Origin of the sequence: Shewanella cutis (assembly GCF_022410515.1) — a bacterium.
In the GTDB taxonomy this organism is placed as follows: Bacteria; Pseudomonadota; Gammaproteobacteria; order Enterobacterales; family Shewanellaceae; genus Shewanella; species Shewanella cutis.
This window is the reverse complement of sequence record NZ_JACSDI010000006.1, coordinates 1-57,238: the sequence shown is the minus strand read 5'-3', so window position 1 is coordinate 57,238 and position 57,238 is coordinate 1. Positions and strand designations below refer to the sequence as shown.

The window sequence follows — 57,238 nt, the reverse complement described above, 5'->3', positions numbered from 1 at the left end:
TTTCGCTTTGGTAGCGATTGAAGGTTGGGTGGCTCAGGATGGCATCTTGACGCACTAAAGACGCTGGAATCGATTGACTACCTTGCGCCACGATTTGCGCGTCTAATGCGGCAACGTCTAAACCATGGCCAGCACCTAAAATCACATCGAACAGCGCTTCGATATCGGTGCGAATAGTGGTTTCATCTAAGCTCACGCCGACAATGCCGTCAGCATCGAAACGCAGGTTCATTTCAGCGGCCAGCGCGCGCGCATTGACTGCTGCAACGTCTAAGCCTTTGATGCTGATGGTATCGAACCAAGTGTTGTTCACTAAGCTCACGCCTTTAGCTTGTAAGCCCGCGGCTAAGATATCAGCAAAGCGGTTAATGCGTGATGCGATAGTTTTCAGGCCCTGTGGGCCGTGGAATACGGCGTAGAAAGACGCCATGTTCGCTAACAGAATTTGCGCGGTACAAATGTTTGAGTTGGCTTTTTCGCGGCGGATATGTTGCTCGCGGGTTTGCATCGCCATACGCAGGGCGCGGTTACCACGAGTGTCCTTTGACACACCGATGATACGGCCTGGCATAGAGCGTTTGTGCTCGTCACGGGCCACGAAGAAGGCCGCGTGTGGACCACCAAAGCCCATCGGCACACCGAAACGCTGGGCGCTACCGAAGACCACGTCGGCGCCCATGGCACCCGGTGACTTGAGTAACACTAATGCCATGATGTCGGCAGCGACAGTCACAATCACGTTTTTCGCGCGTAATTCGGCGAATAAGTCAGTGAAGTCAGTGATTTGACCGAAACGGTTTGAATATTGGAACAAAGCACCAAACAGCTCATGGTTTACCGCTTCATGGGCTGGGCCTACCACCACTTCAAAACCAAAACACTCAGCGCGAGTCTTCACTACGTCTAAGGTTTGTGGGAATACGTCATCGGCAACGAAGAAGATGTTGGCTTTTTTGGCTTTAGATACACGCTTCGCCAGCGCCATCGCTTCAGCGGCGGCGGTCGCTTCGTCCAGCAGTGAAGCTGAGGCTAAATCTAAACCGGTTAAATCCATCGACACTTGTTGGAAGTTTAGAATGGCTTCTAAACGGCCTTGGGCGATTTCTGGTTGATACGGAGTATAAGCCGTGTACCAACCTGGATTTTCTAAGACGTTACGTAAAATCACATTAGGCACTTGGGTACCGTAGTAACCCATACCAATGTAGCTTTTGAAGACTTGGTTTTGTTTGGCTAAGCCACGAATGTAAGCAATGCCTTCGGCTTCGCCGCAGGAATCACCAATGCTCAACTCTTGGCTTAAACGGATCGACTCAGGCACGATTTGCGCGGTCAGATCGTCCAAAGACTCAGCACCAACGTAGTTCAACATTTCTTGTTGTTGGATGCTATCTGGGCCGATATGGCGACGTAAGAATAAATCGTGCTGTTCTAACTGAGTGAGGGTTTGCTTGGTCATGATAAACCTTGTTCCAGATTTGCCGTCGCTCAGGACTGTAGGGTACTGATAAACGGGCTATTGTTATGTCAAACTTGCGCTAAAACAAACGAAGCCCCTGAGGGCTTCGTTAGCGTCGACGATTATTCTTCGTCGATAACAGCTTGGTAACCTTCTGCATCGAGCAGTGCGTCAACTTCTGATTCATCAGAAGGCATAACGCGGAAGAACCAGCCTTCGCCGTAAGCGTCGCTGTTTACCAGCTCTGGAGAATCTTCCAGTGCTTCGTTGACGGCAATCACTTCACCAGAGATTGGCGCGTAAATGTCAGAAGCCGCTTTCACTGATTCCGCCACTGCACAGTCGTCGCCCGCCGTGACAGTGTCACCCACTTCTGGCAGCTCAACGAAAACCATGTCACCTAACAGCTCTTGAGCGTGCTCAGTGATACCCACAGTGTAGCTACCGTCTTCTTCCTTGCGGATCCATTCGTGTGAAGAGGCGTATTTCAGTTCTGTCGGAATATTGCTCATTGTTCTTGTTCCTTGTTCCGTTTTTTTAAAATGCTTGTTTACCGTTGCGCACAAAGTTTGGCGCTACTACTCTAACAGCCACGCGCTTTTTACGCATCTCGACTTCCGCCGTATCCCCAATCGAGCTAGGAACACGTGCCATCGCAATAGAATAGCCCAATGTAGGTGAGAAAGTACCGCTAGTGATCACGCCTTGCTGCTCAACACCCGCTGCATCGGTGAAAAATACTGGCATATCATGGCGTAACACGCCTTTTTCTTCCATCACTAGACCGACTAATTTGTCGGTTCCCGCATCGCGCAATGCTTCAAGCGCCTTACGACCGATAAAGTCACGGTCGGTGGGTTCCCATGCGATGGTCCAGCCCATGTTGGCGGCCAGCGGGTTGATGGTTTCGTCCATATCTAAGCCGTAGAGGTTCATACCGGCTTCAAGACGTAATGTATCGCGAGCGCCTAAACCACATGGCTTAACGCCTTGATCTAACAGTGCTTGCCACAGGGCTTCGGCTTCCGCTTCTGGCACGATTATCTCGTAGCCCGCTTCACCTGTGTAACCTGTGGTGGCAATAAACAGTGAGCCAGCTTGCTTACCGAAGAAAGGCTTCATACCTTCGATGGCGGCATTTTGATCGCTACTGAATACGGCAGCGGCTTTGGCCTTAGCGTTAGGACCTTGCACGGCGATCATCGCCAGCTCAGGACGCTCAGTCACAGTGACATCAAAACCTTGGGATTGTTTGGCGATCCAGGCTAAGTCTTTTTCGCGGGTCGCGCTGTTAACAACAACACGGTAGAAAGTGTCGGTAAGGTAGTAAGTGATCAGGTCGTCGATGACGCCAGCATTGTCATCTAACATGCCGCCGTATAAGGCTTTACCAGGAACTTTCAGTTTAGCCACATCGTTGGCGAGCAACTTACGCAGGAATGCACAAGCGTCGGTTCCGGTCACATCAACCACAGTCATGTGGGACACGTCGAACATACCCGCGTCTTGACGCACGGCGTGGTGTTCTTCGATTTGTGAACCATAGTTGAGGGGCATATCCCAACCGTGGAAGTCGACCATCTTAGCGTTTGATTCTAAGTGCTTGTTAAAAAGAACAGTTTTATTAGCCATTGTTATCCCTTTTTTGCGGCCTTCTTCAGGTCTCTGCCTAGTGTAGGGTGATACAAATCCGGCTAAATATCTGGCTAATCGGCATTTCACTTCCACGATGCATCAATTTGAAAGGGATTCTTTCGGTCTCAATGCGTCTGTCACTGCAACGCCTGATTTCACTCTGAATTAATCAGATATTTATCGTGATTGGTATAAGTACTAGGGTCTAAAATGCGGCGAAATTATACCTTGCGTCACAAATTTGTATACAGGAGATTTTTCTAATCCGAAGCCAATGTCATTAGATTTTCTCATCTTCAACATGTAATTTTTTTACATGCGAAAGGCCAATTAGCGCACCATACTGCCAATATGCTGATATTTTCGGCAATTCTGATCACATTAGCGCAACCTAGGCTAGCGACATAACTTTGGCAGCGACGACTTATTACCCATGGCCTGTTGCATGAACACTGTTTTCAGCCCAGCGACATTATCGACCAGATTTAATCCCAGATCGCGAATGGCCTTTTTAACTGGGTTTGAACCCTCGAACAGGCGCTTAAAGCCTTCCATCGCCGCAATCATCTCCATCGCATCGGCCTTGCGCCAACGCTCAAGGGCTCGCAGCTGGGCATAATCACCGATATCCTTACCCGCATCGTGTAACTCGCCGATGACTTCGATAATGCTGGCGGCATCGAGGAAGCCAAGGTTTACCCCTTGGCCAGCTAATGGATGAATGGTATGGGCCGCATCCCCCGCAAGCACCAAACGGTGGCGGGCAAAATGGCGGGCGTAGCGCATCCGCAGCGGGAAGGCTTGGCGTTCACTCTCCAGCTTGCAAATGCCAAGGCGACCGTCGAAGGCGGCGGTAAGATTGCGCTCAAATTGCACTTTATCCATTGCCAGTAATTCAGTGGCGCGCTCGGGCGGCACTGACCAGACGATAGAGCAGAGGTTGTCTTCATATAAAGGTAAGAAGGCCAGCGGGCCGTCCTGCAAAAACACTTGGCGGGCAGTAGCAAGGTGCGGAATCTCGCTGCGAATGGTCGCCACAATCGCATGGTGGCCATAATCCCAGAAGGTTAACGGGATCTTGCATTGCTCACGCACCCAAGAATTAGCGCCATCGGCGGCAATCACGAGTGCGGCGCTGACACTTTCTATTTCAGCACCATTGGCGAGGGTCAACCAAGCTTCACGCTCGCCAAAGGCGATACGCTCTATGCGTTGGTTTTCGATATGGGTGATATTGTCAAATTCACTGGCACGCTTGGCGAGGGCGTAGCTGATGGCGTCGTTTTCGATAATGGCGCCAAGGCTAGGTTCACTGATGCTACTGGCATCGAAGGCAATTTTGCCAAAGCCGTCTTTATCCCATACCGCCATTTTTTGATAGGGCGTTGCGCGGCTGGCATCGACATAGTGCCAAGCGCCAAGATGCTCGAGCAAACGTTGGCTCGCCTTGTTGATCGCGCTGACCCTAAGCCTTGGCTCACCGCTCACGGCCTCCGTGTGGCCCGCATCGATAACGACAACATTAAGATCGGCCTGTGCCAATCCTATCGCGGTGGCGAGTCCCACCATGCCGCCACCCACAATGGCAATGTCATAGGCTTGTGAACTTAACATGGGTACATCCTTTTCGCGTTGCGATACCAGTAATGATTATTTCCAGCCCATCGCTTTTTGAGCGACGGGGGTTTTCAGTGGCGGGAACCAAGACAACAGCCGCAATCCCAGATTACGCCCAAGGGCCAAGGGCCAGTATTGGTTAGAGAAGCCACGGACTAAAAATTCAATATTGCGAATAGTGCTGTTTCTATCCGCCTCACGGGCCTGCAAATAGCCATGGGTGACGGCGACACCGCCGATATCTTCGCCCTGCTCTCGCGCAGTGTTGAGCACGTCAAGCAGGCTGACCACATCCCGAAGGCCTAAGTTAAATCCCTGCCCCGCAATCGGGTGTAGCGTCTGCGCCGCATTACCAATAAACACGCATCTATGGTGGATAGGCCTTGGCATATAAGACAGATTTAACGGATAAGCATGGCGCTCGCTAACATCGATAAACTGCCCAGCGCGATAACCAAAGGCATGCTGCAACTCAGCTAAAAACTCGGCCTTGGGCGCTGTGAGCATCGCTTGCGCGCGGCTATCATCCAGCGCCCAGACGAGGGATAAACGCGGTTGGCCTTGGCTATCTGCCATCGGCAGTAGTGCTAATGGACCAGTCTCGGTAAATCGTTCATAGGCCCAATGTTGATGCGGCTTATCGGTTTGTAGATTGGCGATAATCGCAGTTTGTTCAAACACCACTTGGGTAATGGGCAGATTAAAACTGCTGCGCACCTTAGACTGCAAGCCATCGGCGGCGACCACCAGCTTGGCGCAAATCCGCTCGCCGGAATCCAGCACCAGCGTGTGGCTGTCGATATCGGGAATTAACGCTGACAGTTTGGCAGGGCAATAGCGCTTAACCTGAGTTTTGTTAAGCTCGCTAAACAGCACTTGGCCGACCCTTTCAAGCTCGACGACTTGCCCAAGCGCATCTAAATGGAACTTACTGGCGTTGAGTTCTGTCATGCCAAAATGGCCGCGATCGGATACATGGATATCCTTAATCGCCGTGCCTAAACGCGCCAGTTTTGGCCATAAACCTAAGCGGGATAACTCGAAGATGGAACCATGGGCAATGGCGATGGAACGGGCGTCAAAACCGGGGTGATTGTTATCGGGAAGATGCGCCTCGATTAAGGCAATTGATAACGGTTTTTCAGTACCAGACAAACGCGCCAAAGCTAACGCGAGGGTCGCACCCACCATGGCGCCACCGACAATGGCAATATCGACGTTTTGAACTGAATTATCCATGTGCTCTGCTACCGTCATGGGGTTCTCATTCAAGCTATGGCATGGCTAAAAGCGTTTCGCCATCAGGATGTTAGATTTGAAAAACACTAAGAGGCGGAGTCGCTCCGCCTTTCTGTTTTAGGAATTAATGGATCACCGCAGGATCGTCACTCTCTTCATGGCTCGGCTCAGGGCCAAACTCGGAGTAACACAAAATCGCAGCGATACGCACAAATTCCAACAGCTCAATATAGGCAGTTTCCGACTCTTCATCGTCGGTGACATCGAATTCCACTTGGGCAATATCGGCCAGATCTTTAATCACTTCACGCACTTCGGCGGAGGCGTTATTGAGCTTAGGCTGGATAATCGCAATGCCGGTTAAAAAGCTTTGCGTCCAAAGCGATAGCGCCTCAACTCGGTGACTTAACGGCTCTTCCTCTTCGGGAAGCAACGGCATAAAACCAAAATCAAAGTCACTCAAACGGGCAACCGAGTCTTGGAATAACTCGCACACCAATTGATGTAAAGCAGTGGGTAAAGGCTGACCATCGTTCATCAGGTCAAATAACGGTTTAATCCACAAATCACCGGTTTGATCTACACCGCCGCAGATTAAACCCACAAGAGCCCCGTGAACTTCCACGGGATGCTGACCAATTTCAGCCGCATCGAGGGCTGTTTTTAAGCTTTCGATACGTAACGAAGGAGGGGTCGCCATATCAGATTCCAATCAGAATTTTCCAGCAGCAATGCTAGCAGAGTTAAAGACTTGAACCAACTCTGATCCGGTATTCTTGGAGGGTAAGATAAAAATTCCGGCAACTGCTCACACAAGCAGCAAACAAAACAGCGAATGTGTAATCCATCTGCAGCTTACCTTGCACTTTTAATATCAGCCCTATATAGTCCGCCCTATCGATGCCAACGAAAGGATCATCTTCGAATGAGTAATAGTGCAGTTGAAATCACCCTGCTTGGGCGCACCTACTCTATCGCCTGTCCGAAAGGTCAGGAAGATGCCCTACGCATTGTGGCTCAAGGGGTTGAGCAACAACTCACCACCCTAAAAAATCGCACTAATAGCTTAAGCCGCGAAGAAATTGCCATTATGGCGGCGCTGAATATTGGCCACGAGTTGTACCAAGAAAAGCAAAAGAATAAGCATTATATGAAACAAATGGATGACCGCATCAGCCTGTTGCAGTCAACCTTGGAAAACGCCTTAGTTGAGCGTTCAACCAAATAGTTTTAGACTGTGCACTCGGTGCTAAGCGCCATGATTCTTGTAAGAGTTGCACAGTGAATGGCTAAACTGGCCTATACTTTTAAGCCAAACGATTAGCGATTCGATACCGTTTTTGCTCCCTGGGATGCAGGCCAACTGGTAATGTCCCTGTGCCGATAATTTTGATCTCAGGGTGAATGCTTTACTGACATTGAGCATGCTCGGCTCGTACCGAGAAGCCTTAGGAGGTAATCATTTACCCGCCTTGAACCTACGGTTCAAGGGCTACACCGGTAGCGGCATTCTGGGGAGCATCTTATTTATGTCTATCACTTCATCTGTCTCAAACACTTCGGCCCAAACAGTCAATGGGCCACACGGCACTCAGTCTGAAATTAACGCCAAGTCGCTAAGCCCAAATCTAAACACAAATCTTAGCCGCGCCGAAGTACGCAAACAGATACGTTTGGCGCGCCGCTCACTTTCGACAGAGGTGCAGGCAGAGGCAAGCTTTGCCGCATGTCGGCGAATGCTCGAAAAACTTAGCGCCCTGAAGGCCCAGCATGTCGCGCTTTACCTTAGCCACGATGGTGAACTCGCCACCGCACCGCTTATTGAAGCGCTTTGGCAACAAGGTATTCAAACCTATCTGCCACGGCTACACCCCTTTAATGTTGGCCAATTATTGTTTTTGCATTACCACGCCGACTCGCCGATGCAGCCCAATCAATTCGGCATTTTAGAACCTAAGCTAGATGTGCGTAACGTTATGCCCGTTGAGCGCCTCGATGTGGTGATCACCCCGCTCGTTGCCTTTGATATCAAAGGCAATCGCATGGGCATGGGCGGCGGCTATTACGACAGAACGCTCGCTAATTGGCACAGCAAAGGCAAACCACTGCCTATGGGTTATGCCCATGATTGTCAGCAAGTATCGAGCCTGCCATGCGAGCATTGGGATGTGCCCTTGCCCAGTATCATCACCCCAAGTCGAATATGGGAGTTTTGAATAAAGAAGGTGCTAGAAAATAGAAGCTAGAGCGCTTCGCTGCTAGAAAAAGCAGAGCATCGCTCCATAACGGCTTCTTCTCGAATCTAGATTCTAGAGCCATGCAGTGGCATTCTAGAGGCCGCAGGCCGTTCTAGATTCTTTTTTACCTTAAATGCCGCCCACCATCGACATTATGGCTGCGCCCCGTGACGTAGCGGCTATTAAGCAGATAATCCACCAAGGCAATAATCTCCTGATTCCCAGCTTCTTTTGGCAAAATGGCCTTGGCTAAGGTCTTCTGCCGATAGGCTTCATCATCACTTGGATTAAAAAGGAGCATCGCCGGGGCAATCGCGTTCACTTTTACCTCGGGCGCTAATTTAGCCGCAAAGGATAAGGTTAAATTCTCCAGCGCCGCTTTACTGGCCGCATAAGCGATATGCTTGGCACTGCCCTTTTCGGCCACATAGTCGGTGAAATGGATAATATCGCTAGCACCAATCTCCCCTTCGGCTCCCGCTTGTAGCTGCGGGGCTAACGCTAAATTCATTTGATAGGGCACACTCACATGCACCTGCATCATCCGCTGCATCACCTCATGGGCGGCAAGGCTTGGGCTGTTATCTGGCAGCCAATCCGAAGCATTATGGATAATGGCGCGGATTTTGGAGTATTGGCTCAATTGCTCAATCAGGGTTTGTACTTGAGCATTGTCGTAAAAGTCGCATTGCACTAAGGTCGCGCCTAAGGCTTGCAATTCATCAATGCTAGAATAATGGCTGCGGTAAGTGCCAATCACCATGTGCCCTTGGCCGAGCAAGTGTTTCGCGAGGGCGTAGCCAATACGTTTACCCACGCCAGTGATAATAATGGGAGCTGTCATATCCATCCTGTTATTTGCCAAGCACTGATTAAAAGCAAACGCATTTGGCAGATTGTTAATCGCACAATCACGTAATCACACAATCACCTAATCACACAATCACGTCACTCATCGCAATAGCTTAATGCCTCTAGCCAAGAGTGTATAACAATTAAAACCGTAAACATGTCGATCTAAATGCCTGGCAACTGCGTATACTCAGGGACACACAGTAAGAGGTAGACCTAATGGAACTGCGGATTTTTTTCGATGGCAATTGCCCATTATGTAGCGCCGAAATGCGTCAACTCAAAGCGCGCGATCCCGACGATAGAATTGAACTGGTGGATCTTAACGCTGACAATTTCAGCTCAAGATTCAGCTATATCGATAAAGACTACGCCAATACCATTCTCCATGGCGAAACCGCCTCTGGCCAAGTGCTGCTCGGGCTCGATGTCACCTGCAAAGCATGGGCACTCACAGGCACTCGCCCTTGGGTACAAGTGCTACGCTTACCGCTTATCAAACCTATCGCGGATTGGTGCTACCTGAGATTCGCCAAGCACAGATACCGTATTTCCTATCTACTGACGGGTAAAGCCCGCTGTGACAATCAATGCCAACTGCCTAGGTAGTTAGCCTCAAGTAAGGACTCATTTTTAGCGCATAAAAAAACGGAGCCATTGTGCTCCGTTCTCTCATAATCCAGAAGGATTATTTAACGAAATCAACGCCGAGTTTGATATCGCCTTTCAGCGTATCTAACATAGAATCACGGGCGTTAGCTTCGAATGCGCTCACTTCACCGTAAGGCAGTACTTTCTCGATACCGTTTTTGCCTAACAATACTGGTTGAGCGAAGAATTCAGCATGCTCGCTACCGCCGTCAACGTAAGCACATTCAACGATGTTAGCTTCACCTTGCAGACCACGAACCAGAGACATACCGAAACGGCAAGCCGCTTGACCCATAGACAGAGTCGCGCTGCCGCCACCGGCTTTAGCTTCAACCACTTCAGTACCCGCGTTTTGGATACGTTTAGTTAAAGAAACGACTTCTTCATCAGAGAAAGTCACGCCTTCAACTTGAGACAGTAATGGCAGAATGGTCACACCGCTGTGGCCGCCGATGACGTTGATTTTAACGTCAGCAACGTTTAAGCCTTTTAATTCAGCGATAAAGGTTTCAGAACGGATAACGTCCAGAGTGGTCACACCGAACAAACGGTTCTTATCGTAAACACCCGCTTTTTTCATCACTTCAGCTGCGATAGCAACAGTGGTGTTTACTGGGTTAGTGATAATACCCACGAGCGCTTTAGGACAAGTCACTGCCACTTTCTCGATGAGGTTGCGAACGATACCTGCGTTGATATTGAACAGATCTGAACGATCCATACCAGGCTTACGTGCAACACCAGCAGAAATTAGCACAACGTCAGCACCCACTAGGGCAGGCGTTGGATCTTCACCAGCAAAACCTTTGATTTCAACCGCTGTTGGGATATGGCTCAAGTCAACCGCAACACCCGGAGTTACCGGTGCTATATCGTATAGAGACAGTTTAGAACCCGCAGGTAATTGAGTTTTTAACAGTAGGGCAAGAGCCTGGCCGATACCACCAGCAGCACCAAGTACAGCAACTTTCATAGTTATCTCCGTTATTTCTCGGATTATGTGTGACATGGATCTAATTTCCGTTGGCGTCACATTACTGGAATGTCACGCTAATTTCAATTATCCCTTAGTCGTGGAGACAAAGTTTTACTAAAACAGGGTGTTGTAATGTTGAATATTTACTCTAATTAAACAAATGTAATCATAAATCTGTGTTCTCAAAATGCAAAAACTGCATTTTTATTCAGTCATTATGGTTATTTGTTGACAGTTTGGCCAAAACTATTCAGAATGAGCCTGTTTTTTTGAATAAAGAATAAGACTATGCAAACAACCAAGAATCAGGATGACCTTGTTAGAATTTTTAAGGCGATTTTAAAAGAGGAGCGTTTTGGCTCTCAAAGTGAAATCGTCACCGCCTTACAAGCAGAAGGCTTTACTAATATAAACCAATCAAAAGTGTCTCGGATGCTCAGCAAGTTCGGTGCAGTACGCACTCGCAACGCTAAGCAGGAGATGGTTTATTGCTTGCCAGCCGAATTAGGCGTGCCTACTGCGGGCAGTCCGTTAAAGAATTTAGTGCTCGATGTTGACCATAACCAAGCGATGATTGTTGTCCGCACTAGCCCAGGCGCAGCACAATTAATTGCCCGTTTGTTAGACTCCATCGGTAAACCTGAAGGGATTTTGGGGACCATTGCGGGTGACGATACGATCTTTATCTGTCCATCCAGCATCCAAGATATCGCCGATACCTTGGAAACCATCAAATCTTTATTCAATTACGCAGAATAAAAAAACAGGTCAGCTTGCTGACCTGTTCTGTTTTTACTGTACGCTTTTCAGTCCAGCACCTTTCGATGAACAGTGGCTTTGTCCCGTTTACGTTACGGTTTTTAGCTGAATATCCTCAACCTTAGTAAGCCACACTGATCCTTTGATTAGGATGCGCGCCCTTTTCAGCTTCATCGAGCATCGCTTTAGCGTAATCACTCACCGAAATCCGGCTACGGCCATTGGCATCGGTAAAGAAGCTATCGCCACCTAAACGGTAAGAGCTTTCGCTAGCGCCTGGGTAGATTTCTGCTGCTGGGCTGACAAAAGTCCAGTTAACCGTTGTATTGGCAGCGCGAAATGCCTTTAATGCTTCACCTTGAGCTAAGGCTTCGTCCTTATAGGCTGGCGGGAAATCTGGGCTTGAAACCAAGGTTACTCCCGGTGCCACTTCTAAGCTACCAGCCCCACCGACCCACAATAAACGTGGCACTTTTGCCTGTGGTAACACGGCTAATAGATTATTGACCGTTTTGGCCACTAAGCCGTGATTCTGCTCGACGCGGCCACCGACAGAAGCGATTAACACATCCACGCCAGCAAAGATGTCGGCCGTTAATGGCTTCGCCAGATCGACACTACGTACCTCTGCTGCGGTTTCGCCAAGCTTGCTTGGGTCTCGCACTAAGGCAACCACTTCATGACCACGGCTTAAGGCTTCATTCAAAATGGTTCCACCAATCCAACCGGATGCACCTAATACTGCGATTTTCATTTGCTAAGTCTCACTGCTGATTTAAATTGAGACCAGTTTACTTGCCATATTTAGCGTGATAAATATCGATAAACGAGCAGGATTGTTTCAAATTGAGATACTAATGGATGTAATTATATATGGATAGAATCGCCGCCATGCGTAGCTTTATCGAAGTGGCCAACTGTGGCAGCTTTACTAAGGCCGCAGAACACCTCGATCTCAGTCGCCTGCAGGTTTCTCGCCATATTCAAGAAATTGAGCAATGGCTGAGTTTACGCCTGCTACACCGCACTACCCGCAGCGTTAGCCTCACTCTGCAAGGGGAAGAAGCTCTGCAATATTGTCAGCGGGTGCTAAGCGAAGTTACCGCAATGGAAAGCCGCGCCCATAGTCATAACACCGAATTAGTTGGCAGTATTCGCATCGCCACCCCCATCGGGCTTGGGCAACACAGCTTGTTCGATGTGGTTGATCGGTTTGTTAAGTTACATCCCAAAGTCAATATTCAACTGTTAATGTCGGACAGTTTTGCGCAATTGGTAGATGAACGCGTTGACGTGGCACTTCGTTATACCGAGCAGCCCGATGACAATCTGATTGCCCGTAAACTGATGCGCATTGATGCCGTATTGTGCGCTGCACCCAGTTACTTAGCACAGACTCAGCCTCTAAGAGAACCCATTGATCTACTGAGTCATAATTGCCTTATCCATAGCTCACAGCAACGTTGGCAGCTGTTTAAGGATCAACAGAGTGAACAGATTAAACCGATGGGAAATCTGATGGCCAATGAAATGGGTGTGCTGGTCAGCGCCGCATTGCGCGGCCATGGCATAGCCTACTTGCCCTGTGACTTAGCTAATCAATATCTGGCCAGCGGCCAACTGCAAGAAGTCCTCTCCGAGTACACGGCACCAGGGCAAACCCTGTGGGCGGTATACCTCTCCCGCAGTTACCAGCAAGCGCTAGTGCGCGCCTTTATCGATTTTACCGCCCAGCAATGGCAGCTCGATATCAATAAGTGGACATCTGCGAGTTAAGCCCACAAACAAAAACGCACCGAGCGTTGAAGGCTCAGTGCGTGATCTAAGGTTTTACGCAGGCTTAATTATCGAATTGCATCAAAAAATCTAAGCTTGGGGCGAAGAAAGAAGAACCCGTCAAGGCACTGGTAAAGTGCATTAAGTGGTCGTGGTTACCCGCACCATCGCCAAACACCATGCTATGGAGCATCTTCTCAAAGTGATCCGGTGTGCGGCAGGTTGAAATAAACATCAAACCTTGCTCCTTGAGCGAGCCGTAAGGCATGCTCTGGCGCAAAATCTCGATGGATTTACCGTTGTCATCCTTGAGATTTACCCGCTTAATATGGCTGGTAAGAGGCTTATCCTCCGACTCGTATTCGATATTGTCTTGCTTGGTACGACCGATAATATCTTCTTGCTTTTTAAGCGGTAATCTATGCCATTTACTGAGATTGTGGGCAAATTTTTGCACATGAATATAGCTGCCGCCCTTAAATTCAGGGTCTTCATCCCCCACTAAGGCGACTTCTTGACGATGGCGTCCCTTAGGATTTTCGGTGCCGTCCACAAAGCCTGTTAAGTCACGGCTATCCATAAATCTAAAGCCGCGTTCTTCTTCCACTAGCTCGACTAAGTCTTCAAACATTTGGCTGATTTCATTAGCCACTAAATGCAAAATATCGTAACGATCGCAACGAAGATGCACGAATAGATCATATTCGATCGCTGGCGCCTCACGGTTACCCGCCTGCATCGCCGGGAAAGGCTTAAGCATTTCGGGACGAGACTCGGGATAAAGACTATCCCAATAGTTAGCACCTATGCCCACAAAACCATTGAATGCGCTGTCGGAATATTGATCCGTCAACTCATAAATATACTGCGCTACGTTGGCAATACAGGGACGCAATTGCGACTCGACATTGTCATTTGCATTAAACATCAAATAGACGCTATGTAAGTTTCCCTCGGCACACACACCCAACTGTTCACGCGGCATATTTTGAATATCCATCTGGTTATCACCCTTTTGTCGATTCATTTTCGGCAATATTATCCGCAACTTTACCTGAAAATGACATTAAGTAACGCACAGTTTGTCCGTCTTTCTAATGTAAAGACGGCTGTTAAAACCGCTATGCTGTTATACCGCTATATAGTGAAATATAAAAATTGACGAGGCAATCACGCCTCGTCAATTTTGCCTATTCTGCATTCGCTTCAACATAACAAAACGAGTTATGCGTTAATATCCAGCGGCATAACCATCTTTACGGCTTTCGGAAGCACCGCGGTAAACGCCTGTTTCTGGATTAAAACCAATGGCTTGATAACCGCCAAAATCCCCCAGAACATCACGCAACACATGGCCTTTTTTCATCAGTTCACGGCGAGTTTCAACGGGGAAGCCTGATTCAAGGCTCACATAGCCACCGTCATTCATTATCTCACCCGTAGGCTCAGTCGAACCTGAGTGTAAAATTCTGGGGGCATCGCCCGCTTCTTGCAAGTTCATTTTAAAATCAATCAGATTGATAATAATCTGCGCATGCATTTGCGGCTGTGTTGCACCGCCCATCACTCCAAAACTCAGCCACGGTTTACCGTCCTTAGTTACAAAAGCGGGAATAATGGTATGGAATGGACGCTTGCCTGGCGCGTAAGTATTAAAACGCCCTTCGGTGAGATCAAACATCTGCCCGCGATCTTGCAGCACAAAGCCGAGATCTGGCGGCGTCATACCTGAGCCCATGCCGCGGTAGTTACTCTGGATCAGCGACACCATGTTGCCGTCTTTATCCGCGGTGGTGAGATACACTGTATCCCCATGTTGCAGCGCAGGATTGCCGGCATCGACACTCTTAGCCGCCTTGTTTAAATCAATTAACTTGGCGCGCTCGTAATTGTATTGCTGCGAGATTAACTCTTTTACAGGCACTTTGTTAAAGGCCATATCGGCATAGAATTTCGCGCGATCGGCAAAGGCGAGCTTTTTCGCCTCTACAAATAAGTGCACATATTCGGGACTATTAAAGCCCATGGCGGCGACATCGAAGGGTTCCATGGTTTTTAAGATCTGTAGTGCAGCAATCCCCTGCCCGTTAGGCGGCAGTTCCCACACATCGTAACCACGGTAGTTGACCGATACGGGCTCAATCCAGTCACTGGTATGACTGGCTAAGTCTTCATAACTTAAATAGCCACCTTGAGCCTTGATGTATTTATCAATACTTTTGGCAATGTCGCCCTTATAGAAGGCGTCGCGGCCGCCTTTGGCAATTTTCTCATAGGTATTTGCCAGTGCAGGATTTTTGAAGATTTCGCCCACCGCAGGCATTTTGCCATTAGGCATATAGGTTTCTTTAAAACCGGGGAATTGAGCGAGCTTTTTACTGCTGCCCTCAAGGTAATAGGAAATCAACTCGGAGACAGGGAAACCTTCGCGGGCATAACGAATCGCTGGCGCTAAATTATCGGCCATTGGCAGTTTGCCAAATTTATTGTGCAGTTCGTACCAACCATCCACGGCCCCAGGTACCGATACGGGTAGCGGCCCTAATGGCGGTAAATAGTCTAATCCGAGGGATTTAAGCTTCTCTAGCGTTAAGGATTTGGGGCTGCGACCGGAGGCATTAAGGCCATACAGTTTTTTATCTTTCGCGCTCCAAACAATCGCAAATAAATCACCACCGATACCCGAACCAGTTGGCTCGACTAAGCCCAGCATGGCATTAGCTGCAATGGCCGCATCGACGGCGCTACCGCCCTGTTTTAATACATCAATCGCGACCTGTGTCGCCAGCGGTTGACTGGTGGCCGCCATTCCTTGGGTAGCATACACTTCTGAGCGTGTCGCAAAGGCTTTACCTGTGATCCTATCCATGGCCAACACTCCCGAGGACGACATGGCTGTCGCCACTGTGACTAAGGTACAAATTGATTTTATTGTTTTTATCATAATTCCTCCAAGGCTGGAGGAATTAAGGTAACAAGGAAGGTTGAAAATATCAGCAAACGAGACATTTTTTGCTCAAGTTAAACGTAAGCAAAAATGTCATAGTCTTTACGCAACTGACGGATTGCGATGACGCCAAAGTGCTTAAACTAAGATTCGAATAACACGAGAGAATGCGGCTCAGTGCTTAAACCCACTCGCTGGCCGACATTGAACTGCATGATTTGACTACGCACTTCGACATAATAAGCGTGGGATGCCGCCTCTACTTTCACCCAATAATGGCAAAATGCGCCGAGGAAGCGTCGCTCGGTAATCGTCCCAACGCCTGCATCATCGGCACTGAGCGCCAATTGTTGTGGCCTTAAAAACACTTGGCCATTAAAGGCGTGGGATTGCGACAATGGCGTGAGGCTACGCAATTGGCCAATAGGCGTTGTCACACTGTGGCCATCAACAACCTCGGCGGGCAAATAGTTGCCACTTCCCAGAAAATCAGCCACATAGCGACTATTGGGCGCTGCATATAAGTCTTCTGCTCGGCCATGTTGCACTATCACACCTTGGTTAAAAATGGCCAAGGTGTCGGCGAACACAAAGGCTTCATCCTTACTGTGGGTAACAAAAACCGCGCTGACATTGCGCTGCTTTAGAATGCTGCGGATCTCCGCCATCATGCTGTGGCGCACTTGGGCATCGATATTCGAAAAAGGCTCGTCGAGTAGCAGTAATTGCGGCTCATAGGCCAAAGCGCGGGCAATCGATACCCGCTGCTGCTGACCACCAGACAATTCATGGGGATAACGCTTGGCTAAGCCTTCGAGTTTAACTAAGGCGAGCATGTCATCTAAACGGGCCTTACACTGCGCCGTCGTTAACTTAGCGACACCAAACAGAATATTCTCGGCCACGGTTAAATGCGGAAATAGCGCATAGTCTTGAAAAATCATCCCTATGCCGCGCTGTTCACTCGGCACAAACTGTCCGACGCCGCTGACGGTTTTGCCATTGATTTGGATCTCCCCTTGGCTAATCGCCTGCAAGCCTGCCACCGCCCTGAGCAAGGTGGTTTTGCCACAACCGCTTGGGCCGAGCAGCGCAAGAATTTCCCCCTGTGCCAGCGTCAAATCTAAGCCTTTGAGTATCTGTTGGCCCTGATAATCACTATGGACTTGATGAAGATTGAGCGTACTGGTCATCGGTTATCTTGCTCCAAGGAACGGTTTAAATAAATCAACGGGACCAAGCCTACGAGCACAATCACAATGGCGGGCAAGGCTCCATGTTCCAGTTTTTCATCTGAGACAAACTGGAATACATAGGTCGCAAGATTCTCAAAACCTATGGGACGCAGCAACAATGCAGCGGGTAATTCTTTCATGCTTTCGATAAATACCAACAACGCCCCAGCAAATAAGCCTTTGGTGAGTAGCGGTAAATGCACTCTTTGGAGCAAACGTCGAGGACTTTGCCCAAGTGTTAGACTCACCATATCTAATGAGGGCGAGATGCGTTTATAACTACTCTCAACACTGCCAATCGCAATGGCCACAAAGCGCACACAAAAAGCAAAAACCAGCGCAGTCGTACTACCAGTGAGCAAGAGCCCTGGCCCTGCCATCCCCAACCAATCGGCGATGTCGTTAATCGCAAAGTCGAGCAGGGTTAACGGCACCAATACACCAATGGCAAGTACCGTACCGGGCAAAGCATAGCCGGTTGATGCCAAGCGCGATGGCAATGCATCACTCGACCTTGGGCTCACGCGGCGGATAAACATTAGCACTAATGCGATGACACAGCACACCAAACTGGTTATCAGTGCCAACGTGAGGCTATTCACACTCAATTGCCAAAAAAGAGGGTCCCAGCTCTGCTCAAAATAATTGATGGCATAGGATAATAAAATGCCGCTTGGCAACACAAACGCAAGTAATAACAACATACCGCAATAACCTAAAGCCAGCAGGGTTTGCATCGATGAGAGCCTATACAAATCAATTGCTTGGATGCGAGATTGTTTTTGAAATAACTGTTGCTTGCGGCGGGCAAAACGCTCAACACCAATCAAGCTAAACACCACTAGCAAGATAATGGCCGAGAGCTTTGCCGCGGCGGTTAAATTGCCATAGCCCAACCAAGTGTCATACACGGCTGTCGTTAAGGTTGGCACGGCAAAATAGTTAACTGTGGCAAAATCCGCTGCGGTTTCCATCGCCACTAAAGCGACACCCACGGCCAAGGCGGGCCTTGCCATCGGCAAAGATAAGCGCCAAAAACTCTGCCAAGGCGAGCAGCCCATGATCCTTGATGCATGCGCCAAGCTTAAGGATTGCTCCATAAACGCGGTGCGCGCTAACAGATAAATATAGGGAAATAACACCAGCGATAGCACACAAGCGGCGCCACCTAAGGTGCGAATATCGGGGAAAAAGTAATCCTGCGGAGAGCTCCAGCCAAAGAGCGCGCGCAAACTCCTTTGTACTGGGCCTGCGTAATCGAGTAAATCGGTATACACGTAGGCAACAATGTAGGCTGGCATGGCTAAGGGCAATAGCAAAGCCCATTGCAAATATCGTCTACCTATAAACTCACAGCGCGCCATTAACCAAGCGCAGGGCAACGCCAGCAACAGTGAGCCAATACTCACCCACAGGATCAACCAGAGACTGTTGGCGATATAAGTGGGTAATACGGTAGAGAGTAGATGACCAAAGACGGCCTCATCGGGCTGAGCCGCTTGAAGAAGTAACGCAAAGAGGGGTAACACCAGTAGCGTTGCTATGGCATAACCAGTAAGCGACCAGCTTCTGGCTAATCCTAAAATCATGTGGCTCCTTTAAAACAAGTGCGCCAATTAATGGCGCACTTATCGATTTAACTGCCTAACTAGAGGTCAAACTGCACTTCATCTAATAATTTCACTGCCGCTTGGTGATATTCCGCCAGTTTAAAAATCGGTAACTGATCGGCCTTAAACTCGCCCCAAGAAGCCACTAAGGTTGAAGGTGCAACATCCGCTTTGACTGGGTATTCCATATTCACCTCAGCGTAAGCTTTTTGCGCCACATCACCAGAGAGGAATTCCATCAGTTTGATAGCATTGTCTTTATTTGGGGCATGGCGAGTCAGTACCATACCAGAAACGTTCACATGGGCACCACGGTCGGCCTGATTCGGGAAATTAATCACCACGGCTTCAGCCCAGCTCTTTTGCTCTGGATCTTGCAACATATTGCCATAGTAATAGCTGTTACCAATCGCAATATCACATAGGCCTTCTTTTACCGCTTGAACCTGTCCACGATCGTTACCTTGCGGCTTGCGGGCTAAGTTGGTTTTTACACCCTGTAGCCAAGTTTTAGTGTCTGCCTCACCGTGGTGAGCGATCATCGAAGCCACCAAGGCAATGTTGTAAGGATGCTTACCGCTGCGAGTACAAATCTTACCTTTGTATTTAGGATCGGCGAGTTCCTCATAGCGAATCGCTTGCGGGCCGAGGCGATCTTTTGCGGTATAGATATTACGTACGCGCATGGTCAGTGCGTACCATTGTCCTTCAGGATCACGGTATTGCGCTGGAATATTGCTGTTTAATTTTTCACTCTTCACCGCAGATGTCAGATCTTTATCGACCAGTTCGACAAGACGAGAAAAATCTGAGGTTAGCACTAAATCCGCTGGCGATAAGCGACCTTCACGGGCAATACGTTCGGCAATCCCGTCTTTGGCAAACACCACATTCACGCCAATGCCTGTTTCTTCGGTAAAGCGCTTCAAGATAGGTTCAACCAAAAACGCTTGGCGATAGGAGTAAACCGTTAATTTTTCATCCGCATGTGCAGACTGCGCAACCGACATTAACCCAATTAAAGCGGCACAAGTTACCCATTTCATTAGCGATTTCCCCTCAAAATGATGACGTCAAGCATAAGTCAGTTGTTAAGACTATTAATGATAATAGTTATCAGTTTAGAAAGAGTAATAGATCATAACGAGGAGGGCAATAGATTGAGTAACTTTTTGTTTTTAATGTATTTAAGATATAAAAATGCGGATTATCTCAAATCAAACTAAACTGAATCTTAATTTTTTAAAATAGATTGGAGGCATTATGTTTAGCATGCTTGTACTGGCAATTGTCGTACTCGGCTTAGTGTCATTAATGACATTCAAAAATAGCCATAGCAAACATAAATCATTGGTCAAAGCGACTGGCACAAGTAAGCGTGAAAGGCATGCAACTAATGCAGCCCATTCCTTCCACTGCGTGAGTATTGAAAATGAAGGAAATTGCTGCGAGCAAGTCGCTGCAATTAAAGGAAAACGCTTTCTATCAAAAGAAGCTCCAGAGCTCCCAATGAAAGCATGCTCACAGTCAAACTGTCAGTGCCACTATCAGCATTATGACGATAGACGCCAAGCTGGCAGTGATCGCCGTGTGGACTATGGTATGACGAAGGAGCTCTATGGTGCGTTTGGCGAGCATAATCGCCGAGAACAACCTAAAGGTCGGCGTTTAACCGACCATTGATGGCAATTATTGTGGGCGAGTTTCAACAAATGCGGGCAAGTCACGCATTTCGCTAAACCAGATTGCAGTTGCCGGTGCGACTTTTCGCCAATCCAGTTCAGGATGTCTGAAATCCACATAATCCAATAAACAAATTAAGGCTAACTGTGGTGCCTGAATTGTCGTTTGAGTAATCACGCTCTGGTGCTCCATTTGCATCAAACCACGCAGCAAAGCTTGTTCAAAGCGCGATGTCCAAAAGGCCGATCTTACGCCCTCTTCTTCACGCATTTGTTCTTGGCGCAACTTTACCGCACTGTCGATTAATCCCTTGATCATCGAATATTGACACTGTAATACCCAGTTATAGGGTTGGCCACCGAACATTTCCTGTGCTCCCAATTCGGTATCCAAATAGCGCATGATCACTTCGCTATCGAAAATAGGCACACCATCATTAGTAATCAGGCAAGGGATTTGGCCTAATGGATTAACATCGAGCAATTGTGCCGTGTTTTCCATCGGATTGACTAAGACTTCTTCAATATCATTAATCCCCAAATAACGGATTAACGTGCGAACACAGCGAGCATAGGGTGACGCAAGGGAGCAGAGCAACTTCATCAAAAAATCCTTCTTAAACAAAGATATTAATACAATCTACACAATGGTTTTTAACTCTCAAACGACTACCAATATTTTTCTACGGTAATTTGCCCCGGAGCACGGCGTAAATTTTTCGTGAGTCCCTTGTCAAGCAATGCCGCTTGAGCGCCGCTAATCATCCCCGGATTACCGCAAATCATCACCTGAGAATCCGCCGCACTTAAGGTTAATCCGACTTTACGCTCGATTTCGCCCGAGACTAAGCCATCGGGGATACGGCATTGTAATGCATCGGCGACTGTCTCGCGGGTGACAGCCAAACACAGGATAAACTGATCTGGATATTGCGCCGCATAGCCCTTTAATTTATCAAGATAGGCCAAGTCTTTAGCTTCGCGCACACCATAGACAAGTACTATCTTCTCAAAACGCTGCCAAGGCTCTGCGGTATCCAGCATGGATAAGAAAGGTCCCACGGCGGTGCCCGTGGCTAAAAACCACAAATGTCGACCTTGCAACTCACCTTTAGGGATCTCATCTAAAGTCATAAAGCCGGTGGCAGTAGGGGTGATTTCAATTTCATCTCCGATAGCAAGATGTTGTAATTGTGGGGATAACTGGCCATCCTCTACGGCGACAGCCAGAATCTCGGCATAGGGCTTATCGGGGGCGTTTACGAGGGAATAAGCTCTGGCAACACGCTTATCCTCTTGCTGCTGACTGAGTTTAATAAATTGACCGGGAATAAAGGGATCTAACTCAGCCGCTATCCGCAGCGAAAATAATTTATCGTTCCAATCAATACGTTCAATAACGTGTCCCTTAGTCCACATAACCCGCCCTCAAGCAAAACGTTAAATAGACCCCTAGCATAGACTGTTATCAGCACAACAAAAACCCCTTATTCAAGGGGCTTAAGCGTCAGTAAGAGGAAGGGAAGTTAAGCGTTAGTCGCTTGGGTCTCATCGGATTTCTTATTGAAGCTGTCTCTAAAGGCCTGCAATCCTTCTTGAACGAGTCCATAGGTTTTATCTACACCGTCGGCAATATCACCCTGCAACACTTTAAGGCCAGACAAAATATCCCTTGCCTCCTTAAAGCCGTTATCGATAGCGCCGCCGATGATGCTCATAAAGCTGTCGAGCTGTTCATCCAAACTCATATTCGAATTTTGCTGCTGATGAACACTAAAAAATTGCGTTGCGAAACTCACAATACGATCGGCAGTGGCCTCGGGGGATGTATCGACACCGTTATCATAGGCGGTTTGAATCGCGTTCTCGCCCATAGAAGGGGCTAATTCTTTGTTTATCGCTTCGATTGCTGCGCGATAAAGCAAAGTCATAGATTGATCGCCCGACTTTAGGCTTACATCTTCCTGCGCCGATAGAATCGCTTGATTCATTAACTGCTTACTAGTTTGCTGCGCCGTCTGTTTAGAGGTGGCATCCACATTCTTCGTCTTATCACTATTTGCCGCGTTTTCAGCATATTTACTGTGGGTCGAAGAAGTGCTCTGTACCTGTGCAGGGTTATTGATTTCCATGATGCTAGTCCACTCAACTTGGGGAGACTTAATTATCGACCAAAATTTGAGCAACTTTAGTAATTTTACAAATTGCAGTAACATCCCAACTTAATGCAATGATAAAAATGGAGAATAGGTTTGCTTATTCTCTAATCGCTACTCATCCTACGCCCACTCTTGTATACGCCCATAAAATAAGGATATAAGGCATGGCAATCCCCCAATGTTTAAATGCGTTTTTGCGACATACTCGAAGAATCGGTTTCAATTCAGGTACGCTAATACGATCTTTATTGATAGGTCTCTTGTTATTCACCAGCATTGTACTTAGCCCGATAAATCAAGCTGTAGCCGATAATCGATTGATTATTCTCGTAAGACACGCTGAAAAAGCAGATGCAACCGCAGGCGATCCCCCCCTTTCAGCTAATGGCAACTTACGTGCTCAGGCCCTGATCAGCGCCTTAAAACGCACATCCATTTCCCAGTTAATTGCGACCCAATATCAAAGAACTCAGCAAACCTTATTGCCGATTTCGACAGATCGGCATTTACCTATCACAGTAGTCGAGGCAGAAAAACCAATCGAAGCCCATATCCAAAAGGTGGTTGAACAAGTACATGCCGTAAAAGGCAATAGCTTAATCGCAGGGCACTCCAATACGCTGCCGCTTATCATCAAAGCCCTTGGCGGCCCAGAAATACCATCCATAAGTGAAGATGATTACAGCCAACTGTTTTTACTCTCCATCAATGATGGACAACCCGCCAGCCTGCTCTCCACCCGTTACGGACTCGAATAGAGGATAACAAGATGCACGAATTGAATTGGTTTATGTGGGGACTAGATCTCTTCTCTGGATTGTTCTTAATCATTGTCGGTTTAGGCGCCCTCGCCATTGTCTACATGTATATTGCCGATAAACTGCAAACGAAACAGGCGGTACGCCACAATTATCCCGTTATTGGACGCTTTAGATACCTATTTGAAAAACAAGGTGAATTTTTTAGGCAATACTTTTTTGCCCAAGATAGAGAAGAACTTCCCTTTAACCGTGCCGAACGCAGCTGGGTATATCGTGCAGCCAAGAATGTCGATAGAACGATAGCCTTTGGCTCGACGCGTCCCTTGGAAGCGACTGGCACCATTATGTTTATGAATTCAGCCTTTCCACCCCAAGATGAGGAGATAACACCGATCCAGCCACTCACCATTGGCCCCCATTGCCGTGTGCCTTATACGACAAGTGCAATATGCCATATTTCCGCGATGAGCTTTGGCGCGCTGTCACGCCCCGCAGTCACAGCATTATCCCACGGGGCGGCACAGGCGGGGTGTTGGTTAAACACCGGTGAAGGTGGCTTAAGTCCTTACCATTTAAAAGGTGGTTGTGATTTAGTATTCCAAATTGGCACTGCCAAATACGGCGTTCGTAATGAGCATGGTCATTTGGATGATGGCAAACTTAACGAGATCGCCGCGCACCCTGAAGTAAAAATGTTTGAAATAAAAATGAGTCAGGGGGCCAAACCCGGTAAAGGAGGTATCTTACCAGGCGTTAAAGTGACCGAGGAGATCGCCCATATTCGCGGCATTGCGCAGGGCCAAGATTCCATCAGTCCCAATGGTCATATCGAGTTTAACAATGTGGGCGATATTCTAGACATGATTGCCAGAGTTCGCGAAGTGACGGGGAAACCCACCGGAATCAAAGCTGTACTCGGTGATGTGCAATGGCTTGAAGATTTTTGCAATGAAATAGAACGCCGTGGAGAAGCATCTGCCCCAGACTTTTTTACTTTGGATAGCGCCGATGGTGGGACGGGCGCAGCCCCACAACCCTTAATGGATTACGTTGGCCTGCCGCTAAAAGAAAGTCTGCCCATATTGGTCAATATCTTGATTAAACATGGACTACGCAAACGGATTAAAGTGATCGCCTCAGGAAAACTCATCGTCCCCTCACGAGTCGCTTGGGCGCTAGCCTTAGGTGCCGATTTTATTGCCTCAGCCCGCGGCAATATGTTTGCCTTAGGTTGTATTCAAGCATTGCAGTGCAATAAGGATACTTGTCCAACAGGGATTACCACCCACAATAAAAAGCTGCAGCACGGCCTAGATCCAAGAGATAAATCGACTCGTGTTGCAAATTATAATCATAATCTACACCACGACTTAGCACTGATCGCCCACTCCTGCGGTTTGACAGAGCCAAGGCAACTCAAGCCATCCCATGTAAGGATTGTGCTTGAAAGTGGCTTGTCGGTTTCACTGGATAAGTACTATTCCCATATCAATCAATAATTAAATAACTTTCTAGGGCGTGTTGACGTTTCAGGGTTATTTTTGCAGCAATTTGGCTGGATTTTATGCAAGGCAAAGTCCGTGCTGAGTAGTTATTCTACATAAACGGACGATAACGCAGCAGAAAAGCCAGCCAAATGCTGCCCGAAGGGGTCGTCTGGCAAGCCCTTGCGCTTACTTTCAGTCATAAGAGCCGCTCGTCATTTGAGTAGAATAACGACACATCATTCCTCGTTTCGCGAGCACGTGCTTGCCAGAACGAACAAAATTTAATCTCGAAACGTCAACACGCCCTAGGCATAGAACACAACTTTCATCTAAAGTTAATTCAGCAAGAACTAATTTGAACATGCATCACAAAAGGGGTAAGATCCGTGATACATACTTCAAATCAAACCACTTCATATCAAGTAAGGAAACACTGTGAAAGCAAGCTTTGTAAGCCAAATGTCTGACAGCAAGACTGCCAGCACAAGCTGTAAGAGCTGTAATCGCTTGACTGAAATCGAAGGCGAATTGGTGTGTTTTCGTGAAGGTAAAGTCATTCGACTGACGCGAATTGACAAATCAACCACCAAACTCAATCTGCTGTGTGAAGGTTGGAAGGCCGGAAAACCAAAGGGAATATAATGCTTATATTCCCTTAATTTTTTTATTGCCTATCATTTTTCCACTCGTTTTCCCGCTTAATAAATACTACGAATATCTGCACTATGTTCATTGCCGACACGGATAATACCAGCCAAGGCGATCTCTTGATTCTGTTTTGCCAACGTTAAACGTCTTGTCGTCACTTTAAGACCTGCGTTTAACTCTGCATGAATACGTTGGAGCGAATCATAATCAACACCGCGTTTTTGAAGGGTTGCCATAATCGCAGCCCAGTCCGTGCTGACTTTCTCTTCTCTGCCTTCAATATTGACTCTTAACGCCATATTTTCCATGCCAAGCACCTCTTATGATTATTCGCTTGGAATTGAGTATAGAGAGCCTTAGCTGAATAAAAACTGAATTACCTTGTCGCTATAACACTTACACAGAAAGGTGTTGTTGCTCATTTTGTATGCGCCACAATTTGGCATAAAGACCACCTTGAGCTAATAACGAAGAGTGATTACCCTGCTCGACAATTTCCCCTTTGCTTAAAACAACGATTTGATCAGCATCAACAATAGTCGACAATCTATGCGCCACGACTAAGCTAGTATGCCCTTTCGCCACCTCACGCAAGGCTGACAAAATCGCCTGCTCGGAGCGGCTGTCGAGGGATGAGGTCGCCTCATCAAACACTAACACTGGCGATCCTTTTAAGATCGCTCGAGCAATCGCAACTCGTTGTTTTTCACCACCTGACAGTTTTAATCCCCGCTCGCCCACTTTGGTATCCCACCCCTGTGAAAGCGATGCAATAAAATCCTCTAAATGTGCGAGTTTGATGGCATGCCTTACTTCTTCATCCGTCGCATCGGGGCGGCCATAGCGGATGTTCTCCACTAAAGAATCATTAAATAACACTGTATCTTGCGGCACTATCGCAATCGCTCTGCGTAGTGCATCTTGCGTTAATTGGCGAATATCTTGTCCATCAATCAAAATACGCCCTTGTTCTACATCGTAAAAACGAAACAATAGCTTAATTAATGTTGATTTGCCTGCGCCGCTATCCCCAACGACTGCGACCTTTTTACCTGCAGCAACCTTAAAGCAGACGTTACGCAATATTGGCCTATCATCGTAGCTAAAACTCACTTGCTCAAAACTCAGCTCACCCCGCTTAGGTTCAAAATCTAATGCATCCGGTTTATCGACAATGCTCGGGTGCTTATCCAGCAGGCTAAACATCCGCTCAATATTGGCAAGTGCGCCACGGATTTCTCGATAGACAAAACCTAAAAAATTCAGAGGCATAAACAGCTGCATCATAAAAGCGTTTATCAGTACAAAGTCCCCGAGTGTCATCTCATTATTGGTAACCCTATAAGCTGCTAATGCCATCATCGCAGTCATCGCTATAGCAATAATTAACGCCTGACCACCATTAAGCGCAAACAGCGATAAACGATTTTTACGCTTCGCGACTTCCCATTGGTCTAGGGCTTGATCGTATCTTTCCGATTCATATTTCTCATTATTAAAATACTTCACGGTTTCATAGTTCAATAGGCTATCAATCGCGCGGGTATTGGAGAGGGAGTCAGCTTTAGCTGCATCACGGACATATTCGGTGCGCCACTCAGTGGCAATGACCGAAAACCAAATATAGGCTAGCACAGAGATAAAAGTGATAGATGCAAACGCAACACCATAATTAAAAAAGAAAATACCAATCACCATGGCGATTTCTAACAGGGTTGGCACTATGTTAAATACCATAAACCGCATCAAAAAACTCACCCCACTGGTGCCGCGTTCAATATCCCGTGATAAACCACCGGTTCGGCGCTCAAGGTGAAAATCCAAATCAAGTCGATGCAAGTGGTCGAACACCGCCAGACCTAAACGACGAATGGCGCGCTCCGTCACCCGGCCAAATAAGGTGTCGCGGATTTCCCCCGTGATAACCGTCAGCAGGCGGACGGTGCCATAGGCCAGCACTAATCCTATGGGAACACTCAACGCCTGCGCTGTTTTATTGGCATCTAAAGTATCGACGACGTCTTTAAGAATAAAAGGTAAACCCACACTAGCGAGCTTAGCGACGATAAGGCAAGACATAGCTAATGCTACCCGCCCTTTATATTCAAGCAAATAGGGCCAAAGTAACTTAATCACATGCCAATTGAGCTTATCGATGGGACCTTCAAAATACAGTGTTGGGCGCATATATCTAAACCTTTGCCTGAGTCTGTCAATTGTAACAGCATGGCGAGCACTAAGGTGAAGTAAAAAGGTAAAGTTTCAATAAAATCAATCAGATTTTTCTGACAGACAAACGGCTCAAAGCTTAGCAAAATCAACACGGGTATACCGACGTGTACAAGTGTTCGGCATTCGTTTTTGCAGAGCTTTTAATTTAAATATTCTAAGCAATCTAAAACGAGTCGAATCAAGTCATTTAAATATCAAAATGTCACACTAACGACTTACACCAAGATATATCGCTAAGAGCTTATAAATGATGACAAATACTGTCGTACCAAGGCTTTTATCCGGATACTGCACGCTAAAATAGGCTATGTCTGAGTGTTGATTATTTTGTCGGTTTTACCCAAAATGCCCTATGGATTTAAGTTCGTTAGCAGCAGGATTTGCAAATCTCTGGCCGCAGTTTTGAGCGGGGAAATAAGCCCCCTACTCGTTCTGCGATAACACTAAAAGTAATTCAAATATTTCAAAATCGAAGGATGCTTTATGTTGGATTCAGCTAAAGTTCAATACCCGCCGTTACCACTGATCCAAACTTGGGTGTGGATGATGATCGAATCAGGGAATCCAGAAATTCAGGACAAAGGCCGAAATAACCTCATCGCTGCTTTTGGTAGCTTAGCCAAAGCGAACGAATATTTAGCCCAAATGAGCAAGAAATAATAAAATAAAGGCGCCAGGATAGCGCCTTTATTTTTGACTTTAAAAGACATTAAACCCGCTGACGTCGCTCAATAACACTTTGATTTAAAACAGCTAACAAACGCTCAGTATCTTCCCAACCAATACAGGCATCGGTCACACTCTGGCCGTAGCATAACGCTTGGCCTTCGATAAGATCCTGACGTCCTTCGACTAAGTGGCTTTCAACCATCACCCCAAAAATCGCCTTATTACCGGATGCAACTTGCTCGGCAACCTCATTGGCTACCACCATTTGCCGCTGATACTGTTTGCTGCTATTGGCGTGGCTAAAGTCGATCATGATGTTATCGACCAGCTTGGCTTTTTTCAGTTGGTCACTGATTTGGGCGACATGACTCGCACTGTAATTCGGCTCGCGGCCGCCGCGAAGGATGATATGGCAATCTGGGTTGCCTTTAGTGGAGACAATCGCCGAATGGCCAAATTTAGTCACAGATAAAAAGTGATGCGGCGCATTAGCGGCGCCAATGGCATCGATTGCCACTTTGATTGTGCCATCGGTGCCATTTTTAAAGCCCACAGGGCAAGATAACCCAGAGGCCAGTTCGCGGTGGACTTGTGATTCTGTTGTGCGGGCACCAATGGCGCCCCAACACATCATATCCGCCACATATTGCGGGGTAATCATGTCGAGGAACTCACCCGCGGTCGGCATGCCTGAATCATTTAAATCGACTAAAAGTTTGCGCGCCGTTCGCAAACCATCATTCAGTTTGAAACTGTTATCCATGTAAGGATCATTGATTAGCCCCTTCCATCCTACGGTAGTTCGCGGCTTTTCAAAATACACTCGCATCACAATCTCAAGTTGATCTTGATAGCGCTCCCTAAGGGCAACCAATCGCTGACCGTATTCCAGCGCCGCTTTAGGATCATGAATAGAGCAAGGACCAATGACCACTAATAGGCGATCATCTTCACGAGCGAGAATATTATGGATGCTTTGACGGGCATTAAACACAGTTGCAGCAGCGTTTTCGGAGGCAGGAAATCGTTCTAGTATCGCAATAGGGGGAAGTAACTCTTTAACTTCATTAATGCGAACGTCATCATTTTGGTAATACATTATTTACTGCTCCAACTCTGGTGTTTAGGCTATCTTCATCGCTGCAATAGGGGATCTCAACTGCAATACTGAGTTCAATTTATCCAGTCTGCGCCGCTAATGCAACCAAGTTGTCTCCATTTCAAAAAATCAGATATAAGATATTGTTTTAAATTACTTTTAAAATTTCAAGTTCAAATATTTCAACTTGATAGTCGCAAGGACGTCGATAAGGTGTTTTAACACTCGCCAAAGGATTAGTGTTGCCGCATTGCCTGCAACTTTGCTTGATAGCGATGTTGATCTGCGGCCTCGCGACTGAGCGCCAGCGCTTTTTCCATATTCTGTTTGGCCCGCTTTTCATCGCCAAGCGCCCAATAAGTACGAGACAAGCCAAAGAAAAACTCATGCCGATAATCGGCCTTATCGACTGCCCTTTGATACCACGCGAGCGCTTCACGGTATTGATGCTCGTCATAGGCCTGCTCGCCCATATTGTAATAGTAATAAGGGTTACGAATACGCGCTAACTCAAGCTTTTTATGTATTTGCGCCCATTCCTCTAAGCGACCTTGATTACCGAGGATAACGGCTAAATTAAAGAGTGTTGTCATATCATCAGGATCAAACTTGAGGGCATAGCGATAAACCAGCTCGGCGCGCTTTTCATCGCCCTTGTGGCGATAAATTACGGCTAAGGTGTTAAGAGCCGGAATAAAGTGCCCAGATTTTAAGCCGGCTTTAACTAAGGCGTAAGCGCGATCTAAATCCCCTTCCACCAAGGATTCTGCGGCCATATTGTTATAAAACATGGCCGTTAAGGTCTGACGATTAATTTGGACTTTATCGACCCCGCGAAGTGCCCGCTCGGGCATAAAATCGACCAAAATAGCATGGGTTGATACATAAACAGTGTGCATACTCTGTGCTGGCAACAAACGTAGATTGACATGGCCATTAATCAGGTAAAAGTCCCCCTGCTTATCCCAGACCGGTTCAATCGCAATATCCTGAAACTCAGTGCCAATATTAAAAATGTCTGCCAATGCCGATGTCATCACCACCAGCGACATACAGTTTCCGGCTCGTTGGGCATAGGTTTCGCTGGCGGTTTGGGTCAAATTATCTTGATAGCGAAAATCGCTTTGACCGCCCTCTTGGTTAGCATTGATATAGCTGGCCAACCATTCATGCACCGCGAGAGGATTTTTAGTCGAAATGGCGTAACGATCATAAGTTCGCTTAACATCAAGCGCCACAGAGGAGGGAAGGCTAAAAATATCTTCAACACTGGGGATATTAGTCACAGGTTTAAATAACGAATCGTCAAACAGGGCATCAAGCTCATTATCACTTGGTTTTGGGACTGTTGAGCTACAACCCCATAATAGTAAAAGTAACAATGAGCAGATCATGCCGCTAGAGATGGTGCGCAGTTGTATCATGATACGTCCCCCAGACCATAAAGCTCCTATTTGAGCTTATTACACTTGGCCAAAAAGACGCCATTAAATGGTGACAAAATATGAATGCATGCTGCATATCCCACGGAAGCGCAGCATCTTAAGTGTTAATTTTGCCCTGGAGGATCAACCTTGATAAACACATCCTGCTGCTGATAACGGTAAGGACGATAATTATCTTGGCCACAGCGAAAGTAACGGTATGGTTGCATCTGCACGATACACCCAAGGGGCAAGGCTTGAAGAATTTGAATCTGTTCCTGTCTTCTCAAGGATTCTTGCCATTCATAGTCTTTAAGTACTTGATCGCGGACAGCAAAAGCATCGAAATGTTCATTGGAGCGAGTCACCACCACCTGCCCTGCCAACGCAGGCAACACTAAGATTGCACAAAGAATACTAAATGTTGTTGCTGGATAAGGCATTAGGCGCATTGAGAACTCCCTGTGGTGTAGTGATTCTATTAACAACCCATAAAAAAAGCAGAGCCTTGGCTCTGCTTTACTATCCTCTTATCCCTTAGAGGCATCAAGTGATATCAATACCAGTTAGCCCGCACTTTTGACTGTCACAAACTCTGGATATGCATCGATACCGCAGTCTGATGCGTCCATACCATTGTATTCTTCTTCCTCTGAAACACGGATACCCATGGTCATCTTCAGTACAAACCACACCGCAAAAGAGGCGCTAAATACCCACGCGAAGATAATCGCTGCACCGGTTAATTGTGCGGTTATGGTGGCATTGGCATTCGACAAAGGCACACACATTAAACCGAGGAAACCCGCCACACCGTGCACCGAAATCGCGCCAACAGGATCGTCGATCTTAATGCGATCTAAGCCGACAATGGAGAACACCACTAAACCGCCAGCCACTAAACCAATCACACCCGCCATCAATAGTGAAGGCGATAAAGGATCGGCCGTGATCGCCACTAGGCCCGCCAAAATACCGTTGAGGATCATGGTTAAATCGGCTTTACCCCATATCATTTTACACACGATAAGGGCAGAGATTGCACCCAAAGCGGCGGCGGTGTTGGTGTTAACAAACACCTTAGCAACTGCGCTTGCGTTGGCCGCATCTGACACCATCAACTGCGAGCCGCCGTTAAAGCCAAACCAACCCATCCACAGAATAAACATCCCTAAGGTTGCCATCGGTAAGTTAGAACCTGGAATAGGATTCACTTGACCATTAGGACCATATTTCCCCTTACGCGCCCCCAGTAATAACACCCCAGCGATAGCCGCGGCCGCGCCAGTCATATGCACAATACCGCTGCCCGCAAAGTCCACAAATCCTAAGCTTGCGATAAAACCTTTACCCCACGTCCAGTAACCTTCAACGGGATAGATAATGCCAGTCATCACCACGGAGAAGACAAGGAATGCCCACAACTTCATCCGCTCCGCCACCGCGCCAGAGACAATCGACATTGCCGTGGCCACAAACACCACTTGGAAGAAAAAGTCAGATTCTAATGCATGGTTGGCATCATCGGCTTGCGAACCAATCAGCGTTCCCAGTGAAGGCAGCCAGCCGCCCTCGGCATTGTCGACATACATAATGTTGTAACCAACCAATAAATACATCACACAGGCAATCGCATATAACACCACGTTTTTAGTTAAAATTTCGGTGGTATTTTTTGAACGCACTAATCCCGCTTCGAGCATGGCAAAACCCGCAGCCATCCACATGACTAAAGCGCCGGAAATCAAAAAATAAAAGGTATCGAGTGCAAAGCGTAATTCAGAGACTGTCACGCCTAATTTTGTTAGTTCTTCCATCTTCCGCCCCCTATAGCGCTTCAGTATCGAGTTCACCCGTACGAATACGGATGGCATGTTCTAAGTCGATAACGAAAATCTTTCCGTCACCAATTTTTCCCGTATGAGCCGCAGTGGTAATCGCCTCAATCAGCATGTCGAGATTTTCGGCTTTAGTGGCAATTTCTAGTTTTACTTTTGGCAAAAAATCCACCTGATACTCGGCGCCACGGTAAAGCTCGGTGTGCCCCTTTTGACGGCCAAAACCTTTAACCTCGGTCACCGTCATCCCCTCAATACCAATTCCGGCGATAGCTTCACGGACATCATCCAATTTAAATGGCTTGATGATAGCGCTGACTAGTTTCATCTTGACCTCCAAAAAAACGCGATTGTTATTAACTTGTAGCAAAGGTAATTCAATCATTAGGCCAGATTTTTAATTATATGATTTATATAACTTTATATAATAATACGGTTTTTGACGCGCCTAAAAATGCACCAGAACTGTGCATCCATTAAAGCAACGCACTTTTTTAGTGAGCAATTTAAGTGCAAGACATATTCGACTTTTGCCCTATTGGTGAGGTTGGCCAATTAGGGTTTACTAACAGTGCAAAAAATAAACAGAGCGATCGCCAAACGACGCCTTTATTCCACCCGCGCAGAAGGAATGTCCGATGTTAAAACCCGAAGAATGTGTACTTGTTATCGTCGATGTGCAGGGAAAACTCGCTCAGATCATGGACAATACGGCTAAGCTCCACCAGCAGCTCAGCACGCTAATCCAAGGCGCGCAGCTGTTTGAAATCCCCATTCTTTGGTTAGAGCAATTGCCTGAGAAACTCGGCTCGACGACCGAAGAATTAAAAACCTTACTCGAACGAAGCAGTTCGCCGATTGCCAAGCAACATTTCAGTGGCTGGTACTGTGATGAATTTGCCAATGCATTAACCCAAACACGGCGCAAGCAAGTCTTGCTCGCGGGGATAGAAACCCATGTTTGCGTGTATCAAACCTGCCGCGATCTGCTAGACCAACGCTATTCGGTGCATCTCGTCGCCGACGCGGTTTCATCCCGCAGTGCAGACAATAAACAGTTAGGGATCCAAATGATGACGGCCAAGGGTGCAAACCTCACCAATGTGGAGTCACTGTTATTCGAACTCCAACATCAAGCCCAAGGCGACCGCTTTAAGGCACTGATAAAATTGATAAAGTAAGATCCCATTCTTAAGACCCGCCTTTATTGATAAAGGCGGCTTTAGAGACTGTAGGAATCGTAGAAACAGAAATAATGCGATGGAGTAAATTGACTAGGCTTTCCTGTTTACCAGCATACCAACCTCAACTAAAACGATACCGATAAGAAACCCTTGAAGTCTAGAAAAGAAAATAACGGCACTGCTGCGCATGGCAATTTTGGCGGGATTAATTATGACAACAAACCTTAATCCTGTATTTGCGGCAATGGGATACCAGCATGCAAATGGCTTATCGCACTGCAGCATAAGCCATCTCGGTTTGCTTATTCAGCCTTAATCACAGGCTCCTGCACCAGCAATTGATCATTTTTGTAGACATAAAGTCTGCCCACGGGACTCTCTTCGGCGCTGAGCACGATCACATCGCAGACATAAAGAAAGGGGCCGCTTTTAAACTGGAAGGAATGATTTCCGCCACTGCCATCGAAGACTAACTTCCCCTTTTTAAGGACTAAATCAGGCTGTTCACTCAGCGATTTCCCCTTCGCCCACGCAGCGTAACGGTATTGGTTATTATCGATGGCATCGACACGAATGGTAAATCGCGCGGTTTCCCACGCAAGTTCTGGACTGATAAATTCCCGCACACTCTCGTGTAAGGTCGATTTTTGCTGCGCGATCAGCGCGTCTCTTAGTTTGGCTTCTTCTGGACTTTGATAATTGATGCCTGAGATTTTGCCATCAAAATCCAACCACACACTGCCATGGTTAAGCATAATGCCACGCCAGCCCATAGTGTCCCAATTGCTCTCGGCTGTAGAGTTAGCAATTTCAGACAGCAATTTGCTATCAAACACTTGCACAAATCGCTCTAACATTTGCTGGGAACTTTGCACATCGGGGAGCGGATAATCCCGCTTGAGGGGATACGCAATCTGTTTAGCAATGGCCTGGCGATCTCCAGCCTTCGCCGCGTCAATCAGCGCCTGCACTTTGGGCACATATTCCGCATCTAATGCGGCCTGCGCCAGTGGCGAAGTGCTCAGACTCCCTAGCAACAAGCCCGCAAAAAGCCCTAAACGGGAGAGTCGATTTACTGAAGAAAATGCTCGATAAAACTGGGCATAAAGCATGGTTAATTCCTTTAAAGTCAAAAACATCCAAATTAAGACTTGGCAAGGATACCATAGCGAGGCGAAACACCTGTAATCACCCCAGCATTATCGAAGCAATTCCTTACGCCAGAGTCGTCCACAGCAGCTTTATGCAAGCAGCAAATTCGACACTATTGCCAGTGCTACTGACATAAAAATCACCCCAATTACAGCATCAATGATAGGTGTTATCCGCTGCATTTTTTGCTGCACCTTTGCTTTAGAAAGCATTAGGGCGAGAAAGCCAAACCAAATCAATGACAAAACAAATAACACCAGTGCTGCAGCAACCTTAGTCGCTGGCGTCACACTGGGGGTGATTAAGGCTGAGAACAAGGTTAAGAAGAACACTAAGGCTTTAGGATTCAATAAATTGGTATAAAGTCCCGTCATATATCCCTGCCGTGGTGATAGGCTTTTTTCCGCCTTGGTTTGCGAGTTATCGCCAGTGTTTGCTTGAGCCGCTGTCGCTACGGATGACTCCGCCTCCTCACCCTTCAATTGCCATTTGGGCTTTCTAAAAAAAGCGATTGCGGCTTTGAGCGCGCCAAATCCCATCCAAGCTAAGTAAGAAGCGCCAAGCAGTTGCACCAAAAGATACAAGGAGTGGGAGCTTTTAATCACTAAGCTGACACCAGTTAAACTCAAAATCGTATGGGCTAAAATCGCCATCGATATTCCCGCCGCAGTAGCGATAGCTGTATTACGCGGCTGCGAAGTAGCAATCTTCACTATAATGGCAAAATCCGGCCCAGGGCTAACTAAGGCAACACAGTGGATCAGGGCTAAGGTGAATAATAGGGATAAATCCATCAATATGGCTCCGCAAGCAAAAAATCAGAAAGTCCATTATGACCAAGGGCTCAGAGCTTGCATTGTAAGAAATTGCACGAGAATAAAATAACAAAAATAAGATCAAAGCATACGCCGCTGGAATTGGACAGGTGAGAGCAAAAAGGCCTGCTTAAACGCCTTGTTTAAATGACTTTGGTCGAAAAAACCTAACTGCTGCGCAACATCCACCACTAAGGTGCCATGGGTTAAAGACTTTTTAGCGAGCTCTAAACGTACCCGCTTAAGATACGCATGGGGAGTCATGCCCGTAGCCTGTTTAAACTGTCGTAAAAACTGAAACTTACTTAAGTTAACCTCATTGGCTAACCCCTCGAGCTGAGTATTCTGCCAAGGCTCGTCGTGGATCTTTTGTTTGATTAGCTTTAACTGCTGCGAGGATAAACCTTGATCCTGGCCCAGTTTAAGTATGCCTGCAGGATGGCGGGTTAATAACAGCTGCATAAAGTTTAATAGGTGTGATTCAGCCTCTAGCTCAGTACATTGACCTTGCGTAAGTAGATTATGTAACTGAATAAAATATTGATATAACGCGGGATCATCTACGATCGGTGCGTTAAAAAAGTGCGTAGCTTGCCCCATCTCTTGGCTGATCGCATTCATAAAATCCACCGGGATGGACATCACTTTCACCCGATAGCCTTCGGCATCGCGGCTTTGTCCATCGTGGGTTTCATCGGGATTGAGGGTCGAGAGGCCGTGTTGCCCTAACTGATAATGACTGCCCTTATTGATAAATTGCTGCGCCCCTTGAGTGACTACGCCTAAGTGGTAATCCAGATGCACGTGTTTATCAAAACTGAAGTGGGTAAATTCCGCCTGACTCAGTTCAATGCCCGAGAGGCTGGGATGGCGCCAGTAATTGATATGTTCAACGGGAGTCGTGCGGCTCATAGGGATTAATTCAATTTTTCTCAGCAAATATCACTTTTGATACTACATTCTAGCTGCCCACAACTTGGCTGGAATAGTAAATTATTGCAGCGATGCCAATACCCAATGCAAAAACGCCCAAATGCGGGCGTTTTGTGGTAACTCAAAAGTCGCTTAGTGCGAATGACTGCCGTGGCCACCTTGAGCTTCAATAGCATGCCCTTCACTGCTATAAAAACCGCTACTGCCGTGTTCGATAAAGCCTTGATTAATCATCTTGGCGATAAAGGGATCTGACTCACTGTCGCCAACATCGGCAAAGTCAATATCTTGATAATTCTGGGTTAACACCGTAAACGCCTCATGGCTGTAGGGCTCAACCGTGAGCAACTGATAACTTAATTCTGCACCTAAATTAAATTGCTGCGGCAGCTCAATGCTAGTAATCCAATCAAGCTGGCTCTCCATGCCATTAACCTTGCCTGCAAAACCTTGTATCGAGAAACAAGGTAGTTGTTTTAGCTCGGTTTTCGCCATATTAGCGGGCAATGCCGGAGACACCACATGGTATAGCTGCTCGCGATCGTGCTGAATATTTAACGCCCGCAAATCCCCTTTACGGTAGGTAACTGAGCGTTTTTCAACGGGAAAATAGCGCACATACTCGCCATTCCTTGTCCATTGCTCAAAAGTGGTGTTATCCCGTTGAATAATAAACTCTTGGCCATCTCTTAGCAGGGTCATCTGCCAGCGGTGCCCTTTAGCATTGGTCACTTGGTATTGGGCTTTTAGATGGGCGGCTTGAATATTTGCGCATTGCATACCAGCTTTGCCTGCAGCTTGAGCAGTAACGGGCGTCGCTAAGGCGATTGCGGGTGAAATCAAAGCCGATAATAAGGTGATCAATAGGAGCTTATTCATTTATTTCTCACTTACACGCTAATTTTATAACTGGCTTTACAGACAGTTAGATAAAAGCCGATAGCAGGCCAACCCGCCATCGGCATTGGGCTTATTTTGCCGCTACAGCAGCTTCTGCTTTAGCGACCAAATTAGCCGCACGGTTCATCACGTGGAAGATATGGTTTTGCTCAACCGTGCCTTGGATCAAAGCCGAACTTGGGCCACGGGCAAAAATCGCCACATCTTCACCCGCATGGGTTTCATCGCTTAATGGCACCAGCGCTTCTTGATGGAACCCAGCGTTTTGCGTATCCACAAAGTTCAAGTCCTTACGGCCGCCATCCACAGGGAAGTTATAACGCTCATCACCACCAGTCGCTAATGAGGCATAACCCATACCGTTGGCGTAACCAACTGTCGTGTAAGGTAAACCGTTAGCATCAGTTGAGTTGGTCACTTCGGCGATACCATTTTCATCGTTGGTTTTCACCAAGCCAAGGATAGGGTTACCACGGGTTGGATAACCTGCAATGGTGAACACATGGCTGTGGTCAGCGGTGACCATGATGAGCGTGTCTTTTTCCGAGGATTTTTCCATGGCGACGCGCACCGCTTCAGAGAGCGCGATAGTATCGTACAAGGCGCGAGCAGCATTACCCGCATGGTGCGCATGATCGATACGACCCGCTTCAACGATCAGCACATAGCCTTTGGCATTTTTCTTCAAAATATCAATCGACTTGGCGGTCATTTCCGCCAGTGATGGCTCCCCTTTTACGCCCGCTTCGCTGCGGTCATAGTCGTATTCCATATGGGATGAATTAAACAAACCCAGTAAATGGTCAGTGCTCTTCACATCCACATTGAGGAAGGTATCTCGGTCCTGAACATAGGCCGCATTAGGGTACTTAGCTAACCATTCAGCGGTTAGATCGCGACCATCGCTGCGCTTACCCGCTTTACCTTCTGGATCTATCAGGGTTTTGGGGATAAAACTGCGGCGCCCCCCCCCCATCATCACGTTTAAGCCACTGCCATAATTAAAGTCGAGCATTTGGGCGGCAATATCTTTACAGCCATTGGTTACCGCTTCGGCAGGTAAATTTGAGTCAGCTTCCCAGTCACGATCAGGCACATGGGCGTAGGTCGCAGCTGGCGTTGCGTGGGTTAAACGTGCAGTTGTGACCACACCAGTAGACATACCCGCCATCGCAGCCAGTTCTAATGATGTCACCAGATTTTGATCTTTGGTCGATGCACAGTTAGCACGTACTACGCCTTCAGCCTGTGAAATCACACCTACATCGGTTTTAACCCCTGTTACCATCGCGGACATAGTGCCCGCAGAATCCGGTGTTTGACCATCGACGTTATAGGTTTTAGATAAGCCTACATAGGGCAACGTCTCAAAGGATAAAGCGTTTTCTTCACCCGTTTTGCCCTTTAATTGGCCTTCTAAAATACGCGCTGCAGTGATGGTCGATACGCCCATGCCGTCGCCAACAAACAGGATCACGTTCTTCGCCGCACCCACCTCGTTATTCACGCTCAGGCCATCAGCTTTAGTCACGCGCGCTTGAGCATCCACATACCATTGATTGACTGCGCTCCAATCTTTACCGTCGCTGCCATTTGAACCATTTGAACCCGGTGTACCTGCCACGCCATTGTCACCATCGTTACCGCATGCGGCTAAACCCAGCATGGCTGACATCGCGAGTACTAGTAATTTCTTATTCATGTTTAACTCCAAAAGTGAGAACCGTAGGTCGCTGACGCCTAGTACTTAGTGCCGCCAAGCTGTTGGGCTTGGTTAATAATGTGGAAGATCACGTTTTGCTCAATCACGCCCTGCACCAGATTCGAACCTGGGCCCATTGCGTGCAAGCTGATGTCTTCACCGGCGTGAGTCTCACTTTCCATTGGGATAAGTGCTTGTTGCATGAAGTCTTTATTTTGAGTATCGACAGAGGTTAAGTCGTCACGAACGCCAACCACAGCGCCAGGGCCGTTTGTGTAGGCCAGCGTGGTGTAAGGCTTGCCGTCGTTAGCGAGGGCTAACGAACCATCCACATCGTGTACTAAGCCTAAAATCGGATTGCCGCGTTTGGGGTAGCCTGCAATGGTAAATACATGGCTGTGGTCAGCGGTAACCATGATTAGCGTGTCGTCGCTGCTGGTGGCATCGATCGCGGCTTTAACCGCGTTGGATAATTCCACCGCATCGGTCAGGGCGCGGCTGGCATTGCCCGCGTGGTGACCATGGTCGATACGACCCGATTCCACAATCAGCAGGAAGCCCTTATCATTTTTCTTTAAAATTTCGAGGGATTTAGTGGCCATTTCAGTAAGTGATGGCTCACCTGCTACGTCATCATTGCGGTCGGCTTCGTATTCCATATGGGATGGATTAAAGAGGCCAAGTAAGTGATCGGTATTAGCAACATCGACGGCATCAAAGCCTTTTTTGTCCCAAACGTAGGCCGCTTTACTCAAGTTTGTCACCCACGCTTTGGTCAAATCTTTGCCATCTTTACGCTTTCCTGCTTTGTTCTCTCCATCTGTCACTTCTTTGGGTAAAAAATAGCTGCGGCCACCGCCTAATGCCACGGTGAGCGCATTGGCTGGATCGCGCATCACCAGTTGGCTAGCAATATCAGTACAACCATTGGCAACCGCTTCGGCTGGCAGGTTTGCATCGCTTTCCCAATCGCGATCAGGGGATTTAGCGTAAGCTGCCGCTGGGGTCGCATGGGTTAAACGGGCCGTGGTGATCACCCCTGTCGATAAGCCCTTCGCATTGGCAAGATCAACGAGGGAAACTAATTCATTGCCTTTAGAAGACAAACAGTTACCGCGTAAACTGGTGTCAGAGATTGAGATCATCCCCGCTTTAGTTTTCACGCCTGTGGTCATGGCGGTCATGGTGCCTGCTGAGTCCGGCGTTTGCTGGTTGGTGTTATAGGTTTTCACTAATGCGGTGCGGGGAAATTGCTCGAAACTTAAGAAGTGCTCTTCGCCGCCTTGGTTACCTGTTTGCTGCTGTCCCTGCAAAATACGTGCAGCGGTTAAGGTTGAAATGCTCATGCCATCGCCAACAAAGAGAATCACATTTTTTGCTGTTTTTTTGGTTTCAACCTGCGCTTTGGCCGCAACGTTAGCGGCACTGTCCTTAAACCACTGACTATCGGTTTGGGTTGCGGGTAAGACTGCAGCATGGGCCACAACCGTCATTAAACTGCAGGAAATAGTTGCAGCAATCCGTTTAATATTCATCACGTTCATCACCGATTTTATTATTGTGTGTATGAGGGTATTCCCTTTAGAGGCGCGCCGATTTTCTGTGATTTATATGACGAATAAGCGTGATTTATATGGAGATTTTGTTACAGCTAAATGTCAGTATGATTGCAGTAAACAACATGAAAAACGCTAAGTTTATCTTTATTGCAAGATAAACTTGGCGCCAAGGTTGATGCTAGAAGTGTTCACTAATATTAATTGTGGTAACTGATACCCAAGGGCAAGGTTAACTAGCGTAATAGCATGGGCTAACTTCATGTGCATCACTCCAGTGCCCAAAAAACCAACCGCATCATGACAATCAGCCCGTTTGGCATAAAGAATTCTCCCCCTGTAAAGCACTCGCTGAGAATAAACAAAACCAATAAATTAGGCTGACTATACTCAATGGTACTGAGTGCTAATGAAAGGGAGTTGATATGCAACAATGGAACCTCGCCATATCGAATAGCTTGATTGGGCTATTATGTTGTTTTTCCGCTTATGCAAGTGATATAGCTCCTTCCCCAACCACCCCATCAGTACAAGATAAACCCACCATTACCATGGCGTTTTTCGAAGATCCCAAAAATAGCTTCTACATAAAATGGGCAGAATTACTTTATACCCACGCATTTACACAACTAGGCTATCAGTTTAACTACGAAATCGTACCCGCGATTCGAGCCAGTAAAATGCTGGAATCGGGTAAAATTGATGGTGAACCAGGCAGGATTTTTAGCTATGGAGATAAGGTGAATAATGTTGTTCGGATTGAAGAACCCTTTATTGAAACCCATTTAATCGCCTTTACAACTCACCCACAAATCAAGATAACGGATTGGCAATCATTAACTAACATGGGGTACAAAGTAGAATATTATCGAGGCATGATTCAGGCAAAGCAAAAATTAACTGAGCTTATTCCGGCAACGCACCTCAGTGAGTCCTCCTCGCCAATAAACTCTTTTCGAAAACTGTTACATGATCGCATTGATATCTATATTGACTCCGAGGTGAGTTTGCACCTCCTTCAAAAAACACCTGAGTTTCAAGATGGCAAAATTCGTCCAGTTGCATACTTAGAGTCGGTGACAAATTATGGCTATTTACATAAACGCCATAGCCAACTTGCAGTCGATGTTGCCAAACAACTTAAAAAAATGAAGCAAGAAGGCTTATTTGAGTATTACAAACAACAAGCACAAACAAGTTTTGAAGATCATGCCAAATAAGCCCCTAAACACACCTAATGAGCCGTTAATTTTCGCCAACGTAATATATCGCGAATACATTCATAACTCGGAAATAACGCAATAACCAACAGCGCATGGCCGAGCCATGTATCTAACTGCTGCAGGGTAAAAATCCCCTCTACTTCGCCCCCTTGGTATTGTAGTAGCGGCGAACTGAATGCCAGAAACACTAAGCACAACGCATACGCCAAATTAACCCCCGCATTTGCCAACAATAATGGCGCAGTCCATAACCTACGACGCAACTGCCACAGCGTATTAAGGAGAGAGAGCAGAATAATGGGGCTAAACCACTGCAATAATTGCTGTGCATTGGCGCTAAAAATCACCGAGCGAGCAGCTAACTGATCTGCGCTCATCCAGAGGTTATTCCAAATTAACAGTAACAAAAACAGATAAGTGGCTAAATCGGAAAACACATCACTTAAACTGATATGCTGCCAATCTGGCCCAACCTTAGGCAAATTCTGCGGTTGCCAATGTTGGCAACGACCACCAGATATCACCTTGCCCTGAGCTGAAATACTCCAAAAAGACAGTAGAATGGCGGTAAATGCAAAACATGCGTCCACGATAAAACCACTGGCAATATGGCGGATAAATCCAAATAAACTCCCCTCGGTTGAACCCAACCACTGAGTCGCACCGCTCACCACCTGCAGCACAAATAACACCCCAAGCACCATCACAAGTGTGTGTTTAAACAGTGGAATATCATCACTGGCGACTATGGGTGTGGGTGGCACAAATTGTCGCGCAACCTTTGCCGGATGGCCCATTTGCTTTAGTACGTCGGCGATTTGTGATTCCGTTAACTCGGCGTGTTCCGCGAGCGCATCCAATTGATCACAGATATTGGCTTTTAGCTCACGTCCAATTTCCTGACGTTTATCTTCGGGCAATTCCCGTTGCACTGCGGCAATATAACGGTCAACTAAATCCATATCAGTTTTCCTCTGCATTCTCGTCGGTAACTTGCCCTAGCAAAAATGCTAAAGCCCCATTCAGTTGCTGCCATTCCTCGGTCAGTTGGCCAAGTAACTCAGCCCCCGATGAAGACAATTGGTAGTAGCGACGCTCACGCCCTTCGGCCTGTCGCCACTCACTGTCTAACAATCCCTGTTCGGCTAAACGACGAACCAAGGGATACAGCGTCCCCTCATCAATATCGATACCGCCATCCTGCAACTGTTTGCGGAGTGAATAGCCATAATGGGGTTGTTTTAATAATCCCAATACCGCCAACACCAACACTCCACGGCGCAACTCGAGTCGCATTTTGACTAGCTGTGAACTTGTCATGATCAATTCCTATGATTAACACTGTGCCGCACATACTATGTGGCACACAGCAAATACTATGCACCACACAGTAATATGGCAAGTTTTTAGTGCAAAATTTCACCAAAAAAACTTAATGACTGGTTTTTTAAATAAGATAAAACGCAAGATACTTAGGCGAACTCCCCAAAAATGCAAACGACATCTATTGCTATGCGACCAAGATACAAATTGCCAAAAAGCTGTAACTTGAGTAACTTAGCAGCCAGCTTTTACAGGAGAATCCGGTTTAACGTCGAATCAACTTATAAGGAAATAATCAATGCTCATGGATAGAGGTGTGTTAGTTCGCTGGAACGATGAAAAGGGATTTGGCTTTATTGAGCCGGAACAAAGCGGCGCTCGCGATGTGTTTATTCACATTTCCGCACTAAAAATGATGGCGCGAAAACCCAAAGTGGGCGATAGCATTCTGTACCGAACAGAAGTACAACACGATGGCAAAATAAAAGCCGTGATGGCCTCCATTGAAGGAGTAGCAGTGTTGACTGCAAGTCCAGTATCAAAGGAACCAACACGCACGCCACCAGCTAACCGAGCCACCAACCCCACCCATTCCCGTAAAGGGCAAGCCTCGTTCAACCGCGTGATTTCAATCTTGTTGCTGATTGCATTGGCGGGTTTTGGCTACGGCCAGTACCAGCAAAGACAAGAAACGACTATTGACGTAAACCAAGATCCAGTCGAAGTATTACAACAGCAAAACTCACTCGAGGTGCAATTCCAGTGTGAAACGGGCAAAACCCATTGCAGCCATATGCGCTCCTGTGCCGAAGCGACCTTTTACATTCAAAATTGTCCCAACACGCAAATGGATGGCGACGACGATGGCATCCCCTGTGAAAGCCAATGGTGTAGCTCATCCATGCTGTAACGAGGTAAAGCAAACATGATAGATAAGCTTGCGCACTGGATAGCTCATCTTCGCGGAAAACAGATGACTGGGTTAATCGTATTAGGCGTAATCATATTGACGGTGAGCCTATTTTTCGTAGGCGCATTTCTCGGCAGTAGCGCCGTAAAATGGGGATTAATTCCGTGATATTCTGTCTGTAAAAAACCACATTCGATAGGATTGCCCATGCCTAATGCCGTTATCCACAGCATTGAAACGCCCGAGCAATTGGATGATATACTAAAACAATATCCAGCGGTATTACTGCTATTCGGTGCGCCAAGTTGTGGCGTGTGTCAGGTACTAAAACCGCAAATCGCCGCTATGCTAGCCAAGGATTTCCCGTGGATGCAGCTCGCTTATATCGACTGTGAGGCTCACCTAGAGCTTGCCGCGAGATACAATGTCTTTAGTCTACCCGTAGCGGAAACAATATTTTATGGCAAAAGCTTTGCACGGTTTTCGAAGGTGTTTTCCCTCGGCGATCTCAAAGGGGCGATTGCCCGCCCCTATGAATTACTGAATGCAGAATAACTGTCATCAAGTAATAAAGAATCATACCGAAAAGGCAGCTAACACATCTGTGTACAGCCTTTTCTAAAGCATTTATGCCCCATTGCGTGTATCGGCTCGTTAGCTCAACCGAAAATTCCCACTCCAGCTGCCATACAAATTCTTATCTATTTGCCTATGTTTGGCCTTACCAGAAATCGACTAACAATGTATGGGTATACAGTCGTATTTAAATTTAGATGCTTTTGAGTGTTTTTACACTCATTAGTTTGCGCGTTTATCCAGCCTAAAATTTATAAAACCCTTAAAAATCATCCGCATAAACTTTCCCAAAATTAGTTAATAGGTTTGGAAAACGCGCATGCGCGTTTTTCCGGATGGTGTATTAGATAAAAAGCTGATAAGTTCTTTGCAATACAAACAGTTAGTGATGCGCGTTTTTACTGGTCTAATGAGGTAAACGCGCATGCGCACTAATAAAATGTTAGGCTCGCAATGTATAAAGAAAACATTAATGCAATTAGACTCAAAGGCAATTCCATCAATTGCTGAACTCAAGCTGCGCGCTAAAGCACTAGCTATGCTTGACGCCATTATCGCGCCCGACTGGGAAGATCGCTATTACAGCTATAATCAAAATTGGTGCGCCGGCGAAGAAATGGCGTCTATGAGAAATGGTTCTGGTGACGACTGGTTTATTTTATTTTTCGAATTTGGTGCGGCTATCAAAGGCCTTGACCATGAATCAAAAATTGCAAGAAACTCTATTTTGTCTGAAGAAGTACAGCGCCAACTTCCAAAGTCATTTTCTACATTCTATAAAGAGCCTGCTTTTGGAATGGACTGGTTAAGTTTCTGCTACTGGTGTGAACCAACTAAAGGCTCATGGAAAAAGGTAATTCATCCAGACACAACTTATTCAGAAACACCAGACGGTTCGCTTGAGCTTCTTTCCTTGCTTTATGAGCCAGCTAGCTCGTATCAAGAGTTTGCAAGTTGGTACTATGAACTTGAAATACCGTTAGAACTCATTGAGAAAATATATTCTCATCATGCAATTACAGAGCAAATCGTTCAGGTTCTTAATCCTGAACTATCAATAGTCTTGGCTAAAGAGTTTGCGGCAGAAATTGGTTATCCAACTTAAAGCCTAACAAAGCAATGAACCGGATGGGTTTTAAGTAGCATTTTTGCCATTCCGCTTCGCTCCATGTTAAGGCAAAACTGCTACTTAAAACCAAAAATATCGGGGACAGCCATATCTTTTTGTGTTTTTCAGCACCTTCACCTAGGCTTTAAATTATCCTGATTTTGTCTGTGTGGAGTTTGCTATGACTTCGGCCAGAAGACAGCTAATTGATGCTAATGCAACGCCCTTCTATCATGTGATAAATCGCTGTGTTAGAAGGACTTTTTTGTGTGGTGAGGATAAGCTCACTGGACGTAGTTACGAGCATCGACGCGGCTGGATAGTTGATAAAATCAAAGCCTTGTCTGCGATATTTTGTATCGATATTTGCGCTTACGCGGTGATGAGCAATCATTACCACTTAGTGCTTAAAAAAGATGTCGATAAGGCCAAATCGTTAACGCAAAAAGACATTATCAGTCGTTGGTGCCAAATTACTAAAGGTCATGCAATTGCTACTAAGTATATGAATGGTGATGCTTTAATCGACGTTGAACGCATGTTACTTGATGGCTTAATTACCGAATGGCATGAGCGATTGAGTAGTATCTCCTGGTTTATGCGTTGTTTAAACGAAGAAATTGCCCGCAAGGCTAATCGTGAAGATGAGTGCAAGGGCGCCTTTTGGGAGGGGCGTTTTAAGTCGCAAGCGCTGCTAGATGAGCAAGCCCTGCTCGCGTGTATGATGTATGTGGATTTAAATCCAATCAGAGCAGGCATTGCCGATTCTTTGCAATCCTCTGATTTTACATCGATTCAGGAGCGAATTACCTCGCTAGATTCACCCAATCGCCCATTAGCCATCCCTGTGCCACAAACTGACTTCTCAACTAATGAAGCTCATATTCCCCACAAGTCTCTGGTTCAATTCGATGGCGCAGCTCACCTGAATCAGCAAACGGGCATTCCATTTCATTTTGCCGATTATCTCGAACTGATTGATTGGACAGGCCGCGCCATTCGCCTTGATAAGAAAGGCTATATCGATAATCAGCGACCGAAACTACTCAATGAATTAGGCATTGCACCCGATGCGTGGCTCACATCAGCCAAAGAGTTTCGTCGTCAATACAGTGGCATAAGTGGTCGATGGGATAGCATGTGCGCCTTTAAAAAGCAGCATAACAGCGGCAAATGGTGTAAAGGAAAAGCCTCAAGCCAAGCGTTACATCCTTAAGTTGCTCACGACTCAGCGTTTAGGATTATTTTTGTTTATCCGAAATGGAGATAATTTCGCGCAAAACATAGCACGCTTTTGTCCCTTTGCTTTTTACGTACATATCGCATATGGGTAGTTAAAATTGGCATTGGGTCTACAGTGACCGTCGGTGACATGGCAGCTCATTCACATCTGACCCATAGGGATATGGGAAATGCCACTATGATGTTGGGAACATCATTGGCCATGTGATCGCTGCATTAGTACATCCTGTACCGCAGATGTCGCCGTCGAGCCTATAGGGATACTTCATGTTAAATAAAGAGGCGGCGTGTCACTGTGGAAACAACGGCAATAAACTTCCTGAGTAGATAAAAGGCTATTTAGCTTTTGTCCCGAAGTGAACTACAACGGGTATGATACTTTAATACTCGGTTGTAGCTCGATTCAGACTGAGTAGTAGCTATTAGTATGAATCTTTATTTTTGGTCATGTTTAATCTAAAACGGTACTCGCAGGGGTAATTGATTGTTTAGTATCTAACTTTATTCCTCTCCTACAATAACGCCATGACTATTTTGATAATCTAAAACCACTGTATGCGATGGGTTTAGCTAAGGTTAAGCTTGGCTGCGCTTGAGTCAGGCTCAACAAGGTTTGAGTTGTCTTTGCCTTACCGCCGCAGCCACAACTTCCTTTAGCACCACAGCATCCGCCCTTGGCTAAATGTTTTAGGGATGCACGCCCCTGTGATGCCTCGGTTAAACGCAAATTCACCTCTTTACTCTGGGCGAGCAGCGTGGCAATCGATAATTGATTATCCCCTCGGCTCACACTGATCCCTGCATCGAGTAACTTACCAAGCATACGCTCACCAATATGTTGCACCACCACAATGCAGGTGTGCTGAGCACGAATGGCATCTAACAAGGCTTTTTTATCTTGGCAATTGCCGCCAAGGGCGGGGTTTGGGATAGAAAGTAAAAGCTGATGATTTTCATCATAAAAATGGACTTGCTGCGCCTTAGTAAAATGGCTGGCAAGCCGTCCACGGCTAATAGGCAGGGCGATAATCATATTGGGTCCTTATCATTTGGAGTCGGTAATTTCAGCACTAACCCTTGAGTAATGGCGGTCGCCACTTTTTGGCGAGCACTGGCGAGGAGATAACCAAAGGTTTGCCGCGAGATCCCCATTTGCGCCGCGGCCTCAAGCTGACTTAAGCGCTGCACATCACCAAGATCTAAGGCTTCAAACTCGTCGGCAGCTAAAAGGATTTGGGATAAGTTGGCCGCCGGTATGCCATTAGGTTTAAACAGACTACAGGGTACACAACTCGATAATTGACGGCATTTTTTGGGTCTTGGCATCTATGATGGTACCTCAAGGGCAAATGTTAGAAAGCAATCGAGCATTGATGCTCCCTTTGAATAGTTTTTGGCGTACGCCAAAAACTATTATGGTCATTTACCACTTTTAAACCGAGGCTGTTATCACAGTTTTACTCACCATGATGATAAGGTTAGGCTCGATAGCTAAGTCGAGTTACACATCGGCACCCTCACTAATCTCAACCGAATAACCTTCTTCCTGCTTGATAAAATCGACAAAGTTTTTAATGGCTGGCAAGGCATCTTCCCTATGATGGGAGACATACAGCAACTGACTCAGATGATGCTCGGCAATCATCTCCAGCGCCCGCATCACCAAAGTGCGATTAATAAAATCTAATCCTTGATACGGCTCATCTAAAATCAACAGTAAGGGCTGTTTAATCAAGGCTCTACCAATCAGCAATAGTCGCTGCTGGCCGTAATCCAATTGCTTAAAACCCGTACTGGCAAACTCACTCATATGTAAAATTGCCAGCCATTCCTTCGCCAAATCGACCTGAGGTTTAGTGGGTTTATGGTAAAGGCCAATGGAATCGTAAAAACCCGATAACAAAACATCAAGCGCCGAACAACTCACTCGGTATTGCAAATGCAAGGCCGATGACACCATGCCAATCCGTTGTTTAATCTGCCAAATACTCTCACCACTGCCTCGTGGACGCCCAAAGAGGGTGATATCGTTACTGTAGCATTGGGGATGATCGCCCAAAATCAGCCCGAGTAAGGTACTCTTACCGCAACCATTTGGCCCGCGCACTTGCCAATGTTGGCCCGCGTTAATTCGCCAATTCACGCCTTTAAAAATCAAGCCGCTAACATATTCCACCTTGCCATTTTTAATCTCGACTAGGGGATCAAAGGCTTCGGCATTGTGGCGTTGGCGTTCCATTAACGCCAACAACTCGGCACTGCGGCTGGCCGAAAGTGCATTTAAGTGTGCCATCACAGGGTGACTATGCCATTGCTCAATCGACATAGGTGCGCTGAGCTTATGCACATGCTGGCCAGATTTAAGCATCTCACTATTAAACAGTGCCACGTGGCTAATGCACGGCGGTAATTCCTCTTGGCGGGAGGTGATGATAAGCAACTGAGTATATTCGGCAATTTCAACTAACAGCCGTGATAGGCTGAGTTGATGCTCGCTATCCAACCCAGCGTAGGGGTCATCTAAAATCAATAATTCAGGTTCAGTTGCCAGTGCCCTCGCTAACATCACCCGCCGGGCCTCACCAGTCGATAACTGTCTAAATCCTCTTTGCGCTAAATGTTCGAGTTCCACTTTTTGTAAAAAGGCGCTCAAACGTTCAGTATGCAGACAAGATTCCAGCACTAAGGCCTCAACCGTTGAACCATAGTCGAGTTCATCCTTTGTTAGCTCACGTTCAAGTAATGCCTGCTGTAAACCGAGTGACACCCAACCAATTCGCGACGGTAATCCAGATATCTCGCCTTCATCAGGCTGTATATCACCCGCTAATATTCGCCCAAGGAGTGAGCCGTTATAACTGTCGGTGGCAAAAATCGCCCAATGCTGGTTCGGCATTAACTGCCAATCGTCGACCACCAGCAGCTCATTGCCACGGCCATAACGTAATCCCTTCACGGCAATAGCCTTGTCCCCGTGTGTCGCACTATTCCCCATTCCACGTCCTTAGGTATTCAACCCGATTAATATCGACTCGACTGAATGCACTTAAAATCTATCATGGCATTGATACTACTGAGTAAATAAGCAGAATGGAATGCCAGTCAGCAATCGCTCAAACACTGATTATCCATAAAAATAAAAAAGCCCACCCCGACGAAAACGCGCGGATGGGCTTGAGGTTAACCGCTCACTTTAGATATCGAAGCGATCGGCGTTCATGACTTTATTCCACGCTTTTACAAAGTCTTGCACAAATCTGTCTTGGCCATCCTGTGCACCATACACTTCAGCCACGGCGCGCAGTTCAGAGTGAGAGCCGAAGATAAGATCGACTGGGGTTGCTGTCCACTTAAGCTTACCGCTCTTACGGTCTTGTCCCTCGTAAATACCCTCTTGCTTGGCTGACTTGCTCCACTTAGTCGACATATCGAGTAAGTTAACGAAGAAGTCATTACTCAGCACACCTGGCTTATCGGTAAATACACCGTGCTTAACGCCAGCACTATTGGCATCCAACGCACGCAAACCACCTACCAGCACCGTCATTTCGGGTACGGTCAGGTTGAGCATATTGGCGCGCTCAATCAACATCTCAGCGGGAGATAAGCTGTTGTCTTTTGAATAATAGTTACGGAAACCATCAGCCGTAGGTTCAAGCACCGCAAAAGAGTTTACATCGGTTTGTGCCTGTGTCGCGTCCATTCGTCCAGGGGTAAAGGGGACTGAAATAACGACTCCCGCCTCTTTGGCAGCTTTCTCAACCGCGACGCTACCACCCAGCACAATCACATCCGCCAAGGAGACTTTTTTGCCACCTTTGAGCGAACCGTTAAAGTCTTTTTGGACTTTCTCAAGCTTAGCCAACACCTTAGCTAACTCTTTTGGATTGTTGGCCTGCCAGTCCATCATAGGCTCTAAACGAATGCGCGCGCCATTTGCCCCGCCACGCATATCGGTGCCACGGAAACTACTGGCCGATGCCCATGCGGTTCTCACCAACTCAGGCACTGTTAAACCAGAAGCCAAGATTTTGTTACCTAAGGCTTTAATATCGGCGTTATCGATAAGTGGATGATCAAGGGCAGGGATTGGATCTTGCCAAATCAACGCTTCGGCTGGTACATCGGCACCTAAGTATCTCGCCTTTGGTCCCAAATCACGGTGAGTTAATTTAAACCACGCCTTAGCGAAGGCTAGCTCAAACTCCTGTGGATTTTTTAGGAAACGCGTGGTGATCTCGCGATAAATAGGATCTTCCTTCAACGCGATATCGCTGGTGAACATAATCGGTGCGTGGCGCTTATCCGGCAGGTGCGCATCGGGCACTAGATTTGCCGCTTTGCCATCGGCTGGCGTCCATTGGATATGGCCCGCTGGACTCTTGGTTTGTACCCAGTCAAAGGTATACAGCCAAGTTAAATACTCCATGGTCCATTTGGTTGGGTTTGATGACCAAGCTCCCTCAAGACCACTGGTAACAGTGTCTTCAGAGTGGCCTTTACCACATTTGTTTTTCCAGCCTAGACCTTGCTCTTCAATGCCTGCTGCGGCCGGATCTGCCCCCACGCATTTTGCAGGATCATGTGCGCCGTGCGCCTTACCAAAGGTGTGGCCACCAGCGATTAAGGCAACGGTTTCTTCGTCATTCATCGCCATCCGGCCAAAGGTATCGCGGATTTCCTTGGCCGAGGCTAAGGGATCAGGCACCCCGTTCGGGCCTTCTGGGTTAACGTAAATTAAACCCATTTGGGTCGCGCCCATGGGTTTAGCTAACTCACCCTTTCCATTATGTCTTTTGTTATCGAGCCAAGCTTTTTCTGAGCCCCAATTGACCATTTCGGCTTCCCAGTCGTCTTCACGACCACCCGCAAAACCAAAGGTTTTAAAGCCCATCGACTCTAATGCCACGTTACCCGTCAGCACCATCAAGTCGCCCCAAGAAAGCTTGCTGCCGTATTTTTGCTTGATGGGCCACAACAGGCGGCGAGCCTTATCTAAACTCACGTTATCCGGCCAGCTATTTAAGGGTTCAAAGCGTTGTTGACCACCCGCTGCACCACCACGGCCATCAAAAATCCGATATACGCCTGCGCTATGCCAAGCCATACGAATAAAGAAAGGTCCGTAGTGACCATAATCGGCAGGCCACCAGTCTTGGGATTCGGTCATCAAGGCTTTGATATCTTTTTTTACCGCATCAAGATCTAAGGTGTTAAAGGCTTCGGCATAGTGATAATCACTGCCATAGGGATTGGATTCAATCGCATTTTGCCGTAATGGGCTTAAGTTTAATTTTTCAGGCCACCAAAATTGATTACCAGTTGCTTGCTCTTGCGCAGTAGCCATTCCCGCCCCCAATGCGAGAGACATAGCCAAAGTTAACGCCGATAGCGTAGGAAGAGTGTTAATTTTCATGATAGTTACCTAGTTTCGTCCTGTTCAGCCCATTGAATAATGTTAAATGTGGGCCATCCATTTGCTGCGTAACGGCATACAGCAATCCTTCTGGTTGTGTTGTTCCAAGGCAAAAATCGCATATGCCGTTAACACAACCGAGATTGCAGTCTAATGACAGGCTTCTAAGTATTTGAAACGATTAATACCGATGGTTGGAATCGCGAAAATAGATTAACGATGGTTAATTTATGAAAGCATTAAGAAAGTTGCCGTTTACCGAAATTCATACTGTATTACCCCTAGTACTAAACTTATAGGTAATGACTATGGTATAAAATTGTTCATCCAACTGGTTTAGCTATCTGTGATAGCATAGCGGCCGTTTTCCGTTAACCTTGATAAGGTATTGCAATGAATCCGATTATTGCCATCTTAAAAGAACACAATGTCACAGATGCAAAAATTAACGAGCTTTTTCAAGCATTAACCGATAATCCCCTGATGGCGATGGGCATTATTGGTCAGCTCGGCATTCCACCAGAAAAACTGCAACAACTGATGGCTCTGGTAATGCAAAATCCCGCCCTGATTAAAGAAGCAGTACTCGAGCTTGGTTTAGACTTCGCCAAGGTTGAAGCCGCCAAAGCCCAGCTACAAAAATAGTCAGCCCTTTCTGCAAAGATAAAGAGGCATAGCACACTTTGCTTTACCTCTTTATCTGCCATTAGCTAGGCCATGCCTTTGCGGGCATCTTGCTCGGTACATAAAGATATACAAACCTTATCGTTTTGCTAGAGTGGTCATCTCTGCAGCGTACAAACATGATGAAAAGGAAGCAACATGCGCCCACTTACGCCCCTGCTTACACTACTGCCGCTATTTTTCTTGGTTTATCAACAACAAGCCCAAGCGAATGAGCTGCCAAGCACCGATAAACTTGCTCCTCAAACCATCACTCCAACCCCAGCGGTGACCCCAGAGGCGGCTAAGGCCCATCGCGCGGAAGAACTCGCTCAGCCGCAGCTTAAGCGCGCAACCGACAAGGGACTAACCAAACCCAATATGCCAACCAAAGGAGAAGCGGTGATGTTACAAGGTACGGTTCGATATCTGCATATAGAAGGCGGTTTTTGGGGAATTGTCGCCGATAATGGCCAACACATATTGCCGAAAAATCTACCGCAGGAATACCGCAAAGACGGCATACGTTTAAGTTTCAGCGCCCAGGAAATCACCGGCATGATGACGATTCAGCAATGGGGCAAACTATCAAATTTGAGTGATATCACTGTCATTGGCCAAGTCGAAAGCCAATCGGCAGATCCGCGGCTGTAGCGACATCCCAAGCCTCTCTGCGTATCGCCCATCATTCATCTCAGCATCTATGTGGGTGATATGAAAAGTAAGGTTTACAGCATCAATCAATAATTCCCTTTTAAAACATCACTCACAGGCTTTGCCTTGATCACATAATGGCAATTAAAACCTGACCTCAAGGTAAAATCCATATAAGCTATCGCGCATATTCAAGGTAGGAACAATTCTCATTTCTAAGCATAAAGGTGATTGATGAAACCGTTGCCGCTCAGTCTGTGCGCCCTTGCCGTAGCAAGTGCATTGCCCGTTTGGGCAGAAGAACAAGCTAAACCACTGATTAACGAAGTTATTGTGGTCTCAGGCTCCCGTATGGAACAAAACATTGAGCAGGTGGCTGGCTCTATTTTGGTCATAGATGAAGAAGCCATTGAGCGCAATATGAGCAATGATTTTGGTAGCCTGTTCCGTAACGAATCGGCTGTCGATATCAAGGGCGGCGCGGGCAAACCAACCTCAGTGACCATTCGCGGAATTGGCGGTAATCGGGTAATGATGGTGAAAGACGGCGTGCGGGTAAATAACCAGTATGCTTCGCCATTAGGCCCAGGTGCTGAAGGCACTGGCCGTGGTTTAACCGAAGTACAAAGTCTTAAGCAAATTGAAGTAGTTAAAGCCGCTGCATCCACTATGTACGGCTCCGATGCCCTTGGTGGTGTAGTCGTGATGCGCACAAAAGATGCCAGCGACTACCTGCGGGGCGAAGATTATTATGTGTCGCTCAATGCGGGCTATTCAGGCATCAATAACGAGTACTCCGGCGGTTTTACCAGCGCCGCGGCCTATAGCGATTTTGAGAATTTGCTCACCTACCAGCACCGCAAAGGCGAAGAGTTACCTAACTACTTTGATACTCAGCCTGAAAGCGATCTCGTGCAGGACAGCCTGCTATTCAAGAGCAAATACCGCTTTAATGAGCACACCACAGTGCAGCTCACCCTCGACTACCTAGAGCAAACGCTTGAACGCTGGGAGGATAAACTCAATCGTGCCCAAGTGCCGCAGGAGCGGATTGATACCGATCGCGATACCCAAGTGATCAACGGCGCCCTACAACTGCGCTCCGATAAAGCCACTTATTTACACGATGATTTGACCGTTACCGCCTATTTTGGCCAAACGGAGCAACTCGAACACCGTGATTATTTTGATTTGCGTACCGCAGCGCGCCCACTTACCGAATATCGCGACTATGAATTTAAAGATCAGCGACTGGGTTTAACCAGCACCTTTAGTAAATACATAGGCGCAGAGGGATACGGCCATCAGATCACCTACGGTATGGACTATGAATGGTCCAAAATGATGCGCCATCGCAACAACAATATCGCTAGCAGCAGCGGTGATTGGCAAACCGAAACCCCCTTTACCTTTGCCGATACCGATAGCCACCGTTTAGGGCTATTTCTGCAGGACGATATCACCCTGTTAAATGGTGATTTAAACCTGATTGGCGGTTTACGTTATGACTATTTCCGTAACAGCCCCGACCAACAACAAGCGATGGAAGCAGGTAAAGATCCCGCCGACTTTGCGGTAATGAGCGACACCTTTTGGTCACCTAAACTGGGCCTCGTTTATAAACTTACCGACACAGTGAGTGCCTACGCCCAATATGCCTATGGCTATAAAATGCCTACGCCAGATCAAAAATGGGGTGAGTTAGAGGTCGATGGCGGCTCGATGACCGATGTGATCATTCAAGCCAACTATGACTTAAAGTCTGAGCAATCCCACACCTGGGAACTGGGTATCCGTGGCAATCATGCAGATACTCAATATGAGCTCACCACCTTCTACACCCACGCGGTCGACTTTATTGACTGGCAATATGTCAGCTTTAAACCGCCAGTGTTTGGTCCGGTGATGCAGCCCATGGAGTTCAAATACCAGTACTTCAACCGCGATCAAGTGACACTCTACGGCGCTGAAGCCCAAGCCAACCATTGGCTGACAGATTCTATCGAGCTATGGGGCAATATCTCCTATACCCATGGAACCGATGAAAACGGTCAATACCTTAACAGCGTTAGCCCGCTAAAAGGTAACCTAGGGGTGAATTGGTATAGCGATATTGGAGGAATGGAAACCGATATTGGCGCAGTAGTTCGCTGGGCTGATAAGATGGACCGCACCCACGATATCAACCTGACCATCGATGATATTTGCGTGATGGGCCAATGTATTCCTAAAGAAAGCTTTAATGAAGTCTACAACACCGCCGGTTACGCCGTGTTTGACTTAACCATGGGCCTGCGCGTTACCGACAATCTGCATCTGCGTGCTGGGGTGTATAACCTGTTTGATAAGGAATATGTTGACTACGCCGATGTAGCTGGCCAATCCGTATTCTTACTCAATAGCACCATGAACTTGCAAAAGGATGATTTCACCCAACCTGGGCGTTATTTCAACCTGAGTGTGAATTATCAGTTTTAATTCAAGCTGTTGTACTTTCTAAGCCATTCCCCGGTGTTTACCGGGGAATGTTTAGCGTTGCCCCCACCTTAGCTTGAATCAATCTCCAGAGTAGTAATCCCGCTATCGTGCTAATCGCAGATTTTCTCAACTAAATGGACATCCATCTTTAATGGTGCGGTAGCTAACCTCCGACTATGCTTTGGTTAAGCATTGAACAAGGAGGTTTGTATGCCGCGTCCTCGCAGAACTCAATTAAGCCTTGAAGACACCCCCTATTACCATTGCTGTAGCCGTGTGGTACGGCGTGCATTTTTATGTGGCGATGATAGTTACTCGGGTAAAAACTATGACCATCGCCGTGGTTGGGTAGAATCGCTACTGTTTGAACTTGAAGCTGTTTTTGCTATTGATATCGCGGCCTTTGCGGTG

55 protein-coding genes, 1 other RNA gene and 1 pseudogene (1 of these 57 cut by a window edge) are annotated in these 57,238 nt (G+C 47.0%); 21 read left to right on the top strand and 36 right to left on the bottom strand.

Features of this window, described 5'->3' with window-relative positions:
- The 6 genes from gcvP to H9J30_RS10755 form a co-directional block, all read right to left on the bottom strand.
- Positions 1–1,459 carry the 5' portion of an aminomethyl-transferring glycine dehydrogenase gene (gcvP, locus tag H9J30_RS10780; protein WP_240131035.1) on the bottom strand. It extends 1,430 nt beyond the left edge of the window, so the window shows 1,459 of its 2,889 coding nt (coding positions 1–1,459); the start codon lies at positions 1,457–1,459; its stop codon lies beyond the left edge, outside the window.
- Positions 1,460–1,581: 122 nt separating this feature from the next.
- Positions 1,582–1,971, bottom strand: coding sequence for a glycine cleavage system protein GcvH (gene gcvH, locus H9J30_RS10775; RefSeq protein ID WP_011071083.1), 390 nt, complete (start codon positions 1,969–1,971; stop codon positions 1,582–1,584).
- A gap of 25 nt (positions 1,972–1,996) precedes the next feature.
- A complete protein-coding gene (gcvT, locus tag H9J30_RS10770) occupies positions 1,997–3,091 on the bottom strand; it encodes a glycine cleavage system aminomethyltransferase GcvT (protein ID WP_240131034.1) in 1,095 nt (364 codons plus the stop codon).
- A 399-nt stretch (positions 3,092–3,490) separates the two neighbouring features.
- Positions 3,491–4,708, bottom strand: coding sequence for an FAD-dependent monooxygenase (locus H9J30_RS10765; protein WP_240131033.1), 1,218 nt, complete (start codon positions 4,706–4,708; stop codon positions 3,491–3,493).
- Between the two features lie 36 nt (positions 4,709–4,744).
- Positions 4,745–5,968, bottom strand: a complete 1,224-nt coding sequence (gene ubiH / locus H9J30_RS10760) for a 2-octaprenyl-6-methoxyphenyl hydroxylase (protein ID WP_240131032.1) — start codon at positions 5,966–5,968, stop codon at positions 4,745–4,747.
- Positions 5,969–6,074: 106 nt separating this feature from the next.
- Positions 6,075–6,650 carry a UPF0149 family protein gene (locus H9J30_RS10755; protein ID WP_240131031.1) on the bottom strand — a complete coding sequence of 192 codons (576 nt, stop codon included), beginning with the start codon at positions 6,648–6,650 and terminating at the stop codon, positions 6,075–6,077.
- Between the two features lie 225 nt (positions 6,651–6,875).
- On the opposite strand from H9J30_RS10755, the gene H9J30_RS10750 reads away from it, so the two are divergent.
- The 3 genes from H9J30_RS10750 to H9J30_RS10740 all read left to right on the top strand — a co-directional run bounded on the left by H9J30_RS10750 (position 6,876) and on the right by H9J30_RS10740 (position 8,166).
- Positions 6,876–7,178, top strand: coding sequence for a cell division protein ZapA (locus H9J30_RS10750; RefSeq protein WP_037414335.1), 303 nt, complete (start codon positions 6,876–6,878; stop codon positions 7,176–7,178).
- Positions 7,179–7,291: 113 nt separating this feature from the next.
- A non-coding RNA gene (ssrS, locus tag H9J30_RS10745) (6S RNA) lies at positions 7,292–7,472 on the top strand.
- Between the two features lie 7 nt (positions 7,473–7,479).
- Positions 7,480–8,166: a 5-formyltetrahydrofolate cyclo-ligase gene (locus tag H9J30_RS10740; RefSeq protein WP_240131030.1), complete on the top strand. Its 687-nt coding sequence runs from the start codon at positions 7,480–7,482 to the stop codon at positions 8,164–8,166.
- Positions 8,167–8,311: 145 nt separating this feature from the next.
- Here the strand turns inward: H9J30_RS10740 and folM are convergent, their stop codons facing one another.
- Positions 8,312–9,031 (bottom strand): dihydromonapterin reductase, encoded by a 720-nt coding sequence (folM, locus tag H9J30_RS10735; RefSeq protein WP_240131029.1) that lies wholly within the window; start codon positions 9,029–9,031, stop codon positions 8,312–8,314.
- 227 nt (positions 9,032–9,258) lie between these two features.
- Here folM and H9J30_RS10730 point away from each other — a divergent pair, with 227 nt between their 5' ends.
- The gene (locus H9J30_RS10730; protein ID WP_240131028.1) at positions 9,259–9,648 is read left to right on the top strand and encodes a thiol-disulfide oxidoreductase DCC family protein; all 390 of its coding nucleotides are present in this window, start codon (positions 9,259–9,261) and stop codon (positions 9,646–9,648) included.
- 79 nt (positions 9,649–9,727) lie between these two features.
- On the opposite strand, the gene mdh is transcribed toward H9J30_RS10730, so the two are convergent.
- Entirely contained in the window at positions 9,728–10,663 is a 936-nt protein-coding gene (gene mdh, locus H9J30_RS10725) for a malate dehydrogenase (protein WP_240131027.1), read from the bottom strand.
- 291 nt (positions 10,664–10,954) lie between these two features.
- Between mdh and argR the strand changes: the two genes are divergently transcribed.
- Positions 10,955–11,425, top strand: coding sequence for a transcriptional regulator ArgR (gene argR, locus H9J30_RS10720; protein WP_011071072.1), 471 nt, complete (start codon positions 10,955–10,957; stop codon positions 11,423–11,425).
- Positions 11,426–11,546: 121 nt separating this feature from the next.
- On the opposite strand, the gene H9J30_RS10715 is transcribed toward argR, so the two are convergent.
- Positions 11,547–12,179: an NAD(P)-dependent oxidoreductase gene (locus H9J30_RS10715; protein ID WP_240131026.1), complete on the bottom strand. Its 633-nt coding sequence runs from the start codon at positions 12,177–12,179 to the stop codon at positions 11,547–11,549.
- A 119-nt stretch (positions 12,180–12,298) separates the two neighbouring features.
- Between H9J30_RS10715 and H9J30_RS10710 the strand changes: the two genes are divergently transcribed.
- Positions 12,299–13,201, top strand: coding sequence for a LysR family transcriptional regulator (locus H9J30_RS10710; RefSeq protein WP_240131025.1), 903 nt, complete (start codon positions 12,299–12,301; stop codon positions 13,199–13,201).
- Between the two features lie 64 nt (positions 13,202–13,265).
- Here H9J30_RS10710 and H9J30_RS10705 read toward each other — a convergent pair whose 3' ends face one another.
- The 5 genes from H9J30_RS10705 to H9J30_RS10685 all read right to left on the bottom strand — a co-directional run bounded on the left by H9J30_RS10705 (position 13,266) and on the right by H9J30_RS10685 (position 20,039).
- On the bottom strand, positions 13,266–14,201 hold the full coding sequence (locus H9J30_RS10705) for a Dyp-type peroxidase (protein ID WP_240131024.1): 936 nt from the start codon (positions 14,199–14,201) through the stop codon (positions 13,266–13,268).
- 231 nt (positions 14,202–14,432) lie between these two features.
- Positions 14,433–16,145, bottom strand: a complete 1,713-nt coding sequence (gene ggt / locus H9J30_RS10700) for a gamma-glutamyltransferase (protein WP_240131023.1) — start codon at positions 16,143–16,145, stop codon at positions 14,433–14,435.
- A 146-nt stretch (positions 16,146–16,291) separates the two neighbouring features.
- Complete coding sequence (locus tag H9J30_RS10695) at positions 16,292–17,341, bottom strand: ABC transporter ATP-binding protein (RefSeq protein ID WP_240131022.1); 1,050 nt, start codon at positions 17,339–17,341, stop codon at positions 16,292–16,294.
- Entirely contained in the window at positions 17,338–18,972 is a 1,635-nt protein-coding gene (locus tag H9J30_RS10690; protein ID WP_240131021.1) for an ABC transporter permease, read from the bottom strand. The genes H9J30_RS10695 and H9J30_RS10690 overlap by 4 nt, the downstream gene beginning before the upstream one ends.
- Positions 18,973–19,031: 59 nt before the next feature.
- Positions 19,032–20,039 (bottom strand): Fe(3+) ABC transporter substrate-binding protein, encoded by a 1,008-nt coding sequence (locus H9J30_RS10685; protein WP_240131020.1) that lies wholly within the window; start codon positions 20,037–20,039, stop codon positions 19,032–19,034.
- A gap of 217 nt (positions 20,040–20,256) precedes the next feature.
- On the opposite strand from H9J30_RS10685, the gene H9J30_RS10680 reads away from it, so the two are divergent.
- Positions 20,257–20,676: a type IV pilus modification PilV family protein gene (locus H9J30_RS10680; protein WP_240131019.1), complete on the top strand. Its 420-nt coding sequence runs from the start codon at positions 20,257–20,259 to the stop codon at positions 20,674–20,676.
- A 6-nt stretch (positions 20,677–20,682) separates the two neighbouring features.
- On the opposite strand, the gene H9J30_RS10675 is transcribed toward H9J30_RS10680, so the two are convergent.
- From H9J30_RS10675 to H9J30_RS10665, 3 genes are all read right to left on the bottom strand, one after another.
- Complete coding sequence (locus H9J30_RS10675) at positions 20,683–21,279, bottom strand: glutathione S-transferase N-terminal domain-containing protein (protein WP_240131018.1); 597 nt, start codon at positions 21,277–21,279, stop codon at positions 20,683–20,685.
- Positions 21,280–21,344: 65 nt separating this feature from the next.
- Entirely contained in the window at positions 21,345–22,094 is a 750-nt protein-coding gene (locus tag H9J30_RS10670) for a ferredoxin--NADP reductase (protein ID WP_240131017.1), read from the bottom strand.
- A gap of 107 nt (positions 22,095–22,201) precedes the next feature.
- On the bottom strand, positions 22,202–22,807 hold the full coding sequence (locus H9J30_RS10665) for a DUF5610 domain-containing protein (RefSeq protein ID WP_240131016.1): 606 nt from the start codon (positions 22,805–22,807) through the stop codon (positions 22,202–22,204).
- A gap of 191 nt (positions 22,808–22,998) precedes the next feature.
- Between H9J30_RS10665 and H9J30_RS10660 the strand changes: the two genes are divergently transcribed.
- The 3 genes from H9J30_RS10660 to H9J30_RS10650 all read left to right on the top strand — a co-directional run bounded on the left by H9J30_RS10660 (position 22,999) and on the right by H9J30_RS10650 (position 25,724).
- Positions 22,999–23,592: a phosphoglycerate mutase family protein gene (locus H9J30_RS10660; protein WP_240131015.1), complete on the top strand. Its 594-nt coding sequence runs from the start codon at positions 22,999–23,001 to the stop codon at positions 23,590–23,592.
- An 11-nt stretch (positions 23,593–23,603) separates the two neighbouring features.
- Entirely contained in the window at positions 23,604–25,094 is a 1,491-nt protein-coding gene (locus tag H9J30_RS10655) for an FMN-binding glutamate synthase family protein (protein ID WP_240131014.1), read from the top strand.
- A gap of 423 nt (positions 25,095–25,517) precedes the next feature.
- Complete coding sequence (locus tag H9J30_RS10650; RefSeq protein WP_240131013.1) at positions 25,518–25,724, top strand: hypothetical protein; 207 nt, start codon at positions 25,518–25,520, stop codon at positions 25,722–25,724.
- Between the two features lie 56 nt (positions 25,725–25,780).
- Here the strand turns inward: H9J30_RS10650 and H9J30_RS10645 are convergent, their stop codons facing one another.
- Together H9J30_RS10645 and H9J30_RS10640 are read right to left on the bottom strand one after the other, a co-directional pair.
- On the bottom strand, positions 25,781–26,038 hold the full coding sequence (locus H9J30_RS10645) for a hypothetical protein (protein ID WP_240131012.1): 258 nt from the start codon (positions 26,036–26,038) through the stop codon (positions 25,781–25,783).
- A gap of 88 nt (positions 26,039–26,126) precedes the next feature.
- The gene (locus H9J30_RS10640) at positions 26,127–27,917 is read right to left on the bottom strand and encodes an ABCB family ABC transporter ATP-binding protein/permease (RefSeq protein WP_240131011.1); all 1,791 of its coding nucleotides are present in this window, start codon (positions 27,915–27,917) and stop codon (positions 26,127–26,129) included.
- 528 nt (positions 27,918–28,445) lie between these two features.
- Here H9J30_RS10640 and H9J30_RS10635 point away from each other — a divergent pair.
- Entirely contained in the window at positions 28,446–28,622 is a 177-nt protein-coding gene (locus tag H9J30_RS10635) for a hypothetical protein (protein ID WP_011071061.1), read from the top strand.
- A 49-nt stretch (positions 28,623–28,671) separates the two neighbouring features.
- On the opposite strand, the gene aroG is transcribed toward H9J30_RS10635, so the two are convergent.
- From aroG to H9J30_RS10610, 5 genes are all read right to left on the bottom strand, one after another.
- Positions 28,672–29,730 (bottom strand): 3-deoxy-7-phosphoheptulonate synthase AroG, encoded by a 1,059-nt coding sequence (gene aroG / locus H9J30_RS10630; RefSeq protein ID WP_240131010.1) that lies wholly within the window; start codon positions 29,728–29,730, stop codon positions 28,672–28,674.
- 236 nt (positions 29,731–29,966) lie between these two features.
- A complete protein-coding gene (locus H9J30_RS10625; protein ID WP_240131009.1) occupies positions 29,967–31,154 on the bottom strand; it encodes a tetratricopeptide repeat protein in 1,188 nt (395 codons plus the stop codon).
- A gap of 125 nt (positions 31,155–31,279) precedes the next feature.
- Entirely contained in the window at positions 31,280–31,606 is a 327-nt protein-coding gene (locus H9J30_RS10620) for a hypothetical protein (RefSeq protein ID WP_240131008.1), read from the bottom strand.
- Between the two features lie 114 nt (positions 31,607–31,720).
- On the bottom strand, positions 31,721–32,971 hold the full coding sequence (locus tag H9J30_RS10615; RefSeq protein ID WP_240131007.1) for an ammonium transporter: 1,251 nt from the start codon (positions 32,969–32,971) through the stop codon (positions 31,721–31,723).
- 10 nt (positions 32,972–32,981) lie between these two features.
- Positions 32,982–33,320 carry a P-II family nitrogen regulator gene (locus H9J30_RS10610; protein WP_011071066.1) on the bottom strand — a complete coding sequence of 113 codons (339 nt, stop codon included), beginning with the start codon at positions 33,318–33,320 and terminating at the stop codon, positions 32,982–32,984.
- 310 nt (positions 33,321–33,630) lie between these two features.
- Here H9J30_RS10610 and H9J30_RS10605 point away from each other — a divergent pair, with 310 nt between their 5' ends.
- Positions 33,631–34,173 carry a hydrolase gene (locus tag H9J30_RS10605; RefSeq protein WP_240131006.1) on the top strand — a complete coding sequence of 181 codons (543 nt, stop codon included), beginning with the start codon at positions 33,631–33,633 and terminating at the stop codon, positions 34,171–34,173.
- A gap of 305 nt (positions 34,174–34,478) precedes the next feature.
- Here H9J30_RS10605 and H9J30_RS10600 read toward each other — a convergent pair whose 3' ends face one another.
- From H9J30_RS10600 to H9J30_RS10575, 6 genes are all read right to left on the bottom strand, one after another.
- Positions 34,479–35,288 (bottom strand): hypothetical protein, encoded by an 810-nt coding sequence (locus H9J30_RS10600; protein WP_240131005.1) that lies wholly within the window; start codon positions 35,286–35,288, stop codon positions 34,479–34,481.
- A 129-nt stretch (positions 35,289–35,417) separates the two neighbouring features.
- Positions 35,418–36,122, bottom strand: coding sequence for a LysE family translocator (locus H9J30_RS10595; RefSeq protein WP_240131004.1), 705 nt, complete (start codon positions 36,120–36,122; stop codon positions 35,418–35,420).
- A 102-nt stretch (positions 36,123–36,224) separates the two neighbouring features.
- Positions 36,225–37,055 (bottom strand): helix-turn-helix transcriptional regulator, encoded by an 831-nt coding sequence (locus H9J30_RS10590; RefSeq protein WP_240131003.1) that lies wholly within the window; start codon positions 37,053–37,055, stop codon positions 36,225–36,227.
- Positions 37,056–37,208: 153 nt separating this feature from the next.
- A complete protein-coding gene (locus H9J30_RS10585; RefSeq protein WP_240131002.1) occupies positions 37,209–37,955 on the bottom strand; it encodes a hypothetical protein in 747 nt (248 codons plus the stop codon).
- 91 nt (positions 37,956–38,046) lie between these two features.
- Entirely contained in the window at positions 38,047–39,678 is a 1,632-nt protein-coding gene (locus H9J30_RS10580) for an alkaline phosphatase family protein (protein ID WP_240131001.1), read from the bottom strand.
- A 38-nt stretch (positions 39,679–39,716) separates the two neighbouring features.
- A complete protein-coding gene (locus H9J30_RS10575) occupies positions 39,717–41,213 on the bottom strand; it encodes an alkaline phosphatase family protein (protein WP_240131105.1) in 1,497 nt (498 codons plus the stop codon).
- Between the two features lie 446 nt (positions 41,214–41,659).
- Here H9J30_RS10575 and H9J30_RS10570 point away from each other — a divergent pair, with 446 nt between their 5' ends.
- Complete coding sequence (locus tag H9J30_RS10570; RefSeq protein ID WP_240131000.1) at positions 41,660–42,454, top strand: substrate-binding periplasmic protein; 795 nt, start codon at positions 41,660–41,662, stop codon at positions 42,452–42,454.
- 14 nt (positions 42,455–42,468) lie between these two features.
- Here the strand turns inward: H9J30_RS10570 and H9J30_RS10565 are convergent, their stop codons facing one another.
- Together H9J30_RS10565 and H9J30_RS10560 are read right to left on the bottom strand one after the other, a co-directional pair.
- Complete coding sequence (locus tag H9J30_RS10565) at positions 42,469–43,419, bottom strand: HAAS signaling domain-containing protein (protein ID WP_240130999.1); 951 nt, start codon at positions 43,417–43,419, stop codon at positions 42,469–42,471.
- Between the two features lies 1 nt (position 43,420).
- Positions 43,421–43,777, bottom strand: coding sequence for a PadR family transcriptional regulator (locus H9J30_RS10560; protein WP_240130998.1), 357 nt, complete (start codon positions 43,775–43,777; stop codon positions 43,421–43,423).
- A 301-nt stretch (positions 43,778–44,078) separates the two neighbouring features.
- Here H9J30_RS10560 and H9J30_RS10555 point away from each other — a divergent pair, with 301 nt between their 5' ends.
- The 4 genes from H9J30_RS10555 to H9J30_RS10540 all read left to right on the top strand — a co-directional run bounded on the left by H9J30_RS10555 (position 44,079) and on the right by H9J30_RS10540 (position 47,590).
- On the top strand, positions 44,079–44,690 hold the full coding sequence (locus H9J30_RS10555) for an excalibur calcium-binding domain-containing protein (protein ID WP_240130997.1): 612 nt from the start codon (positions 44,079–44,081) through the stop codon (positions 44,688–44,690).
- A gap of 207 nt (positions 44,691–44,897) precedes the next feature.
- Complete coding sequence (locus tag H9J30_RS10550; RefSeq protein ID WP_240130996.1) at positions 44,898–45,245, top strand: thioredoxin family protein; 348 nt, start codon at positions 44,898–44,900, stop codon at positions 45,243–45,245.
- A 445-nt stretch (positions 45,246–45,690) separates the two neighbouring features.
- The gene (locus tag H9J30_RS10545) at positions 45,691–46,371 is read left to right on the top strand and encodes a hypothetical protein (protein WP_240130995.1); all 681 of its coding nucleotides are present in this window, start codon (positions 45,691–45,693) and stop codon (positions 46,369–46,371) included.
- Between the two features lie 184 nt (positions 46,372–46,555).
- Positions 46,556–47,590, top strand: a complete 1,035-nt coding sequence (locus H9J30_RS10540) for a transposase (protein ID WP_240130994.1) — start codon at positions 46,556–46,558, stop codon at positions 47,588–47,590.
- Between the two features lie 555 nt (positions 47,591–48,145).
- Here the strand turns inward: H9J30_RS10540 and H9J30_RS10535 are convergent.
- The 4 genes from H9J30_RS10535 to katG all read right to left on the bottom strand — a co-directional run bounded on the left by H9J30_RS10535 (position 48,146) and on the right by katG (position 53,032).
- Positions 48,146–48,649, bottom strand: a complete 504-nt coding sequence (locus H9J30_RS10535) for a NifB/NifX family molybdenum-iron cluster-binding protein (RefSeq protein WP_240130993.1) — start codon at positions 48,647–48,649, stop codon at positions 48,146–48,148.
- Positions 48,646–48,942: a DUF134 domain-containing protein gene (locus tag H9J30_RS10530; RefSeq protein WP_240130992.1), complete on the bottom strand. Its 297-nt coding sequence runs from the start codon at positions 48,940–48,942 to the stop codon at positions 48,646–48,648. Before H9J30_RS10530 ends, H9J30_RS10535 begins: the two co-directional genes overlap by 4 nt.
- Before the next feature lie 175 nt (positions 48,943–49,117).
- Positions 49,118–50,611: an ATP-binding cassette domain-containing protein gene (locus tag H9J30_RS10525; RefSeq protein ID WP_240130991.1), complete on the bottom strand. Its 1,494-nt coding sequence runs from the start codon at positions 50,609–50,611 to the stop codon at positions 49,118–49,120.
- Positions 50,612–50,809: 198 nt separating this feature from the next.
- Entirely contained in the window at positions 50,810–53,032 is a 2,223-nt protein-coding gene (gene katG, locus H9J30_RS10520; RefSeq protein ID WP_240130990.1) for a catalase/peroxidase HPI, read from the bottom strand.
- A gap of 393 nt (positions 53,033–53,425) precedes the next feature.
- On the opposite strand from katG, the gene H9J30_RS10515 reads away from it, so the two are divergent.
- From H9J30_RS10515 to H9J30_RS10500, 4 genes and pseudogenes are all read left to right on the top strand, one after another.
- Positions 53,426–53,677 carry a DUF2999 family protein gene (locus H9J30_RS10515; RefSeq protein WP_007650566.1) on the top strand — a complete coding sequence of 84 codons (252 nt, stop codon included), beginning with the start codon at positions 53,426–53,428 and terminating at the stop codon, positions 53,675–53,677.
- Between the two features lie 177 nt (positions 53,678–53,854).
- Positions 53,855–54,349, top strand: a complete 495-nt coding sequence (locus tag H9J30_RS10510; RefSeq protein ID WP_240130989.1) for a hypothetical protein — start codon at positions 53,855–53,857, stop codon at positions 54,347–54,349.
- 234 nt (positions 54,350–54,583) lie between these two features.
- Positions 54,584–56,827: a TonB-dependent hemoglobin/transferrin/lactoferrin family receptor gene (locus H9J30_RS10505; RefSeq protein ID WP_240130988.1), complete on the top strand. Its 2,244-nt coding sequence runs from the start codon at positions 54,584–54,586 to the stop codon at positions 56,825–56,827.
- A 210-nt stretch (positions 56,828–57,037) separates the two neighbouring features.
- Positions 57,038–57,238 (top strand): annotated as a pseudogene (locus H9J30_RS10500) (transposase); the annotation flags it as partial.

What these genes read in the sequence shown, in the direction of transcription:
- H9J30_RS10755 (WP_240131031.1), bottom strand. Translation starts at nt 6,650, where the DNA reads ATGGCGACCCCTCCTTCGTTACGTATCGAAAGCTTAAAAACAGCCCTC.
- H9J30_RS10690 (WP_240131021.1), bottom strand. Translation starts at nt 18,972, where the DNA reads ATGATTTTAGGATTAGCCAGAAGCTGGTCGCTTACTGGTTATGCCATA.
- katG (WP_240130990.1), bottom strand. Translation starts at nt 53,032, where the DNA reads ATGAAAATTAACACTCTTCCTACGCTATCGGCGTTAACTTTGGCTATG.
- H9J30_RS10695 (WP_240131022.1), bottom strand. Translation starts at nt 17,341, where the DNA reads ATGACCAGTACGCTCAATCTTCATCAAGTCCATAGTGATTATCAGGGC.
- H9J30_RS10570 (WP_240131000.1), top strand. Translation starts at nt 41,660, where the DNA reads ATGCAACAATGGAACCTCGCCATATCGAATAGCTTGATTGGGCTATTA.
- H9J30_RS10655 (WP_240131014.1), top strand. Translation starts at nt 23,604, where the DNA reads ATGCACGAATTGAATTGGTTTATGTGGGGACTAGATCTCTTCTCTGGA.
- H9J30_RS10645 (WP_240131012.1), bottom strand. Translation starts at nt 26,038, where the DNA reads ATGGAAAATATGGCGTTAAGAGTCAATATTGAAGGCAGAGAAGAGAAA.
- ggt (WP_240131023.1), bottom strand. Translation starts at nt 16,145, where the DNA reads ATGATAAAAACAATAAAATCAATTTGTACCTTAGTCACAGTGGCGACA.
- ubiH (WP_240131032.1), bottom strand. Translation starts at nt 5,968, where the DNA reads ATGACGGTAGCAGAGCACATGGATAATTCAGTTCAAAACGTCGATATT.
- H9J30_RS10595 (WP_240131004.1), bottom strand. Translation starts at nt 36,122, where the DNA reads ATGGATTTATCCCTATTATTCACCTTAGCCCTGATCCACTGTGTTGCC.
- H9J30_RS10560 (WP_240130998.1), bottom strand. Translation starts at nt 43,777, where the DNA reads ATGACAAGTTCACAGCTAGTCAAAATGCGACTCGAGTTGCGCCGTGGA.
- mdh (WP_240131027.1), bottom strand. Translation starts at nt 10,663, where the DNA reads ATGAAAGTTGCTGTACTTGGTGCTGCTGGTGGTATCGGCCAGGCTCTT.
- H9J30_RS10575 (WP_240131105.1), bottom strand. Translation starts at nt 41,213, where the DNA reads ATGAATATTAAACGGATTGCTGCAACTATTTCCTGCAGTTTAATGACG.
- H9J30_RS10550 (WP_240130996.1), top strand. Translation starts at nt 44,898, where the DNA reads ATGCCTAATGCCGTTATCCACAGCATTGAAACGCCCGAGCAATTGGAT.
- H9J30_RS10635 (WP_011071061.1), top strand. Translation starts at nt 28,446, where the DNA reads ATGTTGGATTCAGCTAAAGTTCAATACCCGCCGTTACCACTGATCCAA.
- gcvT (WP_240131034.1), bottom strand. Translation starts at nt 3,091, where the DNA reads ATGGCTAATAAAACTGTTCTTTTTAACAAGCACTTAGAATCAAACGCT.
- H9J30_RS10615 (WP_240131007.1), bottom strand. Translation starts at nt 32,971, where the DNA reads ATGGAAGAACTAACAAAATTAGGCGTGACAGTCTCTGAATTACGCTTT.
- H9J30_RS10665 (WP_240131016.1), bottom strand. Translation starts at nt 22,807, where the DNA reads ATGGAAATCAATAACCCTGCACAGGTACAGAGCACTTCTTCGACCCAC.
- H9J30_RS10730 (WP_240131028.1), top strand. Translation starts at nt 9,259, where the DNA reads ATGGAACTGCGGATTTTTTTCGATGGCAATTGCCCATTATGTAGCGCC.
- H9J30_RS10740 (WP_240131030.1), top strand. Translation starts at nt 7,480, where the DNA reads ATGTCTATCACTTCATCTGTCTCAAACACTTCGGCCCAAACAGTCAAT.
- H9J30_RS10670 (WP_240131017.1), bottom strand. Translation starts at nt 22,094, where the DNA reads ATGTGGACTAAGGGACACGTTATTGAACGTATTGATTGGAACGATAAA.
- H9J30_RS10580 (WP_240131001.1), bottom strand. Translation starts at nt 39,678, where the DNA reads ATGAATAAGAAATTACTAGTACTCGCGATGTCAGCCATGCTGGGTTTA.
- H9J30_RS10600 (WP_240131005.1), bottom strand. Translation starts at nt 35,288, where the DNA reads ATGCTTTATGCCCAGTTTTATCGAGCATTTTCTTCAGTAAATCGACTC.
- H9J30_RS10510 (WP_240130989.1), top strand. Translation starts at nt 53,855, where the DNA reads ATGCGCCCACTTACGCCCCTGCTTACACTACTGCCGCTATTTTTCTTG.
- H9J30_RS10585 (WP_240131002.1), bottom strand. Translation starts at nt 37,955, where the DNA reads ATGAATAAGCTCCTATTGATCACCTTATTATCGGCTTTGATTTCACCC.
- H9J30_RS10750 (WP_037414335.1), top strand. Translation starts at nt 6,876, where the DNA reads ATGAGTAATAGTGCAGTTGAAATCACCCTGCTTGGGCGCACCTACTCT.
- gcvH (WP_011071083.1), bottom strand. Translation starts at nt 1,971, where the DNA reads ATGAGCAATATTCCGACAGAACTGAAATACGCCTCTTCACACGAATGG.
- H9J30_RS10555 (WP_240130997.1), top strand. Translation starts at nt 44,079, where the DNA reads ATGCTCATGGATAGAGGTGTGTTAGTTCGCTGGAACGATGAAAAGGGA.
- H9J30_RS10705 (WP_240131024.1), bottom strand. Translation starts at nt 14,201, where the DNA reads ATGGATATTCAAAATATGCCGCGTGAACAGTTGGGTGTGTGTGCCGAG.
- H9J30_RS10620 (WP_240131008.1), bottom strand. Translation starts at nt 31,606, where the DNA reads ATGCGCCTAATGCCTTATCCAGCAACAACATTTAGTATTCTTTGTGCA.
- H9J30_RS10505 (WP_240130988.1), top strand. Translation starts at nt 54,584, where the DNA reads ATGAAACCGTTGCCGCTCAGTCTGTGCGCCCTTGCCGTAGCAAGTGCA.
- H9J30_RS10540 (WP_240130994.1), top strand. Translation starts at nt 46,556, where the DNA reads ATGACTTCGGCCAGAAGACAGCTAATTGATGCTAATGCAACGCCCTTC.
- folM (WP_240131029.1), bottom strand. Translation starts at nt 9,031, where the DNA reads ATGACAGCTCCCATTATTATCACTGGCGTGGGTAAACGTATTGGCTAC.
- H9J30_RS10530 (WP_240130992.1), bottom strand. Translation starts at nt 48,942, where the DNA reads ATGCCAAGACCCAAAAAATGCCGTCAATTATCGAGTTGTGTACCCTGT.
- H9J30_RS10710 (WP_240131025.1), top strand. Translation starts at nt 12,299, where the DNA reads ATGGATAGAATCGCCGCCATGCGTAGCTTTATCGAAGTGGCCAACTGT.
- H9J30_RS10590 (WP_240131003.1), bottom strand. Translation starts at nt 37,055, where the DNA reads ATGAGCCGCACGACTCCCGTTGAACATATCAATTACTGGCGCCATCCC.
- H9J30_RS10565 (WP_240130999.1), bottom strand. Translation starts at nt 43,419, where the DNA reads ATGGATTTAGTTGACCGTTATATTGCCGCAGTGCAACGGGAATTGCCC.
- H9J30_RS10685 (WP_240131020.1), bottom strand. Translation starts at nt 20,039, where the DNA reads ATGAAATGGGTAACTTGTGCCGCTTTAATTGGGTTAATGTCGGTTGCG.
- H9J30_RS10515 (WP_007650566.1), top strand. Translation starts at nt 53,426, where the DNA reads ATGAATCCGATTATTGCCATCTTAAAAGAACACAATGTCACAGATGCA.
- H9J30_RS10535 (WP_240130993.1), bottom strand. Translation starts at nt 48,649, where the DNA reads ATGATTATCGCCCTGCCTATTAGCCGTGGACGGCTTGCCAGCCATTTT.
- H9J30_RS10765 (WP_240131033.1), bottom strand. Translation starts at nt 4,708, where the DNA reads ATGTTAAGTTCACAAGCCTATGACATTGCCATTGTGGGTGGCGGCATG.
- H9J30_RS10680 (WP_240131019.1), top strand. Translation starts at nt 20,257, where the DNA reads ATGTTTAGCATGCTTGTACTGGCAATTGTCGTACTCGGCTTAGTGTCA.
- H9J30_RS10605 (WP_240131006.1), top strand. Translation starts at nt 33,631, where the DNA reads ATGTTAAAACCCGAAGAATGTGTACTTGTTATCGTCGATGTGCAGGGA.
- H9J30_RS10525 (WP_240130991.1), bottom strand. Translation starts at nt 50,611, where the DNA reads ATGGGGAATAGTGCGACACACGGGGACAAGGCTATTGCCGTGAAGGGA.
- H9J30_RS10675 (WP_240131018.1), bottom strand. Translation starts at nt 21,279, where the DNA reads ATGAAGTTGCTCTGCTCCCTTGCGTCACCCTATGCTCGCTGTGTTCGC.
- H9J30_RS10715 (WP_240131026.1), bottom strand. Translation starts at nt 12,179, where the DNA reads ATGAAAATCGCAGTATTAGGTGCATCCGGTTGGATTGGTGGAACCATT.
- H9J30_RS10545 (WP_240130995.1), top strand. Translation starts at nt 45,691, where the DNA reads ATGCGCACTAATAAAATGTTAGGCTCGCAATGTATAAAGAAAACATTA.
- H9J30_RS10625 (WP_240131009.1), bottom strand. Translation starts at nt 31,154, where the DNA reads ATGATACAACTGCGCACCATCTCTAGCGGCATGATCTGCTCATTGTTA.
- argR (WP_011071072.1), top strand. Translation starts at nt 10,955, where the DNA reads ATGCAAACAACCAAGAATCAGGATGACCTTGTTAGAATTTTTAAGGCG.
- H9J30_RS10660 (WP_240131015.1), top strand. Translation starts at nt 22,999, where the DNA reads ATGGCAATCCCCCAATGTTTAAATGCGTTTTTGCGACATACTCGAAGA.
- H9J30_RS10640 (WP_240131011.1), bottom strand. Translation starts at nt 27,917, where the DNA reads ATGCGCCCAACACTGTATTTTGAAGGTCCCATCGATAAGCTCAATTGG.
- aroG (WP_240131010.1), bottom strand. Translation starts at nt 29,730, where the DNA reads ATGTATTACCAAAATGATGACGTTCGCATTAATGAAGTTAAAGAGTTA.
- H9J30_RS10610 (WP_011071066.1), bottom strand. Translation starts at nt 33,320, where the DNA reads ATGAAACTAGTCAGCGCTATCATCAAGCCATTTAAATTGGATGATGTC.